This window comes from Streptomyces sp. BK340, from assembly GCF_007827595.1.
GTDB lineage: Bacteria > Actinomycetota > Actinomycetes > Streptomycetales > Streptomycetaceae > Streptomyces.
The window spans coordinates 115,344-173,014 of record NZ_VISR01000019.1 but is presented as its reverse complement, the minus strand read 5'-3'; the positions used below and the strand labels follow the sequence as shown (position 1 = coordinate 173,014).

General features: G+C 73.7%; 32 protein-coding genes (2 of these 32 cut by a window edge). 23 read left to right on the top strand and 9 right to left on the bottom strand.

Annotated elements, in window-relative coordinates:
- The 9 genes from rho to FB157_RS29375 form a co-directional block, all read left to right on the top strand.
- Window positions 1–165, top strand: partial view of a transcription termination factor Rho gene (rho, locus tag FB157_RS29415; protein ID WP_145883692.1) — the end only. The gene continues 1,875 nt to the left of window position 1, outside the view; 165 of the gene's 2,040 nt are visible here — the last part of the coding sequence; the start codon falls outside the window, past its left edge; the stop codon is at window positions 163–165.
- Between the two features lie 403 nt (window positions 166–568).
- Window positions 569–1,696, top strand: coding sequence for an LCP family protein (locus FB157_RS29410; protein ID WP_145883691.1), 1,128 nt, complete (start codon window positions 569–571; stop codon window positions 1,694–1,696).
- 146 nt (window positions 1,697–1,842) lie between these two features.
- On the top strand, window positions 1,843–2,067 hold the full coding sequence (rpmE, locus tag FB157_RS29405) for a 50S ribosomal protein L31 (protein WP_145883690.1): 225 nt from the start codon (window positions 1,843–1,845) through the stop codon (window positions 2,065–2,067).
- Between the two features lie 106 nt (window positions 2,068–2,173).
- Window positions 2,174–3,250, top strand: coding sequence for a peptide chain release factor 1 (prfA, locus tag FB157_RS29400; protein ID WP_145883689.1), 1,077 nt, complete (start codon window positions 2,174–2,176; stop codon window positions 3,248–3,250).
- A 28-nt stretch (window positions 3,251–3,278) separates the two neighbouring features.
- Window positions 3,279–4,124 carry a peptide chain release factor N(5)-glutamine methyltransferase gene (gene prmC / locus FB157_RS29395; RefSeq protein ID WP_145883688.1) on the top strand — a complete coding sequence of 282 codons (846 nt, stop codon included), beginning with the start codon at window positions 3,279–3,281 and terminating at the stop codon, window positions 4,122–4,124.
- 52 nt (window positions 4,125–4,176) lie between these two features.
- Window positions 4,177–4,824, top strand: a complete 648-nt coding sequence (locus FB157_RS29390) for an L-threonylcarbamoyladenylate synthase (protein ID WP_145883687.1) — start codon at window positions 4,177–4,179, stop codon at window positions 4,822–4,824.
- Complete coding sequence (locus FB157_RS29385) at window positions 4,821–5,498, top strand: protein-tyrosine-phosphatase (protein ID WP_145883686.1); 678 nt, start codon at window positions 4,821–4,823, stop codon at window positions 5,496–5,498. Before FB157_RS29390 ends, FB157_RS29385 begins: the two co-directional genes overlap by 4 nt.
- 69 nt (window positions 5,499–5,567) lie before the next feature.
- Window positions 5,568–6,806: a serine hydroxymethyltransferase gene (gene glyA, locus FB157_RS29380; RefSeq protein ID WP_145883685.1), complete on the top strand. Its 1,239-nt coding sequence runs from the start codon at window positions 5,568–5,570 to the stop codon at window positions 6,804–6,806.
- A gap of 151 nt (window positions 6,807–6,957) precedes the next feature.
- Entirely contained in the window at window positions 6,958–8,250 is a 1,293-nt protein-coding gene (locus FB157_RS29375; RefSeq protein WP_145883684.1) for an MraY family glycosyltransferase, read from the top strand.
- 98 nt (window positions 8,251–8,348) lie between these two features.
- Here the strand turns inward: FB157_RS29375 and FB157_RS29370 are convergent, their stop codons facing one another.
- Complete coding sequence (locus FB157_RS29370; protein ID WP_145883683.1) at window positions 8,349–9,347, bottom strand: LuxR C-terminal-related transcriptional regulator; 999 nt, start codon at window positions 9,345–9,347, stop codon at window positions 8,349–8,351.
- Window positions 9,348–9,525: 178 nt separating this feature from the next.
- Here FB157_RS29370 and FB157_RS29365 point away from each other — a divergent pair, with 178 nt between their 5' ends.
- The 3 genes from FB157_RS29365 to FB157_RS29360 all read left to right on the top strand — a co-directional run bounded on the left by FB157_RS29365 (window position 9,526) and on the right by FB157_RS29360 (window position 12,280).
- Window positions 9,526–9,837 (top strand): hypothetical protein, encoded by a 312-nt coding sequence (locus FB157_RS29365; protein ID WP_145883682.1) that lies wholly within the window; start codon window positions 9,526–9,528, stop codon window positions 9,835–9,837.
- Window positions 9,838–9,986: 149 nt separating this feature from the next.
- Window positions 9,987–10,160, top strand: coding sequence for a hypothetical protein (locus FB157_RS47495; protein WP_186581734.1), 174 nt, complete (start codon window positions 9,987–9,989; stop codon window positions 10,158–10,160).
- Window positions 10,161–10,210: 50 nt separating this feature from the next.
- Window positions 10,211–12,280 (top strand): BTAD domain-containing putative transcriptional regulator, encoded by a 2,070-nt coding sequence (locus FB157_RS29360; RefSeq protein WP_186581733.1) that lies wholly within the window; start codon window positions 10,211–10,213, stop codon window positions 12,278–12,280.
- Between the two features lie 30 nt (window positions 12,281–12,310).
- Here the strand turns inward: FB157_RS29360 and FB157_RS29355 are convergent, their stop codons facing one another.
- Window positions 12,311–13,360, bottom strand: a complete 1,050-nt coding sequence (locus FB157_RS29355) for an LLM class F420-dependent oxidoreductase (protein WP_145883680.1) — start codon at window positions 13,358–13,360, stop codon at window positions 12,311–12,313.
- 35 nt (window positions 13,361–13,395) lie between these two features.
- Window positions 13,396–15,024: a class I adenylate-forming enzyme family protein gene (locus FB157_RS29350; RefSeq protein WP_145883679.1), complete on the bottom strand. Its 1,629-nt coding sequence runs from the start codon at window positions 15,022–15,024 to the stop codon at window positions 13,396–13,398.
- Between the two features lie 180 nt (window positions 15,025–15,204).
- On the opposite strand from FB157_RS29350, the gene FB157_RS29345 reads away from it, so the two are divergent.
- Complete coding sequence (locus FB157_RS29345) at window positions 15,205–16,365, top strand: CaiB/BaiF CoA-transferase family protein (RefSeq protein WP_145883678.1); 1,161 nt, start codon at window positions 15,205–15,207, stop codon at window positions 16,363–16,365.
- A 52-nt stretch (window positions 16,366–16,417) separates the two neighbouring features.
- Here the strand turns inward: FB157_RS29345 and FB157_RS29340 are convergent, their stop codons facing one another.
- The 5 genes from FB157_RS29340 to FB157_RS29320 all read right to left on the bottom strand — a co-directional run bounded on the left by FB157_RS29340 (window position 16,418) and on the right by FB157_RS29320 (window position 22,266).
- Window positions 16,418–17,449, bottom strand: a complete 1,032-nt coding sequence (locus FB157_RS29340; protein ID WP_145883677.1) for an ornithine cyclodeaminase — start codon at window positions 17,447–17,449, stop codon at window positions 16,418–16,420.
- Entirely contained in the window at window positions 17,446–18,483 is a 1,038-nt protein-coding gene (locus tag FB157_RS29335; protein WP_145883676.1) for a cysteine synthase family protein, read from the bottom strand. Before FB157_RS29335 ends, FB157_RS29340 begins: the two co-directional genes overlap by 4 nt.
- On the bottom strand, window positions 18,480–19,391 hold the full coding sequence (locus tag FB157_RS29330; protein ID WP_186581732.1) for an oxygenase MpaB family protein: 912 nt from the start codon (window positions 19,389–19,391) through the stop codon (window positions 18,480–18,482). Before FB157_RS29330 ends, FB157_RS29335 begins: the two co-directional genes overlap by 4 nt.
- 44 nt (window positions 19,392–19,435) lie before the next feature.
- On the bottom strand, window positions 19,436–20,458 hold the full coding sequence (locus FB157_RS29325; protein ID WP_145883675.1) for a terpene synthase family protein: 1,023 nt from the start codon (window positions 20,456–20,458) through the stop codon (window positions 19,436–19,438).
- A gap of 380 nt (window positions 20,459–20,838) precedes the next feature.
- Entirely contained in the window at window positions 20,839–22,266 is a 1,428-nt protein-coding gene (locus FB157_RS29320) for an aldehyde dehydrogenase family protein (protein ID WP_222440964.1), read from the bottom strand.
- Window positions 22,267–22,499: 233 nt separating this feature from the next.
- Between FB157_RS29320 and FB157_RS29315 the strand changes: the two genes are divergently transcribed.
- The 8 genes from FB157_RS29315 to FB157_RS29280 are packed head-to-tail and all read left to right on the top strand — an operon-like array spanning window position 22,500 to window position 30,337.
- Complete coding sequence (locus FB157_RS29315) at window positions 22,500–23,276, top strand: thioesterase II family protein (RefSeq protein WP_261386593.1); 777 nt, start codon at window positions 22,500–22,502, stop codon at window positions 23,274–23,276.
- The gene (locus tag FB157_RS29310; RefSeq protein WP_145883672.1) at window positions 23,273–23,563 is read left to right on the top strand and encodes a phosphopantetheine-binding protein; all 291 of its coding nucleotides are present in this window, start codon (window positions 23,273–23,275) and stop codon (window positions 23,561–23,563) included. Before FB157_RS29315 ends, FB157_RS29310 begins: the two co-directional genes overlap by 4 nt.
- Window positions 23,560–24,969, top strand: a complete 1,410-nt coding sequence (locus tag FB157_RS29305) for a TrpB-like pyridoxal phosphate-dependent enzyme (RefSeq protein ID WP_145883671.1) — start codon at window positions 23,560–23,562, stop codon at window positions 24,967–24,969. Before FB157_RS29310 ends, FB157_RS29305 begins: the two co-directional genes overlap by 4 nt.
- A complete protein-coding gene (locus FB157_RS29300; protein WP_145883670.1) occupies window positions 24,966–26,153 on the top strand; it encodes an acyl-CoA dehydrogenase family protein in 1,188 nt (395 codons plus the stop codon). The genes FB157_RS29305 and FB157_RS29300 overlap by 4 nt, the downstream gene beginning before the upstream one ends.
- Window positions 26,150–27,754, top strand: a complete 1,605-nt coding sequence (locus FB157_RS29295; protein WP_145883669.1) for an amino acid adenylation domain-containing protein — start codon at window positions 26,150–26,152, stop codon at window positions 27,752–27,754. The genes FB157_RS29300 and FB157_RS29295 overlap by 4 nt, the downstream gene beginning before the upstream one ends.
- Window positions 27,736–28,566, top strand: coding sequence for an alpha/beta hydrolase family protein (locus tag FB157_RS29290; RefSeq protein WP_261386592.1), 831 nt, complete (start codon window positions 27,736–27,738; stop codon window positions 28,564–28,566). The genes FB157_RS29295 and FB157_RS29290 overlap by 19 nt, the downstream gene beginning before the upstream one ends.
- Entirely contained in the window at window positions 28,563–29,402 is an 840-nt protein-coding gene (locus FB157_RS29285) for an enoyl-CoA hydratase/isomerase family protein (RefSeq protein ID WP_145883668.1), read from the top strand. The genes FB157_RS29290 and FB157_RS29285 overlap by 4 nt, the downstream gene beginning before the upstream one ends.
- On the top strand, window positions 29,399–30,337 hold the full coding sequence (locus FB157_RS29280) for a TauD/TfdA family dioxygenase (protein ID WP_145883667.1): 939 nt from the start codon (window positions 29,399–29,401) through the stop codon (window positions 30,335–30,337). Before FB157_RS29285 ends, FB157_RS29280 begins: the two co-directional genes overlap by 4 nt.
- Before the next feature lie 76 nt (window positions 30,338–30,413).
- Here FB157_RS29280 and FB157_RS29275 read toward each other — a convergent pair whose 3' ends face one another.
- Complete coding sequence (locus tag FB157_RS29275) at window positions 30,414–31,490, bottom strand: polyprenyl synthetase family protein (RefSeq protein WP_186581731.1); 1,077 nt, start codon at window positions 31,488–31,490, stop codon at window positions 30,414–30,416.
- 276 nt (window positions 31,491–31,766) lie between these two features.
- Between FB157_RS29275 and FB157_RS29270 the strand changes: the two genes are divergently transcribed.
- Window positions 31,767–45,890: a non-ribosomal peptide synthetase gene (locus FB157_RS29270; RefSeq protein WP_145883665.1), complete on the top strand. Its 14,124-nt coding sequence runs from the start codon at window positions 31,767–31,769 to the stop codon at window positions 45,888–45,890.
- 1 nt (window position 45,891) lies between these two features.
- Window positions 45,892–57,671 carry the 5' portion of a non-ribosomal peptide synthetase gene (locus tag FB157_RS29265; RefSeq protein ID WP_145883664.1) on the top strand. Its footprint extends 6,289 nt past the window's final position, so only the first 11,780 of its 18,069 coding nucleotides appear in the window; the start codon lies at window positions 45,892–45,894; its stop codon lies off the right edge, out of view.

The following is a 57,671-nucleotide window of genomic DNA, read 5'->3' as shown; positions in this document are numbered from 1 at the left end:
AACGAGGAGCTGGCCGTCGTCTGGAAGCTGCGCCGCGTGCTGCACGCACTGGACCAGCAGCAGGCCATCGAGCTGCTCCTCGACAAGATGAAGCAGACCAAGTCGAACGTCGAGTTCCTGATGCAGATTCAGAAGACGACGCCGACGCCCGGTAACGGCGACTAGTCGACGCGCCCCTCAGGGAGTCAGGGCCGCCCCCCGTCCAGAAGTGACGGGGGGCGGCCTTCTGCCGTCGGCGACACGCGGGCCGGACCGTGTGGTGAAGGGTTCGTACCGCGTCTTCAGCACGGTCTCGGCGTCCGTCGGCCGAGATCTCTGCCACAAGAGCCTCGGTCGGCAGCGGATTCCGGGCTTGCCGCCTTTTCGGCTGAAAACGCTGGTGAGCGGGGTTCGTCCCGTTCGATCGGCTACACCGAGTGCCCGTCGCCGTACGCGATGGGCACTTTTGCGTCGTGCAACCCTTTCCCGAGTTTCTCCGTCTGACCTGACGGGGTGACGATGGTGCGGTGACGACCGCACCCGACCCTGAAAGCAGGGGGTAACCGACCGGACGAGACCTAGGAGTGACGTGTCCGCCGAGAGCACACCGGAGCCCGGCATACCGGGGCTGGACGAGACCGGAGGCCGTGGCAACGGCAGCCGCCGCAAGCCCCGCAGCACCCGCCGCAAGGCCCTGCTCATCACGGCCTGGACGGCCGCAGGTGTGGTCGTGCTGGGCGGCACCGGAGCCGGGTACGTCTACTTCAAGCTCAACGGCAACATCAAGAGCGTCGACATCGACCAGGCCCTCGGCGCCGACCGGCCCATGAAGATCGACAACGGTTCCGAGAACATCCTGGTCCTCGGCTCGGACTCCCGCTCCGGCTCCAACAAGAAGCTCGGCGGCGGCACCGACGACGGCAGCGCCCGCTCCGACACGGCGATGATCGTCCACGTCTACAAGGGCCACAAGAAGGCCAGTGTGGTCTCCGTCCCGCGTGACACCCTCATCGACCGCCCCGAGTGCACCGACACCAACGGCACCACGCATCCGGCCGCGTCCGGCGTGATGTTCAACGAGGCGTACTCCACCGGCGGCGCGGCCTGCACCGTCAAGACCGTCGAGTCGCTCACCGGCATCCGCATGGACCACTATCTGGAGGTCGACTTCGCCGGCTTCCAGAAGCTCATCGACGACCTCGGCGGGGTCCCGGTCACCACGACCGCGAACATCGACGACCGGCAGAGCCACCTGAAGCTCAAGGCCGGCACCCACACCCTCGACGGGGAGCAGGCGCTCGGCCTGGTCCGCACCCGGCACGGCGTCGGCGACGGCTCCGACCTGGGCCGCATCCAGCTCCAGCAGGCGTTCGTCAAGGCGCTGATGGACCAGGTCAAGCACGTCGGCGTGTTCAGCAGCCCGAAGAAGCTGTACGACCTCGCCGACACCGCCACCAGGGCCGTCACCACCGACTCCGACCTCGGCTCGGTCAACGCCCTCGCGGACTTCGCGAACGGCCTGAAGGGCATCAGCTCGTCCCACACGAAGATGGTCACGATGCCTGTCCAGTACGACCCGGCCAACCTCAACCGGGTCCTGGTGGCGAAGTCGAAGGCCCAGCTGGTCTGGGACGCCCTGCGCAACGACCGGCCCGTCCCGGCGTCGGCGACCAGGGGAACGGCCACGGGCGAAGCCAGGGGCGTGGTGACTCCCTGAGCCCGCACACCCCCGGGGAATAGAAGACGACGGCCCCCGGTTTTGGGGGATGGCGCCAGTCCTGGCAGACTGGTACGTCGGCTCCGGTTCACGCTTTCGCAGCCCGCGGCAGCGACCCGGCGCCCTCCCGAAATCTAGGAGACACCTTGAAGCGCGACATCCACCCCGACTACGTCGAGACGCAGGTCAGCTGCACCTGTGGCGCGTCGTTCACCACCCGTAGCACGATCCAGTCCGGCACCATCCGTGCTGAGGTCTGCTCCGAGTGCCACCCGTTCTACACGGGCAAGCAGAAGATCCTCGACACCGGTGGCCGTGTGGCCCGCTTCGAGGCCCGCTTCGGCAAGGCTGCCGCCGGCTCCAAGAAGTAGCGAGCCCCCATTCGCCGGTCCACGGTCGCGCCCCAGCCGGGGTGTGCCCGGGACCGGCGTTTTTGGTCGCCCGCCACCCCTCCCCCCGCAGTACAGGAGCCGAAAGATGTTCGAGGCCGTCGAGGAACTCGTCGCCGAGCACGCCGATCTGGAGAAGAAGCTCGCCGATCCGTCGGTCCACTCCGACCAGGCGAACGCGCGCAAGCTGAACAAGCGCTACGCCGAGCTGACCCCGATCGTCGCCACGTACCGCTCCTGGAAGCAGACCGGCGACGACATGGAGACCGCGCGCGAGCTTGCCGCCGACGATCCTGACTTCGCCGCAGAGGTCAAGGAGCTGGACAAGCAGCGCGACGAGCTGACCGAGAAGCTGCGCTTCCTGCTCATCCCGCGCGATCCGAGTGACGACAAGGACGTCATTCTGGAGATCAAGGCCGGCGCCGGCGGCGACGAGTCCGCGCTGTTCGCCGGGGACCTGCTGCGCATGTACCTGCGCTACGCCGAGCGCGTCGGCTGGAAGACCGAGGTCATCGACGCCACCGAGTCCGAGCTGGGCGGCTACAAGGACGTCCAGGTCGCCGTGAAGACCAAGGGCGGCCAGGGTGCCACCGAGCCCGGCCAGGGCGTGTGGGCCCGGCTGAAGTACGAGGGCGGTGTGCACCGCGTGCAGCGGGTGCCGGCCACCGAGTCCCAGGGCCGTATCCACACCTCCGCCGCCGGTGTGCTCGTCACGCCCGAGGCCGAGGAGGTCGACGTCGAGATCAACCCGAACGACCTCCGGATCGACGTGTACCGGTCCTCCGGCCCCGGCGGCCAGTCCGTCAACACGACCGACTCCGCGGTGCGCATCACGCACATCCCGACCGGAGTCGTCGCCTCCTGCCAGAACGAGAAGAGCCAGCTGCAGAACAAGGAGCAGGCTCTGCGTATCCTGCGCTCCAGGCTGCTCGCCGCGGCGCAGGAGGAGGCCGAGCGGGAGGCCGCCGACGCCCGCCGCAGCCAGGTACGCACCGTCGACCGCTCCGAGAAGATCCGCACCTACAACTTCCCGGAGAACCGCATCTCCGACCACCGCGTCGGATTCAAGGCGTACAACCTGGACCAGGTCCTGGACGGCGACCTCGACGCGATGATCCAGGCCTGCGTCGACGCCGACTCGGCGGCGAAGCTGGCAGCCGCATAAGGCACGTACGAGTTACCGGAGGACTTGCGTGAACCTGCTGCTCGCGGAGGTGGCCCAGGCCGCCCAGCGGCTGGCCGACGCCGGCGTGCCCTCGCCGCGCAACGACGCGGAGGAGCTCGCCGCGTTCGTGCACGGCGTGAAGCGGGGCGCGTTGCACTCCGTGAAGGACTCCGACTTCGACGCCCGCTACTGGGAGGTCATCGCCCGGCGTGAGCAGCGCGAGCCGCTGCAGCACATCACCGGGCGGGCCTACTTCCGGTACCTGGAGCTCCAGGTCGGCCCGGGTGTCTTCGTGCCCCGGCCGGAGACCGAGTCCGTGGTCGGCTGGGCCATAGACGCCGTGCGGGCCATGGACGTCGTCGAGCCCTGCATCGTCGACCTGTGCACCGGCTCGGGCGCCATCGCGCTCGCCCTCGCCCAGGAGGTGCCGCGCTCGCGCGTGCACGCCGTGGAGCTGTCCGACGACGCCCTGGTGTGGACGCGCAAGAACGTGGCCGGCTCCAGGGTCGACCTGCGCCAGGGCGACGCCCTGGACGCCTTCCGCGACCTCGACGGACAGGTCGACCTGGTCATCTCCAACCCGCCGTACATCCCGCTCACCGAGTGGGAGTACGTCGCCCCGGAGGCCCGCGACTACGACCCGGAGCTGGCGCTGTTCTCCGGCGAGGACGGCCTCGACCTCATCCGGGGCCTGGAACGCACCGCGCACCGGCTGCTGCGCCCCGGTGGCGTCGTCGTCATCGAGCACGCCGACACACAGGGCGGCCAGGTGCCGTGGATCTTCACCGAGGAGCGGGGCTGGGCCGACGCGGCCGATCACCCCGACCTCAACAACCGCCCCCGGTTCGCGACCGCCCGCAGGGCGCTGCCGTGACCGTCCCGACGACTTCCAGCCCGCAGCACGTGTACGAGGAGGCCCGCTAGACATGGCACGGCGATACGACACCAACGACGCGACCGACCGCGTGACGGGTCTGCGTGAAGCCGCGTCCGCGGTCCGCCGGGGCGAGCTGGTGGTGCTCCCGACCGACACGGTGTACGGCATCGGCGCCGACGCGTTCTCCTCCGAGGCCGTCGCCGACCTGCTCGCCGCCAAGGGCCGGGGCCGCAACATGCCCACCCCTGTCCTCATCGGCTCCCCGAACACCCTGCACGGCCTGGTCACGGACTTCTCCGAGCTGGCCTGGGAACTGGTCGACGCGTTCTGGCCGGGCGCCCTCACGCTGGTCGCCCGGCACCAGCCGTCCCTGCAGTGGGACCTCGGCGACACCCGCGGCACGGTCGCCGTCCGCATGCCGCTGCACCCGGTCGCCATCGAGCTGCTCACCGAGGTCGGCCCGATGGCCGTGTCCTCGGCGAACCTCACCGGCCACCCGGCGCCGGAGGACTGCGACGCCGCCCAGAACATGCTCGGCGACTCCGTCTCCGTCTACCTCGACGGCGGCCCCACCCCGGGCAACGTGCCCTCGTCCATCGTGGACGTCAGCGGCCCGGTTCCGGTGCTGCTGCGCGAGGGCGCGATCTCCCCGGACGAGCTGCGGAAGGTCGTACCCGACCTCGAGGTGGCGAATTGACGGCCCCTGAGGCGGGGCGTGGCATAGGCAACGGGGAACGTGCGGCGGAACAGACGACGACGTTCGGGTTTCCGCGCGACACCTTCCGCATCCTCCACGTCAGCACCGGCAACGTGTGCCGCTCACCCATCACGGAGCGGCTGACCCGCCATTTCGTGGCGGAGCGGCTCGGCGTACTCGGCGGCGGGCTGATCGTGGAGAGCGCGGGCACCTGGGGCCACGAGGGCGCGCCCATGGAGGCCAACGCGGAGGCCGTGCTGGCCGAGTTCGGTGCGGACGCCTCCGGCTTCGTCGGCAGGGAGCTGCTCGACGAGCACGTGATCACGTCCGACCTGGTGCTGACGGCCACGCGGGACCACCGGGCGCAGGTGATCTCGATGGGGCACTCGGCCGGGCTGCGGACGTTCACGCTGAAGGAGTTCACCCGCCTGGTCCGGGCGATAGATCCGGCCACGCTGCCGCCGCTGGAGGACGGCGTGGTCGCGCGGGCGCGGGCGCTGGTCCGTGCGGCCGCGGCTCTACGCGGGTGGCTGCTGGCCCCCACCGCCGAGGCGGACGAGGTGTACGACCCGTACGGGGCGCCGCTGCCGTTCTTCCGGTCGATCGGGGACGAGATACATGAGGCGCTCGATCCGGTGGTGACCGCGCTGACGGGTGTGACCGCGCGGATGTGACACCGCGCACCCCACCGGCCCCGGGCCTACATTGGACCTACGTCACCGTCGACCGCCCGGGAGCCCGCCATGTCGGTCACCCATACCCTCGAGACCGATGTCCTGCGGCGGCAGGACCCGGAGCTGGCCGAGATCCTGCAGGGGGAGCTGGAGCGGCAGTCGACGACGCTGCAGCTGATCGCCGCCGAGAACTTCACCTCGCGGGCCGTGCTCGCCGCCCTCGGCTCGCCGCTCACCAACAAGTACGCCGAGGGCTACCCGGGCGCCCGGCACCACGGCGGCTGCGAACTCGTCGACGTCGCCGAACGCCTCGCGGTCGAGCGGGCCAAGGCGCTCTTCGGCGCCCGGCACGCCAACGTCCAGGCCCACTCGGGCTCCTCGGCCGTCCTGGCCGCCTACGCCGCCCTGCTGCGCCCCGGAGACACCGTCCTCGCCCTCGGGCTGGCCTACGGCGGCCATCTCACCCACGGCTCGCCCGCGAACTTCTCCGGCCGCTGGTTCGACTTCGTCGGCTACGGCGTCGACGCCGAGACCGGGCTCGTCGACCACGACCAGGTGCGCCACCTGGCCCGCAACCACCGGCCCAAGGCCATCGTGTGCGGCTCGATCGCCTACCCCCGCCACCTCGACTACGCCTTCTTCCGTGAGGTGGCCGACGAGGTCGGGGCGTATCTGATCGTGGACGCCGCGCATCCGATCGGCCTGGTCGCCGGGGGAGCGGCGCCCAACCCGGTGCCGTACGCCGACGCGGTGTGCGCCACCACCCACAAGGTGCTGCGCGGTCCGCGCGGCGGAATGATCCTGTGCGGCGCCGAGCTGGCCGAGCGCGTCGACCGGGCGGTGTTCCCGTTCACCCAGGGCGGCGCGCAGATGCACACCATCGCCGCCAAGGCCGTCGCGTTCGGCGAGGCGGCGACACCGGCGTTCGGCGTGTACGCCCATCAGGTGGTCGCCAACGCGAGGGTTCTCGCGGCCGGGCTGGCCGCCGAGGGCCTCGCGGTGGTCACCGGCGGCACGGACACCCACCTGATCACCACCGACCCGGCCCCGCTCGGCGTGGACGGGCGCACCGCGCGCGGCCGGCTGGCCGCCGCCGGGTTCGTCCTGGACTGCTGTGTACTGCCGCACGGCGACGGGCGCGGGCTGCGCCTGGGGACGGCCGCGGTGACCACACAGGGCATGGGGGAGCCGGAGATGGCCAGGATCGCCATGCTGCTGGCCTCGGTCCTGCGGGGCGGGACGGAACCGGCCGGGGCCCGGGAGGAGGTGCGCGAGCTGACCGGCAGATTTCCGCCGTATCCCGGCTGAGCGGGGGCAGGCGCACACCCGTACACCCCGGTGTGCACCGACGTGCACAGCCATTCGTGCAACCATCGTCGCTACCCGGAAGTCCTCATCCATATGCGTCGCTCGCTAGGGTGGTGGGCTGTGATGGCCAGCGAGACCTGTGGGGAAGCCCGTGCGTGAATACCTGCTGACGCTCTGCATCACGGCCGCGGTGACGTATCTGCTGACAGGGCCGGTACGGAAGTTCGCGATCGTGGCGGGAGCCATGCCGGAGATCCGGGCACGTGACGTGCACCGGGAGCCCACTCCGCGCCTCGGCGGTATCGCCATGTTCTTCGGCCTGTGCGCCGGTCTGCTGGTCGCGGACCACCTCACGAACCTCAACCAGGTCTTCGCCAGATCCAACGAGCCACGGGCGCTGCTGTCCGGGGCCGCGCTGATCTGGCTGATCGGTGTCCTGGACGACAAGTTCGAGATCGACGCGCTGATCAAGCTGGGCGGCCAGATGATCGCCGCGGGCGTCATGGTCATGCAGGGTCTGACGATCCTGTGGCTGCCCATCCCGGGCGTCGGCAACGTGGCGCTGACCCAGTGGCAGGGCACGCTGCTCACGGTCGCCCTGGTCGTCATCACGATCAACGCGGTGAACTTCGTCGACGGCCTGGACGGTCTGGCCGCGGGCATGGTGTGCATCGCGGCGGCGGCGTTCTTCCTGTACTCGTACCGGATCTGGTACTCGTACGGCATCGAGGCCGCCGCTCCGGCGACCCTGTTCGCGGCGATCCTGATGGGCATGTGCCTGGGCTTCCTGCCGCACAACATGCACCCGGCGCGGATCTTCATGGGCGACTCGGGTTCGATGCTGATCGGGCTGGTGCTGGCCGCGGGTGCGATCTCCATCACGGGGCAGGTCGACCCGGACGCGCTGGCCCTCTTCACGGGCTCGGAGAAGGCGGCGGTGCACCAGACGGTGCCGGTCTACATCCCGCTGCTGCTCCCGTTGACGATCATCGCCGTGCCGGCGGCGGACCTGGTGCTGGCCATCGTGCGCCGCACCTGGCGCGGCCAGTCCCCGTTCGCTGCCGACCGCGGCCATCTGCACCACCGGCTGCTGGAGATCGGCCACTCGCACAGCCGGGCCGTGCTGATCATGTACTTCTGGTCGGCGCTGATCGCCTTCGGCGCGCTGGCCTACTCGGTGAACTCGGCGTCGATGTGGATCGTGCTGGGCGTGGTCTTCCTCAGTGCGGTCGGCCTGGTGCTGCTTCTGCTGCCCCGCTTCACCCCGCGTGCCCCCAGGTGGGCGGAGCGCTTCGTGCCGCCGCGCTACCGCAGGCGGCGGGCGGTGCCCGCGCTCGACGCCGCGGTGCCGGCGGGCGGCGCGGTGCGCGAGTGCCACGGGTCCACCGCGCTCCGGGACCAGGCCCTGGTGCCGGACCGGGGTGCCGAGGCCGACGCCCGGTAGTCCGGGCGGGGTCCGCGGCACGATGCCGGGCCCCGCGCCGCCTCTTCGGCGGTGCGGGGCCCGGCATCGTTGTCATCGGGGGTGTCTGCCGCTGTTCCTCAGTCCGGCTCCGCGGTGAGCCAGCCGATCTGGACCGCCTTGGCGCCGGCCTGGAAGCGGCTGCGGGCGTCCAGCCTCGTCATCAGCGTGTTGGCGATCCGGCGTGCGGTGCGCGGCGAGATGCCGAGCCGCTTGGCGATCGTCTCGTCGGTGTGGCCCTCGTAGAGGAACCTCAGGGCCTGGCTCTCCTGCGGTGTGAGCCCGCGCTCGTCGGGCTCGGGCAGCGCGCTCAGCGGGGTCGCGGTGGCCCAGACGCTCTCGAAGAGGGCGCACAGCGCGGCCAGGGTGCCCTCGCCGGTGATGACCACGGCTCCGTCGCCGGAGCTCTGCGCGTTGGCGGATATGACGGCGCAGGTGCGGTCGGTGATGATCAGCCGCACCGGCAGGGAGGGGGCCGTGCGCACCGCGCCGCCCCGCTCCGCGAGCCATTCGGCGTACGCCTGGGTGTGCGGGCTGTTGCGCACGCTGTCGAGGTAGACGGTGCGCATCCGCACCCCGCGGTCGAGCAGCTCCTCGTCGAGGGGCTTGGCGGCACGCAGGCTCGCCTCCGAGTGGGCGCCGTTCGGCGCGAAGCACAGGACCTCGTCGCGGACCTTGCGGGTCATCGAGGCCAGCTGTTCCCGCACGGCCTCGACGCCGGACAGGAAGTTGCCGCCCGCGGCGGCCGCCTGGAGGCGTATGTCCGCGTACTGGGCCATGAGTTCCGCCGCCGCCGCTCTGGACGCCTCGACTCTGGACTGGTGAACTGCCAATTCCGCTTGCTGTCTCGCCAGGAGGATCTCCAGCCCGAGATCCGGGGACACCGCGCGCGGAATTCCGGATTCCGTATTCTGCGGGCGGATCAGTGCCAGTTCGCTCAGCAGGTCGAGGCTGTCACGGATTTCCTGCTCGGGCAGACCGGTCGTCCGGGCGAGGGTCGCGGTTCCCGCCTCGGGATTGGCGAGCATGGACCTGTACACCGCTTCAGCCTTGGTGTCGAGGCCCAGCAGCTCCAGCATCGGCGAATCTCCTTGGGGCGATCGTTACGGCCATTTGATCATGGCATGGGAGAGCCGCGTTGCGGTAGCCAATAATGGCTGGCCGCTTTGTTCCATGGCCGAAAGCGGCAAGGGTGCGGGGTTGTTCGGGTGGCCGGACAGCCGAAAAGGTCGTGACATGCACCTCATTCACGTTCAAATGTGTGCCTCTCCTCCCCTCGGGGTTCCCGACGGACTCGCCGACTGGCTGCTGGCCGCGAGCGAGCCCGCCGACGCCCTGGAGCACGTCAGTGTCCACGCCCTCTCCGGTGGCGCCCTCACCCTGGGGTTCTTCCATGTCACGGCCAGGCTGCGCGATGCCGAGCGCGGCGCGCTCCGCCTGTCGCGCCGGGCGGTGGACCAGGGGCCGTTGCGGGGCTACGTGCTGCAGTCCTGTGGTGGCGTGCTCGTCCCGCGCTACCACGACGCGTTCGTCGGGGAGGCCGGTGACGGCGGTCCAGGGGTGGCATGAACCCGTCATTAGTGCTGGACGGAACCGGACGGGGACGCTTCCGTCCAGCGGCAAACCCTTCAGATGTCCCTGCCGGCACGCAAGAGTGAAGTCACGTCAGCAAAGACCTGACCCGGCAAACAGCCGGGACTTCATGACGGGGGAATTTCATGAACCGCAACGTTCACCGTGCCTTGGCCGTTTTCGCCACGCTCTTCGCCCTCCTCGGTATCGGGGCCGCCACCGCTTCCGCGGATGAGCAGACCCCGGCCACCGCCGTGGTTTCCGGTGTCACGGGAGTCCACCTCCCGGTCGACCCGGACGACTCCATGGTGTGGGACTGAATTCAGGAATCATGCATTCCGTTCATGCCGAGAGGGGGCTTCGAAATCGCATGTCGCCGATCGCACACCGAGATATCGGCACCATCGTCAGGAATGCGCGCGTCAGGCGGGGAGTCAGCCAGCGCGCGGTAGCGGAGAGATCGGGGCTCAGCCTGCGGACGCTCCGCGAGATAGAACAGGGCCGTGTACGCGCTCCCCGGGCCAGCTCCCTGCAGCGGCTCGCCGAAGTCCTCGACGAGCCGGTGCTGTTCCCCGAGCCCGTGCCGACTCCGTCGGACCCCGCCGCCCACGCCGCCGACGAACCGCTCGCCCTGCAGATCCTCGGGAGGCTCTCGGTGCGCCGGGGGCCGGCCGAGGTGACGGCGGGCACCCCGAAGCAGCAGAGCCTGCTGGGCCTGCTCGCGCTGCGGGTGAACCAGCCCGTCGACCGCGACGAGATCACCCACGTCCTGTGGGGCGACGACATACCCGACTCCTTCGGGCAGCTGATCCACACCTACGTCTACCGCATCCGCCAGCTGCTGGAGACGCACACGGGCGACGAGGCGCCGCCCGCCCTGCTCATGCGCCGGTCCAACGGCTACGAACTGCTCGTCCCCGAGGAGGACCAGCTCGACCTGCTCCGGTTCCGCCGGTGTGCCCGGCTGGCCGGTCAGGCGCGTGAGGCGGAGCAACCGGAGCGTGAGGTCGCCCTGCTCGAGGAGGCCCTGACCCTGTGGCGCGGACCCGTGCTGGAAGGCATGGGGCCCGGGCTCATGGACCATCCGGTCGCCGCGGAGGCCCGCAACCAGCGGGTCACCTCCGCGCTGCGGCTGGCCGACCTGGTCCTGCCGCAGGGGCGGTACGAGGAGGTCATCGACCACCTCGGACCCATCGCCCGGGACCACCGCCTGCACGAGGGCGTGCACGCCCGGCTCGTGACCGCACTGGCCGGTTCGGGCCAGCGGGCCGCCGCGCTGGAGATGTTCGCCGCCGTCGACCGGCGGCTGCGCAACTACAGCGGCATCGGCGCGGGCGACGAACTGCGCCAGGCCCAGTCGGCCATCCTGCGCACGGACGAGGAGGCGGCGCCACGCCCCGCCGCCCGCCGCACCACGGGTGAGCCGGTGCGCCCCTTCCACATGCCGCCCGGCATCCGCGACTACGTGGACCGGCCGGAACAGCAGCGGATCCTGCACCACCTCACCGGGCGCGGACCGCAGGTGGCCTTCGGCGCCGCGCCCATCGCGGCGCTGTACGGACCCGTCGGCGTGGGCAAGTCCATCCTGGCCGCCCGGGTGGCGGCCTCCTCCCGGCCCACGTTCCGCGACGGCGTGCTGCACGGGGAACTGCGCACGGGCACGCCCGAGGAGGTGCGGCTTCTGCTGGGCCGCTTCCTCACCGCGCTCGGCCTGCCGGCCGAGTCCCTGCCCGAGTCGCTGCCGGCCCGCAGCGCGCTCTACCGGAGCCTGCTGGGCAAGCGGCAACTGCTCGTCGTCCTGGACGACGCACCGGGGGAGCAGGCCGTCCGGCCGTTCGTGCCGGGCGGGGTCAGCAGCGCGCTGCTGGTGTGCAGCCGGGAGCCGCTGTCGGGTCTCGAGGGCGCGCGGCACTTCCGGATCACCCCGTTCGACGCCGACCAGGCGGCCGCCCTGCTGGCGTCGGTCATCGGGGAGGGCCGGGTGAGCGCCGAGCGCGCCGCGGCCGACCGCGTCACCCGGCTGTGCGGCGGGCTGCCGCTGGCCGTACGGGTCGCCGGCATGCGGCTGGCGGCGCGTCCGCACTGGCCGCTGTCCCGGCTGGCGGAGCGCCTGGAGGACCCGGGCAAGCGGCTCGACGAGCTGGTCACGGGCGACCTGGACGTGGCCGCCCGGATCGCCCGCGCGCTGCCGGAGGCCGGGACCCGGCTGGGCGACGCCGTGTCCGAACTGGTCGGCAGCGCCGGGTCGTTCACCATCGCCGCCACGGTGGGGCTGCTCGGCTGCTCCCCGCGGGAGGCGGAGGACGTCCTGGAGGCCCTGGTGGACCGCCAGGTCCTGGAGGGCCCGGCCCGCTCCGGCGGGGAGTACGCCTTCCTGCCCCTGACCCGGCTGGCCGCCCTGGCCAGGGACAGGGGACGCCGGGGGGACGCCGCGGCCTGATCCGGCCCGATCCGAACGGAACCCCCCGGCTCAGCCGCACAGCTCCTTCACCCGGGCCACCAGGTCCGCCTCGGTCTCCCCGTCGCCGGGGACCGGGGCGACCTCCAGGTGGGTCACACCGGCCTCGCGGTAGGCGGCGATGCGGTCCTTCACGTACGACTCGGGGCCGCACAGCGTGGTGGCCTCCAGCAGGGCGTCCGGCACCGCGGCCGCGGCCGCCCGGCGCTCGCCGCGCAGGAACAGGGACTGGACGGTTTCGGCCTCACGGCGGAAGCCGTAGCGGCAGACCAGGTCGTAGTAGAAGTTGCGGCCGGGTGCTCCCATGCCGCCGATGAACAGCGCGAGCCGGTCGCGTGCCCGCTCGCGGTGCCGGGCGGCGTCGCCGCCGATGGCCAGCAGGCCGCCGGCGGAGATCATCAGCGGGGCCCGGCCGGGTTCGCGGGCCGCGGCCCCGGCCCTGAGATCCTCGCCCCAGACACGGTCGCACCACTCGGGCACGAAGAACATGGGCAGCCATCCGTCGGCCGTCCCGGCGGTCATCCGCACGTTGCGCGGGCCGAGGGCGGCCACCCACACCGGGACCTCCGGCCGCGTCGGCGCGGTCAGCAGCCGCATCGGGGTGCCCAGGCCGGTCGCGCCGGGGGCGTCGGCGGGCAGCGGGAGCCGGACCGCGGAGCCGTCGTAGGAGACCGGCTCCGCGCGTCGCCAGAACGCGCGCATCACCTCGATGGTCTCCCGCGTGCGGTCCACCGGGGACCGGTAGGGCACGCCGTGCATTCCCTCCACGACCTGCGGTCCGGAGGCGCCCAGACCGAGATGGGCGCGGCCCTCGGAGAGGGCGTCGACCCCGGCGGCCGTCATCGCGAGCAGGGCGGGCGTACGGGTGTAGACCGACAGGATTCCGGAGCCGATCTCCACCCGGCTGGTGCGGGCGGCGATCGCGCCCATGAAGCTGGGTGCGTCGAACCCGTACGCCTCGGGCACCCAGATCAGGTCGAGGCCGGCCCGTTCGAGTGCGGTGACGTCACGGGCGGCCCGGACGATGTCGCCGTCGTAGCGCAGCTGCATCGAGATCTTCATGCTGTCCTCGCGTCCTCGTGTGTGTCCGTCCCGGCTCAGCCGCGGACGGCGGCGACCGGACGGGCCGTCAGGGGGCGGATCAGGCCGGCCAGGACCAGTTCGCGGACCCGGAAGCGCTGCACCTTCCCGGAGGAGGTGAGCGGCAGGTCCGTTGCCAGGTACAGGGCCGCGGGCACCATGTGCGGGGGCAGCCGGCGCGCGCACTCGGCGAGCACCTGCCCGGCGTCGGGCTCCGGCCCGTCCGCGGCGGGCTGCAGGACGGCGGCCACGACCTCGCCGTACTTGTCGTCCGGGACACCGACGACGACGGCGTCGCGGACCCCGGGCACCGTGCACAGCAGTTCCTCGATGGCGGCGGGCGATATGTTCTCGCCGCCCCGGATGATCAGGTCGTCGAGGCGTCCGGCGACGCGCAGGGTGCCGTCCGCGGCCATCGAGCCGAGGTCCCCGGTGTGCAGCCAGCCGTCCGCGTCGACCTTGCGGGCGGTGGCCTCCTCGTCGCCGTGGTAGCCGAGCATCTGCTGGTACCCGCGGGCACAGATCTCACCCTGGACACCGAGCGGCCGCACCGCCCCGGTGCCGGGCTCCACGATCCGCACCTCGGCGTGCGGCAGCGGCCGGCCCACCGTGGTGGTCTTCAGCTCGGCGGAGTCCCCGGGCCGGGTCAGGGTCAGGACGGAGGCCGTCTCGGTCTGCCCGTACAGGTTGAAGACCGTCGTGGAGAACAACTCCTCGGTGTCGCGGATCAGCTGGGCGCGCACCGGGGCGGCACCGGTGAGCACCGCCGAGAGGACCGGCAGCGGTCCCCGGGCGGCGGCGGCCACCTCGCACAGGGAGGTGAGCACCGTCGGCACGCTGGTGAGCAGGGCGCCCGGGTGCTCCCGCAGCGTCTCGAGCAGGGCCAGCGGGTGGAAGCGCTCCAGCAGGACGAACGTGCCGCCGCTCCACAGCGGCCCCAGGGTGGAGATGACACAGCCCGCGGTGTGGAACATCGGCAGCGGGGAGACCACGGTGACACCGCGCGGGACGCCGAGCCCCTCGAAGGTGAGGCGGGCGACGTTGACCACCGCGCGGTGGGAGAGCAGGACCGCCTTGGGCGTCCCGGTGGTCCCCGAGGTGAACTGCAGCTGGGCCGGGACCGCGCGGACCTCCTCGTCCGAGGGCAGCGGACCGCTCGCCCGGAGCGTGTCCCACGCGCCGAGGGGGACGATGTGCCGCAGGCCGGGCAGCCGCGGTTCGACCTCGTGGACGATCGCGGCCATGTCGTGGTCGCGGCTGCGCTCGGCGTGCAGCAGCAGCTCGGCGCCGGAGGCGCGCAGCGCGTGCTCCAGACCCTCCGCGCGCAGCGCCGGGTTCAGCGTCACCAGGGTCACGCCGGCCAGCGCGGCCGCGTAGGCGAACACGGGCCACCGGGCCACGTTCGGCGCCCATACGGCCACCTTGGCGCCCACCTCCACGCGGCGCAGCAGGCCCGCCGCGACGGACTCCGCCTCCGCGAGCAGTTCGCGGTAGGTCCACTGCTGCCGGGGCCCGTCGCCGTCGGGCACGCCCACCAGGGCGACGGTGTCCCCGTGGGCCGCCGCGGCCTCGCGCAGCAGCGCGCCGACGGACCGGTCGAAGAGGGGGACGGAGCGGTCCGCGGGCCAGAACGACTCAGCGGGCATGAACGGGCTCCTTCGGACGGGGGCGGCCGCATTCGGCCAGGACGGCGAACATTCTCGGAAAATAAACGGCCGTCACGGGGAAAGGGGCAGAAGGAAATCCAGGCTGTTTCCAGTTCCGTGTTTCTTCCGGTGCTTTACGGTGCAGCGACCGAACTGCGCGGAAAAGCTTGGGAGTTCTTCATGACGCGAAATCTGACGGGCGCCTGGCCCGGATTGTCCGGGCTGCGGGTACTGGATCTGTCCCGGTTGCTGCCCGGGGGATTCGCGACGCTGATGATGGCCGATCTGGGCGCCGACGTCGTCAAGGTCGAGGACCCGCAACTCGGCGACTACGGGCGGCTCGTGGACCCGGACGCCTTCGCCGCGCTGAACCGCAACAAGCGGTCGGTCGTGCTCGACCTGCGGACCGAGGACGGGCGCGCGGACCTGCTGCGGCTGGTACGGGACAGCGACGTCGTCGTGGAGTCGTACCGGCCCGGCGTGCTGGACGGGATGGGGCTCGGCTACGACCGGCTGCGGGAGGCCAATCCGCGGATCGTGCTCTGCTCGGTCACCGGCTTCGGGCAGACCGGGCCGTACGCGCGGCGGCCGGGTCACGACCTCAACTTCCTCGCCCTGTCCGGGTTCTTCGCCGTACCCCATCGCACCGCCGGCCGCACCGACCGGGTGGGCGTGCGGGTGGCGGACATGGCCGGCGCGATGTACGCCGCGTACGCCACCGTCGTCGCCGCCTTCGCGGCCCGCACCACGGGCGAGGGCCAGCACCTCGACGTCTCCCTGCACGAGGCGGCCGCGGCGTGGAGCGGGCCGTTCGCGCTGCCGCTGCTGGAGCGGGCCGAGCCCGTGGACAGCCCGCTGGTCACCGGGGACAACGACGTGTTCACGGTGGCCGACGGCCGCCGGATCACCCTCGCCACCTTCGAGGACAAGTTCTGGCTGGTCTTCCGGCACGCCCTGGCACCGGAGTTCCCCGAGCTGGACGACGACTCCTGGGACCGGCGCTCCGCCCGTACCAAGGCCAAGCACCAGGTGGCCGAGCTGCTGGCCGGGGTGTTCGCGCAGCGTGACTTCGCCTGGTGGACCTCGGTCCTGTCCGGCCTCGACATCCCCTGGGCGCCGGTCTACGAGTCCGCCGGGGAACTGATGGCGGATCCGCACACGGCCGAGCGGGAGCTGGTGGGCACGCTGCCGGGCTCCGCCACCGACCGGCCGCGCCGCCAGGTGCGGTTCCCGGTGCGGTTCGGCGCGGGCCTCGACTCGCTGCGCGGCGCGGCCCCCGCGCACGGTGAGCACACGGCCGAGGTGCTGGGTCTGCGGCCGGAGGCGGCCGAGCGGGAGTGAGCGGACCGGAGGGGCCGGTGCCGTCCGCATGACGGCACCGGCCCCTCCGGGGTCAGTGCGGCAGCGCCACACCGAGGCCCAGTTCGTCCGCCCGGTCGCGGACCGCCGCGGCCACGGCGATGTCGTGCACGCCCATGCCGAACGGGTTGACCACCACCCGGTCCGCGGCACCGACCGTCCCCGTGAACGCGCCGGACACCAGTGCCGGCAGGGTGGCGTCGACGCTCCGCCCGCCGTCCGGTGCCGGTTCGCCCGGGCCGGTGATCCGGCCGGCCCGGGCGAGCTTCCCGAGCAGCCGGTGCTCGTCCTCGGCGACCAGCTGCCAGTCGTCGACGAACAGCGCGTCGCAGCCCATCAGCAGACTCTCGGCCGCGTCGTCGAGCGAGACGTTGACGAAGACCGAACCCTCCGTCAGCCAGTCCAGCTCGACGTACGGCTCGGTCGTCGTCGTCACCGCCACGACCAGCCGCGCCCGGCCGGCCGCCTCCCGCGCCTCGGTCACGACGGACACGGCCAGCTGCGGTGCCGAGGTGCCGAGCCGGGCGGCCAGCCGGCGGGCGTTGCCCGGGTCCTGGTCGTACAGGACGACCTCGGACAGCTTCGGGCAGGTCCGCACGAGCAGGTCCAGATGCACCTCGGCCTGCCGTCCGCAGCCGAGGAAGGCCGCCTCGGTGACCTGGGCCGGATCCCGCAGGGCACGCAGCGCGGCCAGCGACACGCCCGCGGTGCGCAGGGCGCTGATCAGTCCGCCCTCCATCACCCAGGCGGGCCGGGCGGTCTCCGGGTCGTTCAGGACGATCAGCCCGGCGGCGCGGGGCAGGCCGAGGCGGTGGTTGCCCAGCGAGGCATTGATGATCTTGCAGCCGTAGGCGTCGCCGGACCAGCCGGGCAGGATCAGGCTGCGCGCGGCGGCACCGGAAGGCGTCGTCCAGCGCAGCGCGGCCTCGGGGGTGAGCCCGGCCGCCTCGCGGCGCACGGCCCGCAGGGTGTCCTCGACGATGTCGACGACCGGCAGGGCGGCGCACACGTCGGCCACGTCCGCGCTGCCGAGATAGGTGAGCGGTGGCATGGGGGAGTCGGTCATGGGATCGCTGTCTCCTGTGCGTGGGTGGTGCCGGCCAGGGCCTCCAGAGCCACGGCGACGTCCGGTGACGCGGTGGCCCGGGCCTTCGCCGCGGTCTCCTCGAGGGGGTACTTCTCGCCGCTGTCGGGGCATATGCAGGCGACCTCGCGCAGCGCGGGGTCCGCGGCGGCCCGGGCCACCGCGGCCAGCACGGCGGCCCCCGAGCTTCCGCCCAGCGACAGCCTGGTGGCCCGCCGCAGCAGCACACAGGCCGCTGCGGCGTCCTCGTCGCGCACCCGGACGATGTCGTCGACATGGTGCGGACGCACGAAGTCGGAGGGCCGGCCCGAGCCGAACCCGGCGAGCTTGTGGGGCCGCTCGGCCGGCGGCCCGCCCAGCGCGGCGGAGCCGACGGCGTCCACGGCGATGACCCGGGCGGCGGGCAGCCGGTCCCGGAAGGAACGGGCGATCCCGGCCAGCGTGCCGCCCGTCGAGACCGCCACGGCGACCGCGTCGTACGCGCCGCCCGGTGCCTCCCGTACCAGCTCCGCCCCGGTCCGGCTCTCGTGCACACCGGGGTTGGCGGGGCTGCGGTACTGGTCCGTCCACACGGCGCCGGGGTCCCGGCGCAGCAGGTCCTCGACCGCCCGCAGCCGGGCGTCCAGCGTGCGGCCGCCCGGCACCTCCCGCACCACGACGACGTCGGCGCCCAGTTCCCGCATACGGCCCACGCTGGCCTGCGGGGTGCTCGGCTCGACGACCAGGGTGCAGGCGTAGCCCCGCGCGGCGCACAGGCCGGCGAGCGCGATGCCGAGGTTGCCGGAGGTGGACTCCACCACCCTGCTGCCCGGGCCCAGCCGCCCGCTCGCCTCCAGGGCGTCCAGCAGAGCCTGTGCCGTGCGGGCCTTGATCGAGCCGAAGGGGTTGTGCCACTCCAGCTTCAGCCACAGCCGCACGGACCCGTCCGGCAGCGGGACACGGACCGGAACCAGGGGGGTGCCGCCGATCCGCCCGGGCGGGTGGACCGTGGTCGTCGGCGCGTTGAACGACGTCATGAGTGATCGTTTCCTGCGGTCATGACCTGCTCCGGCCGCGCCCCCGCGGTGGGCCGGGTGACGTGGTCGGGGCCGATGTCGCCGATGCGGTAGCCGCGCGGATAGCCCGGGTAGGTCCGGGCGGTCGGCCGGGTCATCAGCCGGGCCATCAGGGTCGGCGCCACCCGCTCGGCCGCCGCGTGGCCCCGCAGCCCCAGCGCGTTCAGGCCGCGCACCCATCCGGCCGGCTCCGGCATGCCGAGGGCGTCCCGGGCCGCGCGGTCCAGGCGGCAGGGCAGGGTCGCGGCCACCACGTCGCTCACCGGACGCGGGTACCAGGAGGCGTAGAGCCGGAGGATCTGGCCACCCACCCGCTCGTTGCTGGGCGCGGGGCTGAAGTGCGCCTTCTCGTAGTCCCGGTTGAACCGCTCGAAGGCGTCCACGTCGGTGGGCAGGTCACGGATGTTCATCCGGCGCCCCACCTCCGTGTAGAAGTAGAACGCCGCCAGCCGCTCCGTCTCGCTGACCCGGCGCCACGCCCAGCGGTCGATCCAGCGGATCGGCTCGAAGACGAACGTGGACAGCACATAGAGCATGTCGTCGTTGTCGATGGTGAAGCGGCGGTGCGCCTGGTTGATCTGCCGCAGGGCCTGCCGGCCGCGCTCGGAGTCGTATCCGCCGCGCACCATTTCACCGAGCAGAATTCTGGTGTCGTCGTACCGTTTCTGGGCGCGCAGCGCGAATTCCCCGCTGCCGTCCAGAGTTTCGGAGATGCTGGGCACACAGCAGGTGCGCCAGATCGCGACTTCCAGTCCGCGACCGTAGTCCCAGGGGAACTCACGGTCGGAGGATATGCGGTGGATCAGCTCGTGATCCGCTTTGGGATCGAGAGTCTGCAGGTGTTTCAGGGTCGCGTACCGGTCTCGCATTCGAGTACCTCGATCGCTGGTGATCCGCATGGGTCGGGGGCCCGCTACAGCGGGGTCGAGCCGGTGGCCGAGACGACCTCCGGCCGCGTCGGGTCGAACCGGCCAGTCTCGTAGCGCCACTGGAGCTGGCCGCTGAGCCAGCTGCGCAGGCCCTCGATGTGACGGCGCAGCGACTCGCGCTCGGCGGGGGACAGCTCGGCCGCCAGGGCGGGGCCGGGGAAGGTCCGGCTCAGCTCGGTGAACCGGTCGAAGCGCTCCTGGACCATCGCGCCGACCGCGTCGACCGAGGTCTGCAGGTCGCAGCCGTGCTCGTGCCGGTGGACCAGCACGAGGTTGTGCGGGTCGCCGAGCAGCGCCTCCTTCTCGCAGGAGAAGAGGTCGTTGGTCCACAGGTCGGCGTCGGAGAGCGCCTGGTTCATCTCGGTGAACTCGGGCAGGCGGTAGATCTCCTCGGGGACCTCGGCGTGCGTGGTCACCTCGATCAGGTCCAGGTACGGCATCAGGGCGCGGCCCCGGTACTCGATGTACTCGGCGAGGCCCGGCACCCGGCCGGTGAGGCGGTTGCGGGACTCCCACACGCAGGTGTCGAAGAACGCCCCGACGTGGCCGGCGAAGCGGGTGCGCCAGGTGTCGGAGGTGTACGGCGCGGTACGGCGCCACAGGTCCGCATAGGCCGGGTGGAACACCCGGCTGAGGGAGGCCTCCACCGGGCTCTGCGGGAGCGCGGGGACGGTGCCGTCGGCGGGGAGCCAGCGGAGGACCTCGTCGCACACGCGGCGCAACCGGTCGGGGTCCTGGCCCAGCCGGGTCTCGTCGAACTGGTCGTCCAGGACCAGCATGCAGCTGATCCAGTCGGTGACCAGGGCGAGTTCCGTCTCGCCGGAGTGGGGATAGGCGCGGGACATCAGGGTGCCGAGCAGGGAGCGGGCGTGGTGGTCGCGGGCGGCCCGGTCGGGGACGAGGCCGAAGCGGGCGACGAAGGCGCGGGTGCTCTGTTCGACGCTGTCGGTGAACGGGCTGATCCTGGTGGGGAAGTCGGAGTGGAGGGGCGGCATGCGGAGGGTCATCTGGCACCCGTCGTGGTCGTGGTCGGTGTGTGCCGCCTCGGCTTCGCCTTCGGCGGGATCGGGTTCCCACCCGCACCACCCGTGCGGATTTCGACGTCGGGTGCGGGTGGCCCCTGTGCGGGGTGCTCGCCGTCGGCGGCGTGCGGGGAGTGCGGGCGGTGCGTCGCCTCGGCTTCGCCCTCGGCGGAGATCCGGGCTCGCGGTCGGCGGTCGGCGGTCGGCGGTCGGCGGGGCGTGGGGCGTGGGGGAGGTGAGGGCGTCAGCTCGGCCTTGCCTTCGCGGCTGTGGGGGTGCCGGGTCGGCTTCGCCCATGCGGCTTGTGGGGCATGGGGGCGTCAGTCCGGCTTCGCCTTCGCGGCTGTGGAGAGTGCGGCGTCGGTTCAGGCCGGTAGTTGGAGGGACTTGGTTTCCTGGAACTCGTGGATGCCGTGTGGGCCCAGTTCGCGGCCCGTGCCGGACATGCCGTGACCACCGAAGGGGGCCGACGGGTTGAACTTCGCGTCGTTGATGTCGACCTGGCCGGCACGGAGCCGACGGGCCACGGCTGTGGCGCGGTCCCGGTCGGCGGACCAGACGGTCGCCGCCAGGCCGTAGGGGGTGGCGTTCGCCAGGCGGATCGCGTCCGGCTCGTCCTCGTAGGGGAGTACGACCAGGACGGGGCCGAAGATCTCCTCCTGGGCGAGCGGGGCGTCGGGCGGTACGTCGGTCCAGGCGCCGGCCGGCACGTAGTGGCCGCGGGCGGGGACGTCGTCCTGTGCGGCGCCGGCGACGCGGCGGGCGCCGGTGGCCTGGGCGGCCCGCAGGTACTCCCGGACGCGGTCGCGTTGGTCCCGTGAGACCAGCGGGCCGAGCCGGCAGGCGGGGTCGTTCGGGTCGCCCGGCCGGTAGGCGGCGAGGGCCGAACGGACCACGTCCACCGTCTCGTCCAGGCGGGACCGGGGCACGAGCAGCCTGCTGCGGGCGGAACAGGTCTGACCGGCGTTGTGCAGGGCCGAGTGCACCCCGTCGGTGACGGCCGTGGTGAGGTCGGCGTCCGGCAGTACCACCGTCGCCGACTTCCCGCCCAGCTCCAGGCAGACCCGCTTGACGCCGGCGCCCGCGACCGAGCCGACCTCCCGGCCGGCGCGCAGCGAGCCGGTGAAGGAGACCACGTCGACGCCGTCGGCGGCGGCGAGCGCCCGGCCGGCCTCCGTGCCACGGCCCGGCACCAGGTTGAACACGCCCGGCGGCAGGCCGAGGCCGTCGATCAGGGTGGTGAGGAAGTACGCGGAGAGCGGGGCGAGTTCACTGGGCTTGAGCACCACCGTGCAGCCCGCCGCCAGCGCGGCGCCCACCTTCGCGATCACCTGGTGCAGCGGATAGTTCCACGGCGTGATCGCGCCCACCACCCCGGCCGGCTCGCGCACGACCAGCGAGTGCCCGATCCGCTCCTCGTCCGGCCGAGCCGTCAGGGCCTCGGCGAACCCCTCCAGCACCTTCAGGGGCAGACCCGCCTGCACGCGCCGGGAGAAGGTGATGGGCGAGCCCATCTCCAGGGTGATCAACCGCGCCATCTCGTCGTGGTGCCGGGCGAGGGAGTCGCGCAGCGACAGGAGTGTCCCGGCCCGGGCGGCCGGGGCCGTCGAGGCCCAGCCGGCACCCGCCGCACCGGCCGCCGCCACGGCGCGCGCCACGTCCGCCGCGCCGCACGCCGGCACCCGGGCGATCTCCGCCTCGGTGGCCGGATTCTCGACCGGAAGCGTCTCCCGGCCCTCGGGAGCGGTCCAACGGCCGTCCAGATAAACCGAGCCAAGTGGCAGCGAATCCATGACTGGTGAATCCATCACTGGCGAATCCATGGCTGTCGAAAAAGACCCTTCATGCGTCGGGCGGTGCAACAGGCAGGTCAAACCCTCGCCCAACAGACGCACAGAGGACTGGAGACAACCTGAATGGGCGACTGCCTCCGCACCGGCCTGAGCAGCCAACCGAAGAATTTTGTGGCTAGGGTGGCGAACCGTATTTGGCCGGTCGTGTTCGTCTTCCGATGGAGAGGCCATCAGTGTCCCTGACACACATTCGCCCAGCGCATGGCGACAGCGCGTGGATCAAGAGATACCGACCGCTGGAGTCACCCTCTCTGCGGCTGTTCTGCCTGCCGTACGCGGGCGGCAACGCCGGGGCGTTCCACCGGTGGGCCCAGGCCCCGCTCGACGGGGTCGAGGTGGTCGCCGTGCAGTACCCGGGGCGTCAGGACCGCTTCGCGGAGGAGTGCCTGCCGGACATGGAGGCGCTCGCCGACGGCGTCGCCTCGGCCCTCGTGCCGCTGCTCGACCGGCCCTTCGCCCTCTTCGGGCACAGCATGGGGGCGTCGGTCGCCTACGAGGTGGCGCTGCGCCTGGAACACCGCTATCGGGCCAGGCCACGGCGGGTGTTCGTGTCCGCCGCAGCCTCCCCGCTGCGCCCCCGGAGCCACACGGACGTACATCTCAGAAGCGACGACGCGATGGTGGAGTGGTTCGGTGAACTCGGCGCGATGGACGAGGCGGTGCTGGCGGACCCTGAACTGCGTCCGCTCGTGCTTCCTGCGATGCGTGCGGATCTGCGGCTCATCGAGACCTACCGGCCACCGTCGGGCCGGCTGACGACCGCCCCGGTCACCGCGTACGTCGGTGACGCCGACCCCGGAGTCGACCCGGACGACGCGCGCGCCTGGCAGGACCTGACCTCCGCGGAGTTCTCGTTCCGTGCCTTTTCCGGGGGGCATTTCTATCTGTCGGACCACGAAGAAGCACTTCTGGCCGACATCACCGAACGGCTGGGAGGAGACTGCAAATGATCGGTCACGACGACGAAGTGGCCCGCCGCGTCCGGGAAATCATGGTCGACGTACTGGATCTCCGGCTGACGCCGGCGGAAATACGCGACGACATATCGCTCTATTCTCCGGTGATCCGCCTGGACTCGCTCAACCTGCTGCAACTCCTGATGGCGGTCGAGGAAGAATTCGGCGGTCATATCGAGGACGAGGACATCATGGAGGCCGACCTGGAGAACGTCGGCGACCTCGTCGCGCTGATCGGCAAGCACATGCCGGCGACCGCGGTCCGGGACGGCGTGGCATGAAGGTGACCCGCAACCAGGTCCTGCTCGGCGAGGACGACGTCCCCACCCACTGGTACAACATCCTGGCCGACCTGGACGTGCCGACGGCCGACGTCCGCCGGGCCCGCCCGCGCACCGGACCCGCCGACGGCACCCCGCCGCAGCCGGGCGCCGCGTCCGGGCTCGCCCCCAACATCCCGCTGTCGATGTACCGGGCAAGCGTGGGCCGCGAGCGCTTCGTGGAGATTCCCGCCGAGGTCCGCGCCGAGTACCAGCGCTGGCGGCCCACCCCGCTGGTCCGGGCCCGCGCCCTGGAGCGCGTCCTCGACACCCCGGCCCGCATCTACTACAAGTACGAGGGCGCCAACGGGGTGGGCAGTCACAAGCTCAACTCCGCGCTGGCCCAGGCGTACTACTACAAGAAGTCGGGCGTCGAGCACCTCACCACCGGCACCGGCGCCGGGCAGTGGGGCAGCGCCCTGGCCGTGGCCTGCCAGGCCATGGACCTCGAGTGCACGGTGTTCATGGTCCGGGTCAGCCACGACCAGAAGCCCTACCGGCGCGCGCTGATGGAGCTGCACGGAGCCAGGGTCGTGCCGAGCCCCGGCGGGCTGACCGAGACCGGGCGCAGGCTGCAGGCCGAGCGGCCCGACAGCGCGGGCAGCGTCTCCGTCGCCAACGCCGAGGCGCTGGAGTACGCCAGGTCCGTGCCGGGCGGCCGGTTCTGCGTGGGCAGCGGCGAGAACCACGTCCTGCTGCACCAGACGGTCATCGGCGAGGAGGCGCTCAAACAGCTCGCCGCCGTCGGCGAGTTCCCGGACGTCGTCGTCGCCTCCATGGGCGCCGGCAGCAACTTCGCCGGTCTCGCCTTCCCCTTCCACCGGGAGCGGCTGCGCACCGGCGCCGCCACCCGGCTCGTCGCGGTCGAGCCCGAGGCCTGCCCCAAGCTCACCCGGGGCCGGTACGCCTGGGACTACAACGACATCTCCGGCACCACCCCGATGACCAAGATGTACACCCTCGGCCACGCCTTCGAGGCCCCGGGCGTGCACGCCGGCGGGCTGCGCTACCACGGGGCCGCGCCGCTGGTCAGCGCGCTGTACGACCAGGGCCTGATGGAGGCCGTGGCCTACGGCCAGAACACCGTCTTCGAGGCGGGCGTGCTGTTCGCCCGCGCCGAGGGCCTGGTGCCCGCACCCGAGTCGGCGCACGCCGTGCGGGCCGCCGTCGACGAGGCCGTACGGGCCCGCGAGGAGCGCACCGAGAAGGTCATCCTGCTCAACATCAGCGGGCACGGCATGCTCGACCTGTCCGCCTACCAGCAGTACCTGTCGGGGCAGTTGGACGACCACGTGGTCTCCGACGAGACCATCGCCGCCTCGCTGGCCGCCCTGCCGGACGCCGAGCCCGCGGGTGCGGTGTCATGAGACTCGCCCCCACCGACGAGCAGACGGCGCTGGCGGAGCGGCTGCGCGAACTCGGCGCCACCGCCCTGGGCGGCGACCTGGAGGAGCGGGAGCGCAGCCGGACCCTCCAGCCCGGCGACTGGCAGCGCTGCGCGGACGCCGGGGTGTTCGCGCTGCCCGTCCCGAAGGAGTACGGCGGCCTCGGCCTCGACCCGCTGACCTGCGCGCTGGCCCTGGAGGGCCTGGGGCGGGGCTGCCGGGACAACGGGCTGCTGATCGCCGCCGGCGCCCACCTGTGGGCGGTGGAGCTTCCGCTGCTGCTCTTCGGCACCGAGGAACAGAAGCGCCGCCACCTGCCGGCCCTGGTCGACGGCAGCAGCATCGGCGCCCACGCGATCACCGAGGCGGGCTCCGGCTCCGACGCGCTGTCGCTGTCCGCCGTGGCCCGGCGCGAGGGCGACCACTACGTGCTGAACGGCGGCAAGCGGTTCATCACCAACGCGCCGGTGGCCGGCCTGTTCATCGTCTACGCGACCGTCAACCCCGAGCTGGGATTCACCGGCGTCACCGCGTTCCTCGTCGACCGGGACACGCCCGGCCTCACCGTCGAGAGCGGCTTCGAGAAGACGGGGCTGCGCACCGCGCCCTGGGGCGAGATCGTCCTGCGCGAGTGCCGCGTCCCCGTCGCGAACCGGCTCGGCGCGGAGAAGCAGGGGTCGAGGATCCTCGCCACCGCCATGGCCTGGGAACGGTCCCTCATCCTGGCCCCGCTGCTCGGCACCATGCAGCGCCAGATCGACGAGTGCACCCGGTACGCCCGCAGCCGCGAGCAGTTCGGCAGCATCATCGGCCGCTTCCCCTCCGTGTCCCACAGCGTGGTCGGCATGCAGATACGGCTGGAGGCCGCCCGGCTGCTCACCTACCGCGCCGCCTGGGACCTGGGCCGGGGCGACACCGGCTCGGTGTTCCCGGAGGCCGCCCAGCTGGAGACCAGCGAGTCCGCCGTCCAGACCTTCCTGGACGCCGTCCAGCTCTACGGCGGCCTCGGCTACACCACGGCCACCGACGCCGAGCGCAATCTCCGGGACGCCCTCGGCACCCGGATCTCCTCCGGCACCTCCGACATGCAGCGCAAGGTGATGGCCGACAAGCTGGGCCTCACCGTCCGGGCGCGGCACACCGCGGACGGAAGGCACACACCGTGACGACCCTTGCCGACCTGCTCACGCGCGCCGCCGCCGAGCGGCCCGGCGCCCCCGCGCTGCGCGACCGCGAGCGGACGCTGACCTACGCCGAACTGGACCGGGCCGCCGGTGCGCTGGCCGCCGCGCTGCGGCAGGCCGGCGTCGGCCCCGGCGACCGGGTCGGGCTGTGGCTGGCCAAGTCCGCCGAGACCGTCGTAGCCGTCCACGCGGCGCTTCGGCTGGGCGCCGCCTACGTACCGGTGGACCCCGCGGCCCCGCCCGCCCGCGCCGCCTACATCCTGCGCGACTGCTCCGTCGCGGCCCTGGTCACCGACAGCGGCCGGCTCGCCCTGCTGGACGAGCAGCACACCGGCGACGACGACCCGATCCGGCTCGTCGTGGTGACGGACGCGCCGGACCCGGCGCCGGACGGACGTCCCGGAGGCGCCCGGCGGCTGGGCTGGCAGACCGCGCTGGAACAGGCCCCGGCCGACGGCCTCGCGCCCGCCCCGGCCGCGCCGGACGACCTCGCCTACGTGCTGTACACGTCCGGTTCCACGGGCACCCCGAAGGGGGTCATGCTCTCGCACCGCAACGCGCTGGCGTTCGTCGACTGGGCCGTGGCCGAGACCGGGCTGACCGCCGCCGACCGGGTGTCCTCCCACGCCCCGGTCCACTTCGACCTCTCCGTCTTCGACCTGTTCGCCACCGTACGGGCCGGCGCCTGCCTCGTCCTGGTGCCGGAGAACCGGCGCGGGCTCGGCGTCGCCCTGAACCGGCTGGTCGCCGAGGAACGGATCACTGTCTGGTACTCGGTGCCGGGCGCCCTGATCCGCATGCTCGACGCGAAGAACCGCGAGCTGCTGGAGTCGAGCGGGCTGCGCACGGTCCTGTTCGCCGGGGAGCCGTTCCCGCTCAAGCACGTACGGCGGCTGCGCGAGGCCCTGCCCGAGGCGGCGCTCTACAACCTGTTCGGGCCGACCGAGACCAACGTGTGCACCTTCCACCGGGTCACCGGCGACGACCTCGCCCCCGGCCGGACGGCCCCGCCGCCCATCGGCCGGCCCTGCCCCTACGCCCTGGCCACCCTGCACGACGCGGACGGCCGCCCGGTCGACGACGTCCCCGGCGCCGAGGGTGAACTGGTCATCGCCGGCGACTCGGTGATGCTCGGCTACTGGGGCGCCCCCGAGGGGCCGGCCGGGGTGCACCGCACCGGCGACCTGGTCCGCCACGAGGCCGGCACCGGGTACGTCTACCTGGGCCGCCGGGACCACATGGTGAAGATCCGCGGCTACCGCGTCGAACCCGAGGAGATCGAGGCCCGGCTGCTCGAACTGCCCGAGGTGCACGAGGCCGCCTGCGTCGCCGTACCGGACCCCGGCGGCGACCCCGACGCCACCGCGCTGGAGGTCCACGTGATCCCCGCCGACGGGGCCCGCCCCGACCCGGACGCGCTGCGCCGGCACTGCCTGGAGCACCTGCCGCGCTACATGGTCCCGCAGGAGTTCCGGTTCCTGACGGCGTTCCCGCGCACCTCGACGGGCAAGGTCGACCGCCGGGCGCTGGCCGCGCTGCCGCGCCCGCGCCCCGAGGAGGAACCGTGCCTGGTGAACCACTGACCCTGGAGGTGCCCAGCCGGATCCTCGGCCGCACCAAGCGCGCCACGGTCCTGCTGCCGGACGGCTACGAGCCGCACGGCCCCGGCCACCCGGTGCTCTACCTGCTGCACGGCTACGGCGGCGGCCGCGGCACCTGGCTGGAGCGCACCCGGCTCGCCGAGTACCTCCGGGGCAGCCGGCTCGTGGTGGTCATGCCGGAGAGCGGGCGCCGCTGGTTCGTCAACGACCACGCGGGCCTGCGCTACGAGGACCACTTCACCGAGGAACTGCTGCCCGCCGTCGACGCCCGGTTCAACACGCTCGCCCGCCGCTCGGCCCGGGCCGTGGGCGGGTTCTCCATGGGCGGGGCGACCGCACTCTTCCTGGCGCTGCGCCATCGCGCCCTGTTCTCGGCCGTCACCTCGCACGCGGGCGCCTTCGAGGCCCCCCGGCGGATCGGCGACCCCTACCACGAGCACCGCGGCGAACCGGACTTCCTGATGCCGACGGTCGAGAGCCACGAGCGCGTGTGGGGCCCGCCCGGCAGCGAGACCCGGCGCAGCTACGACCCGTACCGGCTGATGGCGCGGGAGGACCCACTGCCGCCGCCGGCCCTGTACCTGGACGTCGGCACCGGCGACCACGACCGCATGGTCCGGATGAACCGGTCCGTGCGCGACGCCCTGCGGGAGCGGGGCTGGCCGCCGGAGTACCGGGAACTGCCGGGCGGCCACGACTGGCAGTTCGTGAACGACGCCCTGCCCGGCGCGCTGGCCTTCCTGCACGGCCGGCTCACCGCGGCGGCCGCGACACCCCAGGAGGTACGGGCATGACCGCCGACGAGAAGGCGCCCGTGGTCCTGGTGACCCGGCCGCGCGAAGGCGTGGTGGCGGCCACTCTGAACCGTCCCCACCGCGCCAACGCGCTGACCGAGGAGGTCTTCGAGGAGCTCGGCGCGCTCTGCGCCGTGCTCGCCGCCGACCCCTCGGTGCGGGTGCTCGTCCTCAAGGGGGCGGGGGAGACCTTCTGCTCCGGGTACGACGTCGCCGAGGTCGGCCGGGTGGCCGCGCTGCCGCCGCTGGAGCTGACCGCCCTGCTGGAGCGCCAGGCGGAGGTGATCGCCGCGCTGCGCGAACTGCCGCAGACCGTCGTCGCCGCCGTCGACGGGGTGGCGGCCGGCGCGGGTCTCTCGCTCGCCCTGGCCGCCGACGTCCGCGTGCTCACCGCCCGTGCCCGGCTGCGGGCCGCGTTCGTGCGGATGGGCCTGTCCGGCGGCGACATGGGCGCGTCCTGGCTGCTGCCGCGGATCGCCGGGTTCGGCTTCGCCTCCGAGATGCTGCTCACCGGCCGGTTCGTGACCGCCGAGGAGGCTCTCCAGCGGGGCCTGGCGGGCCGGGTCTGCGCCATCCAGGACCTGCTGCCCGTGGTCATGGAGAGCGCAGGCCAGATCGCCGGCAACAGCCCCGTGTCGCTGCGGCTGACCAAGCAGGTCCTGCAGTCCAACATCGACGCCCCGTCGCTGCGGGCCGCGCTGGAGCGCGAGATCCCCGTGCAGGTGATGGCGGCCAAGTCACCCGACGTCCACGAGGCGGTGGCCGCCTTCCGCGAGCGCAGGTCCCCGCACTTCGGCACCGGCGACCGGGCCGGCACCAAGGAGGAACAACCATGACGCAGACCAGCACGACCTGGGCACCGAAACTGGTCGGGCCCGCCGAGGCGGGCGTCGCCGCGAGCCCCGACGGGCTCGCCGAGTACCTGCGCGGCACCGACCTCGACGACCTCCTCGGCCGCGAGAAGGCGGTCGTCCTGCGCGGCTTCTCCGTCACCGAGGACAGCTACGACGGCCTGGCCGGCCTGCTGCTGCCGGAGCGGCTGGCCTACGTGCACGGCAACTCCCCGCGCACCAAGGTCGGCCGCAACCTCTACACCTCGACCGAGTACCCGGCCGAGTACGAGATCTCCATGCACAACGAGATGTCGTACGCCAGCTCCTGGCCGTCGCGGATCCTCTTCCACTGCGCGATCGCCGCCGAGACCGGCGGCGCCACACCGGTGGTCGACGGGCAGCTGTGGCTCGACTCGCTGGACGCCGAGGTGCGCGAGGCCTTCGCCGGCGGGGTGCGGTACACGCAGAACCTGCACGACGGCGTCGGCTTCGGCAAGAGCTGGCAGGCCACCTTCGAGACGGACGACCGGACGGCGGTCGAGGAGTTCCTCGCCGGCACGGGCGCCGACCACGAGTGGCGTGCGGACGGCTCGCTGCGGGTGAGCCTGCTGCGCCCGGCCACCCTCACCCACCCGGTCACCGGGACCGAGGTGTGGTTCAACCAGGCCGACCAGTTCCACCCGGCGGGACTCGGCGAGGACGCGGCGGCGCTGGCCGAGGTGATCCCGGAGGACGAACTGCCCCAGCACGCCGTGTTCGCGGACGGTTCGCCGATCCCCGACGCGTACGTCCGGCACATCCAGGAGACCGGGATGCGGCTGGCCGTCGACGTGGACTGGCAGGTGGGCGACCTGCTGTTCGTGGACAACGTGGCCGTGGCGCACGGCAGGCGGGCGTACACGGGGCAGCGGCGCATCCTGGTGGCCATGTCCGGCTGAGCGCACGGAAAAAAGGGGGGAGGCCCGGCGGCCTCCCCCCTTTCGTCGTCCCGGCCGGTGGCCGTGGCCGTCCGGCTCAGTGGTCGCGGTACACCGCCTGCACGGCCATCCGCCGCAGTCCCTCGGCCCAGTCGGCCCGTACCGTCCCGCGCAGCGCGTCCTCCGCCGCCGCCAGCCGGTCGGCGATCACCGACTCCACCCGGTCCCGGACCCCGGTACGCAGCAGCAGGTCGTGCAGCTCGTCGGGGTCGGTCGCGGACAGGTCGTCACCCACCAGCTCCCGCACCTCCGGCACCGTCTGCAGCGCCAGAGACATCAGCAGCGTCATCTTGTGCTGCTTGAAGTCCAGCCGGGCCGGCTTCCCCGTGGCCGCCGAGGTGCCGAAGGCGTCCAGCAGGTCGTCGCGCAGCTGGAAGGCCTCGCCCACCGCGAGCCCGTACGCCTCGAACGGCGCCATCAGCTCGTCCGCACCGGCCAGCCGCGCACCCATGGCCAGCGGCCGGAAGACCGTGTACCGGCCGGACTTGAACAGCGCGATCCAGCTGGACAGTGCCGCGTCCGGGGCGAACTGGGCGGCGGCCCGCACATCCAGGAACTGACCGACCATCAACTCCGTGCACAGCTCGCCCCAGACCGGCCGCACCCGCTCCGGGCAGCCCGCGAGCAGCCGCTCCGCGTACACCAGGGCGAGGTCGCCCGCCAGGACGGCGACGCTCTCGCCGTAGCGGCTGGCCGTCCCGCGCCAGCCCCGCTCGGTGTGCAGCTCGGCATGGGCGACCTGCGCCGTCGAGGCGCCGCGGCGCAGCTCGGACTCGTCCATCACGTCGTCGTGCAGCAGCGCGAAGCTGTGCAGCAGCTCCAGCGCCGCGGCGACGTCCACGATCTCCGCACTGTCCGGGTCGCCACCGGCGGCCAGATAGCCGGCCACGCAGAACGCGGGGCGCAGCCGCTTGCCGCCGCTGCCGACCATGCGCGCCACGCAGTCGACGAGTTCGACGGAATCCGGGTTGCGTGACTTCCACACCCGGCGTTCCTCGTCCAGGAAATTCCGCAGGCGCAGCTCGACGCGGTTCAGCAACTCGTCCCGAGTCGCGATTGTTTCCATGAGTCCGGTGTCCGTGAATTCCTGGCTCACCGGCGGGGCGGTCGACATGTCAGCTCTCCTCGTGCCGCGGCAGCGATCGAACCGGGAACCAAGTGAATGACGCTGCCTCTTGATCTCCAATGGCCCGGCCCATTCTTCCGGCGCGGACGCCGCCGTGAACGGCAGAGGCAGCTCCTCGTCCAGCCACCGTCCAGGTCGGACGAGGCGGCCGCACCTAGTCTCCGACATGGCAAGCGGGCCGATCCAGGTGAATCGAGCACGGCGGCGAAGGTGCGCCCGTCGTCGGTGTCCGCCGCATATACCCGGGTGAATTGACGAGGAGTCATGGAGCGATTTCAGTCTTTTGTCGACGGTGCGCGGAAGTTTCCTCTGACCGGCGCGCAGGCCGGGGTGTGGTTCGCGCAGCAGATGGACCCGGACAGCCCGATATTCCGGGCGGCTGAATACCTGGAAATTCACGGACCGGTCGACCCGCAGCTCTTCGAGCGGGCACTTCGGCGCCTGGTCGACGAGGCCGACGCGCTGCACGTGCGGTTCCTGGAGACCGACGAGGGTCCCCGGCAGACGGTCGGCCCGGCTCCCGAGTGGACCCTGCACGTCGTCGACGTCTCCGCCGCCGCGGACCCCCGGCAGGCGGCCGAGGAGTGGATGAGCCGCGACCTGCGCCGCCGCGTCGACCTCACCCGCTCACCGCTGTTCACCCAGGCCCTGTTCCGGGCCGCCGAGGACAGGTGGTTCTGGTACCACGCCTACCACCACATCCTCCTCGACGGTGTGGGCGCCTCCCTCCTGGTCCGGCGTGCCGCACACCTGTACACGGCCCTGGCCGAGGCCGCCGATCCCGGGCCGTCGCCGTTCGCCTCCGTGCGCGCCCTGCTCGACGACGACGCCGCCTACCGCGCGTCCGCCGCGTTCGACGAGGACCGCGCCCACTGGACCGACCGCTTCGCCGACCGGCCCGAACCGGTGGCGCTCTCGGCGCGTCCCCTCAAGCCGTCCGCCGAGTTCGTCCGCCGTACCGTCCTGCTGCCCGAGGACGTCCAGGGCGAACTGACCGCGGCGGCCGAGCGGATCGGCGTGGCCCGTTCCCGCATCGTCATCGCCGCGACCATGGCGTACCTGCACCGCCTGACCGGCCTGACCGACGTCGTCGCGGGTCTGCCGGTCACCGCGCGCACCCACGACGAGGTCCGCAAGGCGCCCGGCATGGTCGCCAACGTGCTGCCGCTGCGGGTGGCCGTCGACTCCGCCACCACCGTCGGCGAACTGCTCGACCGCACCCGGACCGCCCTGCGCGAACTGGTGCCGCGCCAGCGCTACCGCGGCGAGGACCTGCGCCGTGACCTCGGCCTCGGTCACGAGTACCGGCGCTTCTTCGGGCCGCTGCTCAACGTCGTCCCGTTCTCCTACGACATCCGCTTCGCCGGCCACCGCGCGGACGCCCGCAACATGTCGCTGCGCCTCATCGAGGACCTCGCGATCTCGGTGTACGACCGCTCCGACGGCAGTGCGATCCGCGTCGACTTCGACGTCCACCCCGAGCTGTACGACACCGCGGAACTCGCCGCGCACCAGGAGCGGTACGTCCGCTTCCTGGGCCGCCTGGCCCGCGCCCTGGAGCACCCCGCCACCCCCGTCGGCCGCCTCGGCTTCCTCGACGACGCCGAACGCGCCCTCGTCGTACCCGCCGTCGAGCCGGTCCCCGCCGATCCCACGGCCACCTTCCCCGCCCTGTTCGAGCGGACCGCGGCCCGCTTCCCCGACGCCCCGGCCGTCCGCTTCGGCGACACGGTGCTCGACTACGCCGAACTCAACCGGCGGGCCAACCGGCTGGCCCGGCACCTGACCGCCCGCGGCATCGGCCCCGAGGACCGGGTCGCGCTGCTGCTGCCCCGCTCCGCCGATCTCGTCGTGGCCGTGCTCGGCGTGCTCAAGACGGGCGCCGCGTTCGTGCCGCTCGATCCCGCCTACCCCCGGGCCCGGATCGAGCACGTCCTCGGCGACGCCCGGCCCTCCTGCCTGCTGGCCCACTCCACCACCGCACCGCTCGCCGGCGAGGCCGCCGGGGCCGCGCCCCTGCTCGTGCTGGACGACCCCACGGTGACGGCCGCCCTGGCCGGGCGGCCGGGCGGCGATCTCACGGACGCCGAGCGCACCGCCCCGCTCACCGTGGACCACCCCGCCTACGTCATCTACACCTCCGGTTCCACCGGCCGGCCCAAGGGCGTCGTGGTCACCCACCGCGGCGTCCCGCACCTCGCCGACACCTTCGTCGGGCACATGCGGGTACGGCCCGGCAGCCGTGTGCTGCAGTTCGCCTCGCTGGGCTTCGACGCCATGGTCCCGGAGCTGTGCATGGGCCTGCTGGCCGGCGCGTCCTTCGTGCTGGCGCCCGCCGAGCACCTGATGCCGGGCGAGGCGCTGGCCGCGTTCACCCGCGCGGCCGGTGTCACCCACGCGATCCTGCCGCCGTCCTCGCTCGCCGTCATGGACCCCGCCGGTGACCTGCCCGCCGACCTGGTCATCCTGGTCGCGGGCGAGGCATGCTCCGGCGACCTGGCCGAGCGCTGGTCGGCCGGGCGGCTCTTCCTCAACGGCTACGGCCCCACGGAGACCACCGTCTGCGCCACCATCAGCGAACCCCTCGCCGGAACCGGCGAACCCCCGATCGGCCGCGCCGTCACCGGCAGCCGGACCTACGTCCTGGACGCAGCCCTGCAGCCGGTGCCGCCCGGCGTGACCGGCGAACTGTACGTGGCGGGAGCCTCCCTGGCCCGGGGCTACCTCGGCCGGCCGGCGCTCACCGGCGAGCGCTTCGTCGCCGACCCCCACGGCCTGCCCGGGGAGCGGATGTACCGCACCGGCGACCTGGCGCGGCAGCGCCCCGACGGCACCCTGGAGTACGCCGGCCGGGCCGACGAGCAGGTCAAGATCCGCGGCTACCGGGTCGAGCCCGGCGAGGCCGAGGCCGCCCTGCGCGAGCTGGACGCGGTCGCCCAGGCCGCCGTGGCGGTACGCACCGACCGGACCGGCGTGCCCGCCCTGGCCGGTTACGTCGTGCCCGCCGACGGCCGCACCCTCGACCTCGCCGCCCTGCGCGCCGCCCTGGCCGACCGTCTCCCCGGCTACCTGGTGCCCGCCACCCTCACGGCCCTCGACGCCATCCCCGTCACCCCCAACGGAAAGACCGACCGCAAGGCCCTGCCCGACCCGGGCGCGGGGACCGGCGGCGCGCCCGCCACGCCGTACGCCCCGCCGCGCACCCCGCGCGAGGAGCGCCTGTGCGCCCTGTTCGCGGAGGCACTCGGCACCCCGCAGGTCGGACTCGACGACGACTTCTTCGCCCTGGGCGGCCACTCCCTGCTCGCCGCCCGCCTCACCCCGCGCATCCGCGCCGAACTCGGTGTCGAGTGCGGAGTCGAGGCTGTCTTCAAGGCGCCCACCGTGCGCCGCCTGGCCGAGCGGCTCGCCGACGCCGCGCCCGCCCGTCCCGCGCTGGCGCCGGTGGAGCACGACGGCGACCCCGAACTCTCCGCCGCACAGCGCCGGTTGTGGTTCCTGCACCGTCTGGAGGGCCCCAGCAGCGCGTACCACATCCCGCTCGTCCTGACCCTCGACGGCGGCCTGGACACCGAAGCGCTCACGGCCGCCCTCACCGACCTCACCGACCGGCACGAGGTGCTGCGGACGGTCTACCCCGACCGTGACGGCACCCCCCGCCAGCACATCACGCCGCCCGGCGACGGACCCGCCCTGCGGCGCCGGGCCGCGGCCAAGGCCGAACTGCCCGCCCTGCTCGCCGAGGAGACCGCCCGCCCCTTCGACCTCGGCACCGAGACCCCGCTGCGGGTCACCCTGTTCACCCTCGCCCCGGGACAGCACGTCCTGCTGCTCCTGCTGCACCACATCGCCGCCGACGGCGAGTCCGTCGCCCCCCTGCTGAACGACCTGCTCACCGCCTACGCGGCCCGCACCCGGGGCCGTGCGCCCGAGCTCGCCCCGCTCCCGGTGAGCTACGCCGACCACGCCGTCTGGCAGCGGCGCCTGCTCGGCGACGAGGACGCGCCCTCCGAGGCGGCCGTGCGCCAGCTCGCCTACTGGCAGGACCGGCTGGCGGGCCTGCCCGACCACCTCGACCTGCCCTTCGACCGGCTGCCCGCGGCCACCGCGAGCGCGCCCGGGGCCCGCACCCTGACCACGCGTCTGGACGCGGACACCCACGCCCGCCTCGCCGCGCTGGCCCGGTCCGCCGGCGCCACCCCCTTCATGGTGCTCCAGGCCGGGCTGTCCGCCCTGCTCGCCCGCCTCGGCGCCGGGGACGACATCGTGCTCGGCGCCCCTGTCGCCGGCCGCGACGACGAGGCGCTGCAGCCGCTCGTCGGCTTCTTCAACAACACACTGGTGCTGCGCACCGACACCGCAGGCAACCCCTCCTTCACGGAGCTGCTCGCCCGGGTGCGGGAGGGCGACCTCGCGGCCTTCGCCCACCAGGACCTGCCGTTCGAGCGGCTGGTGGAGGCCCTGAACCCGGTGCGGTCCGCCTCCCGGCACCCGCTGTTCCAGGTGATGCTGTCCATGGACGGCGCGCGCCGCCCGCTGCCCGAACTGCCCGGCCTGCGGCTGGGACTCATGGACGTGCCGAACACCACGGCCAAGTTCGACCTGTCCTTCAACGTCCGCGAGGAGCACGCCGCTTCCGGCACCCCCGACGGCGTCCTCGTCGCCCTGGAGTACCGCACCGACGCCTTCGAGGCGAGCACCGCCCAGGACCTCCTGGACCGCTTCGCCCGGCTGCTCACCGCCGTCGCGGACGACCCGGAGCTGCGCGTCGGCGACGTACCGCTGCTCACCGACGGGGAACTGCGCCGGGAGCTGGTGGAGTTCAACGCCACGGCGGCCGACGAGTCCCTGACGGACGTGGTGCGCCGGGTGCGGGAGACGGCCGCGCGCCGGCCGGACGCGGTCGCGGTGTCGGACGACGACGGCGAGCTGACGTACGCCGGACTCGTCGACCTGCTGGACCGGATCGCCGCCCGGGTCGGCGCTCTGCCCGCCGGGCCGGAGCCGGTGGTGGCCGTGCTCGCGGAGCGCGGCCGCTGGGCCGTGGCCTCGCTGCTGGGCATCCTCGCCGCGGGCGCCGTGTACCTGCCGCTGGACACCCGCTCACCGGTGGCCCGTTCCGCCGAGCTGGTGGCCGACGCCGGGGTACGGCTGGTGCTCGCCGGACCCGGGCTGACCGACCTTGCGGCCGGGCTCGGCACGGAGGCGGTGGCCCTGGACGGCGACCTGACCGCCCAGGCGGCCGTCGCCGTCCCGGCCGTCCCGGACCGGCTGGCGTACGTACTGTTCACGTCCGGTTCCACCGGTCGGCCCAAGGGCGCGATGGTGCACCACCGGGGCATGAACAACCACCTGCTGGCCAAGATCGAGGACCTCGACCTCGACGCCCGCGACGCGGTCGTGCAGAACGCGCCGCTCACCTTCGACGTCTCCGTCTGGCAGATGCTCGCGCCACTGGTGGTCGGTGGCCGGGTGGTGGCCGTCGGCCAGGAACTGGCCGTCGACGCCGTCGGCCTGTTCCGGACGGCCGGGCAGGACGCGGTGACCGTGCTGGAGGTCGTGCCGTCGCTGCTGCGGGCCGCGCTGGACGCCTGGGACGAGGGCGCCGAGCTGCCCGAACTGCCCGCGCTGAACTGGCTCGTCGTCACCGGCGAGGACCTGCCGGCCGAGCTGTGCCGGCGCTGGTTCGCGCGCTTCGCGGCGGTGCCGGTGGTCAACGCCTACGGCCCCACCGAGTGCTCGGACGACGTCACGCACGCCGTGATCACCGCCGCCTCGGCCGGATCCGAGCGGGTGAGCGCGCCGATCGGGCGGGCCGTGCGCAACACGTCCCTGTACGTGCTGGACGACCGGCTGCGGCCGGTGCCCGCCGGTGTCCCCGGTGACCTGTACGTCGCCGGCACCGGGGTCGGCCGGGGCTACCTGGACGACCCGGCGCGCACCGCCGGTGTGTTCGTGGCCGACCCCTTCGCGGCGGACGGGACCCGGCTGTACCGCACCGGCGACCGCGTACGCCGGCTGCCCGACGGACAGCTGGAGTTCCTGGGCCGCCGGGACGCGCAGGTGAAGATCCGCGGCCAGCGGGTCGAGCTGGGCGAGATCGAGGCCCGGCTGCGCGAGGTGCCTGGCGTCACCGACGCGGCGGCCACGGTCGTCGACGGCCGGCTGGTGGCCCACCTGGTCGGCGGCGCCGACTCCGAGGCGGTCCGCGAGGCGGTCTCCCGGGTGCTGCCGGAGCACATGGTCCCCACCGCCTGGACGGCGCTCGGGTCGATGCCGCTGACCGCGAACGGCAAGGTGGACCGCAAGGCGCTGCCCGTGCCCGACCTGACCCGCACGGCCGGCCGGGCGCCCGCCACGGCGCAGGAGGAGATCCTGTGCGGGATCTTCGCCGAACTCCTCGGCGTGGAACGGGTCGGCGCCGACGACGACTTCTTCCAGCTCGGCGGCCACTCCCTGCTGGCCACCCGCCTGGTGGCGCGGGTCCGTTCGGCGCTGGACGCGGACGTCTCCGTCGCCACCGTCTTCCGCAACCCCAGCCCCGCGGGCCTCGCGGCCGCGCTCGGCCTGCGCCCGCCGGCGCGCGCGGTCCTCGCCCCGCGGCCCCGCCCCGAGGTGCTGCCGCTCTCACCCGCACAGCGCGGCCTGTGGTTCATCAACCGGCTCGACCCCGCCGACGCCTCCTACAACATCCCGCTGGTCGTCCGGCTCACCGGCGCCCTCGACCGGCCTGCCCTGGAAGCGGCCCTGGCCGCCCTGGTGGCCCGGCACGAGACCCTGCGCACCGTCTTCCCGGAGTCCGAGGGCACCCCGCGTCAGGTCGTGCTGCCGGCCGACCCGGCGCGCCCCCGCCTGGACGTCGTCGACGCCGCCGGCCGGGACGAGACGTCCCTGATCGCGGCCGTCACCGGCCGGGGCTTCGACCTGGCCACCGAACCGCCGCTGCGTGCCGCCCTGCTGGAGCGCGGTCCCGAGGAGCACGTCCTGGTGCTCGTCGTGCACCACATCGCCAGTGACGGCTGGTCGACCGCGCCGCTGCTGAGCGACCTGTCCGCCGCCTACCGCGCCGCGCTCGACGGCCGGACCCCCGACTGGGCCCCGCTGCCCGTCCAGTACGCCGACCACGCGCTGCGCCTGCACGAGCGGCTGGGCGCCGAGGACGACCCCGACAGCGTGCTGTCCCGTCAACTCGCCCACTGGAAGGGCGCCCTGGCGGATCTGCCGGAGGAACTCACGCTGCCCACCGACCGGCCCCGGCCGCGCGAGAGCGGCCGCACCGGCGGCCTCGTCCCCTTCGAGATCGGCGCCGGCACCCACCGGGCCGTCCTGCGCGCGGCCCGCGAGCACGGCGTCACGCCGTTCATGGTGCTGCACGCCGCGCTCGCCGCCCTGCTCACCCGTGTCGGAGCGGGGGAGGACATCGTCATCGGCGGCTCGGTCTTCGGCCGGGACGACGACACGCTCCGTGACCTCGTCGGCTTCTTCGTCAACTCCCTGGTGCTGCGCACCGACACCTCCGGCGACCCGACGTTCGGCGAACTGCTCACCCGGGTCCGGAGCGCCGACATCGACGCGTTCGACCACCAGGACCTGCCGTTCGAGCGGCTGGTGGAGGCCCTCAACCCGGTGCGCTCGGCCGGCCGGCACCCGCTGTTCCAGACCAAGCTGGTCCTGCAGAACCTCGGGCGTCCGGCGGCCGACCTGCCCGGCCTGACCGCCGAGTTCGTCCAGCAGGACCCCGATCTGGCCAAGTTCGACCTGCTGTTCAGCGTCGCCGAACGGTTCGGCGAGCAGGGCGAGCCGGCCGGGATCACCGCCGCGGCGGGCTACTGCGCCGACCTGTTCGACCAGGCCACCGTCGCGTCCCTGACCACCCGTTTCGTACGGCTCCTGGAGGCGGCCCTGGCCGACCCCGCCCGGCGCCTGACCGAGCTGGAGATCGTCTCCGCCGCCGAGCGGGACGAGGCCCTGCGGCGGCGCAACGACACCGCGGCGGAGGTCTCCAGGCGCACCCTCGCGCAGCTCTTCGCCGCGCAGGCGGCCCGCTCGCCCGAGGCGCCCGCCGTGGTCTGCGGCCCGCGGGAACTCAGCTACGCCCGGCTCGACCAGGACTCCGACCGGCTGGCCCGGCTGCTGCTGGCCCACGGAGCGGGCGCCGGGTCCGTGGTGGCGTTCGCGGTACCGCGCTCGGCCGAGGCGGTCGTCGCGATGCTCGCGGCCGGGAAGGCCGGCGCCGCCTACCTGCCGCTCGACCCCGAACAGCCCGGCGACCGCGTCCGGACCCTCCTCGACGACGCCCGTCCGGCGCTGCTGCTGACCACCCGGGCCGCCGTGGACACGGCCCCACACCTCGCCGAACGGCCCGGCACCACCGTCGTCCTGGACGATCCGGACACCGAGGCGGCCCTCGCCCGGCTGGCCGCCGGCCCGCTCTCCGACGCCGAGCGCGGCGCCCCGCTCACCCCGGACGACGCCGCGTACGTCGTCTACACCTCGGGTTCCACCGGCACCCCCAAGGGCGTCGTGGTGGAGCAGCGCGCGATCGCCGAGTACGCCACGTACTGCGCCGCCCGCTACCCGGGGCTGGCCGGCCGCACCCTGCTGCACTCGCCGCTCTCCTTCGACCTGGGCCTGACCGGCCTGTACGGCACCCTCCTGGCCGGCGGCTGCCTGTACGTCGCCGACCTGGACGAACGGCTGCGGGTGCCCGACGGTCTCACCTTCGCCAAGGTGACGCCCAGTCACCTGCAGATGCTGCTGGAGCTGCCCGAGGCCTGCTCGCCCACCGCCCAGCTCGTCATCGGCGGCGAGGCGCTGCACGCCGAGCAGCTCGCCGCCTGGCGCGAGCGCCACCCCGGCGTCGAGGTCGTGAACCACTACGGACCCACCGAGACCACGGTCGGCTGCCTGGACCACCCCGTCCCCGCGGGCAGCGCGCTCCCGGCCGGACCGGTCCCGCTCGGCCGGCCCATGACCAACACCCGGGTCTACGTCCTCGACGCCCGGCTCAACCCGGTGCCGGACGGTGTCACCGGTGACCTGTACGTGGCGGGCACCGGCGTGGCCCGCGGCTACCTCCACCGCCCCGCACTGACCGGCGAGCGGTTCGTGGCCGACCCGTTCGGCCCCGCCGGGTCCCGGATGTACCGCACCGGTGACCGGGTCCGCTGGAGCCGCGACGGACTGCTGACCTACGTCGGCCGCGCCGACCACCAGGTCAAGGTGCGCGGCTACCGCATCGAACCGGGCGAGGTGGAGGCGTGCCTGCTCACCGCGCCCGGGGTGACCCAGGCCGTCTGCCTGGTCCGCGAGGACCAGCCGGGCGACCGGCGGCTCGTCGCCTACGTCGCCGCCGAGGCCGGCCCCGGCGCCGCCGAGGGGCTGCGCTCCCACGCGGCCGCGGCGCTGCCCGCGTACCTGGTGCCGTCCGCCGTGGTGGTCCTGGACCGGCTGCCCCTGACGGCCAACGGCAAGGTCGACCGCGCCGCGCTGCCCGACCCCGCCGCCCCGTCCGGCCCCGTCGCACGGGCGCCGCGCACCCCGGAGGAGGAGATCCTCTGCGGTCTGTTCGCCGACATCCTGGGCACCGGACCGGTCGGCATCGACGACGACTTCTTCGCCCTGGGCGGCCACTCGCTGCTCGCGATGCGCCTGCTCAGCCGTATCGCCACCACCCTGGGCGCCCGGATCGGCATCAAGGCGCTGTTCGACGACCCCACCGTCGCCGGCATCGCCGCCCGCCTGGGCTCGGCCACGGACACCCGGCCGCCGCTGGTGCCCGCCGAGCGCACCGAGCGCGTCGCCCTGTCCTACGCCCAGCGCCGCCTGTGGTTCCTCAACCGCCTGGAGGGCTCCGACGACGCCACCTACAACGTCCCGCTGGTGCTGCGCATCGGCGGCGGACTGGACCGGGCCGCGCTGCGGGAGGCGCTGCGCGACGTCGTCACCCGGCACGAGAGCCTGCGCACGGTCTTCCCCGAGCGGGACGGTGTGCCCTGGCAGCGGGTCCTCGGACCGGTCGAGGGCGCGCCCGTGCTGGAGGAGACCGAGACCGGGCCCGACGGCCCGGCCGAGGCGATCCGCGAGACCGTCACCCGAGGCTTCGACCTGGTCTGCGAACCCCCGCTGCGGGCCCGGCTGCTGACCGGCGCCGACGAGTCCGACGAAGCCGTTCTCGTGCTGGCCGTGCACCACATCGCCACCGACGGCTGGTCGATCGCCCCGCTCCTGCACGACCTCGGCCGTGCCTACACCGCCCGGGTACGCGGCGCCGCGCCCGACTGGCGCCCGCTGCCGGTGCAGTACGCCGACTACTCGGTGTGGCAGCAGGAGGTCATGGGAGACCCGCAGGACCCGGACAGTCCGCTGGCCCGGCAGCTGGCGTACTGGACCGAGGCCCTGGCCGGGCTGCCGGAGGAGCTGGACCTGCCCACCGACCGGCCCCGCCCGGAGGCCGCCGGCTACCACGGCGCGAACGTGCCCCTCGCCCTGGACGCCGCGGCGCACACCGCGCTCGCGGAGCTGGCAGGCAAGAGCGGCGTCAGCGTCTTCATGGTGCTCCAGGCCGCCCTGGCCACGCTGCTGACCCGGCTCGGCGCCGGCACCGACATCCCGCTCGGCACCCCGATCGCGGGCCGCACCGACGACGCCCTCGACGACCTGGTCGGCTTCTTCGTCAACACCCTGGTGCTGCGCACCGACACCTCCGGCGACCCGACCTTCCGGGAGCTGCTGGCCCGGGTCCGGGAGACCGACCTGGCCGCCTACACCCATCAGGACCTCCCGTTCGAGCGCCTGGTGGAGGAGGTCAACCCGGTGCGCTCGCTGGCCCGGCACCCGCTGTTCCAGGTGATGCTGGTGCTGCACAACGCCATCAGCGACCGGCCGCACGCCGAACTGGGCGGCCTGCCGGTCCGGGTGGAGGCCACCGAGGCCCCCGTGGCCAAGTTCGACCTCTCCTTCAGCCTGTGGGAGCGGCACACCGACGAGGGCCGGCCCGACGGCATCGCCGGGCAGATCGAGTACGCCACCGACCTCTTCGACGCCGCCACCGCCGAGGCGCTCGCGGCGCGGCTGACCCGGCTGCTCACCGCCGCCGTCGCCGAGCCCGACCGCGGCATCGGCGACCTGCCGGTGCTGGCCGAGGACGAGCTGCACACGCTGCTCACCGACCGCAACGACACCTCCGTGGCCCGCCCCGAGGCCGCCCTGCCCGAGCTGTTCGCCGAGCGGGCCGCCCGGGCGCCCGATGCCCCGGCCGTGCAGAGCGCGGACCTGACCCTCACCTACGCCCAGCTCGACGCCCGCGCCGAGGCCCTCGCCGACGCGCTGGCCGAGCGGGGTGTGGGCACCGAGGACCGGGTGGCGCTGCTGCTCGGCGGGCGCGTCGACCACGTCGTGGCCGCGCTGGCGGTGGCGAAGGCGGGTGCGGTGTACGTACCGCTGGACGGGCGCAGCCCCGAGGCCCGCCTGCGGCACATCCTGGCGGACACCGCCGCCGTGGCCGTCGTCACCGACCGTGCCACCGCACCGCTCGTCCCGAAGGGCGCGGCCCCGCTGGTCCTGGTCGACGACCCGGCGCTCCGGTCCCGGCCGGAGGGCACCCGTCCGCGGCCCGCCGTCCGCCCCGACGCGCTCGCCTACATCATGTACACGTCCGGCTCGACCGGAGCGCCCAAGGGCGTCGCGGTCACCCACCGCGGGGTCGCCGGACTGGCCCGCGACCGGTACTGGGCCCACGGCCCCGAGGACCGCGTCCTGTTCCACTCGCCGACCACCTTCGACGCCTCGACGTACGAACTGTGGGGCCCGCTCCTGAGCGGCGGCCGGATCGTCGTCTGCGACGCGGAGGCCACCGACATCGCGGCCCTCGCCCGCACCATGACCGACCACCGGGTCACCGTCGGCCTGTTCAGCGAAGGCCTGTTCCGGCTGCTGGCCGAGCACCACGCGGACAGCTTCCGGCACCTGCGCGACATCTGCGTCGGCGGCGACACCCCGGCCGCGACGAGCGTCCGCCAGGTCCTCGCCCACGCCCCGGCCGCCCGCATCACCAACAGCTACGGCCCCACCGAGTCCACGCTGTGCGTGGTCCACCACACCCTCACACCGCGGGACCTGGAGCGCGGCGCGGTTCCCATCGGCCGCCCGCTGGACAACACCCGCGTCTACGTCCTCGACGACCGCCTGCGTCCCGTACCGGACGGCGTCGTCGGCGAACTCCACGTCGCCGGAGAGGGCCTGGCCCGGGGCTACGCGGGCCGCGCGGCCCTGACCGCCGAGCGGTTCGTCGCCGACCCCTACGGCCCGGCCGGCTCCCGGATGTACCGCACCGGCGACCGGGTCCGCTGGAACGCCGACGGCGCACTGGAGTTCGTCGGCCGCGGCGACGACCAGGTCAAGGTGCGCGGCTTCCGTATCGAACCCCGCGAGGTGGAGAACGCGGTCGCCTCCTTCCCCGGCACCGCCCACACCTTCGTGACCGTCCGCGAGGACCGGCCCGGCGACCGGCGTCTTGTCGCCTACGTCGTACCGGCCGGCCTGGACGTCACGGCGATGCGCCGGCATGCGGCCGGGCTGCTGCCCGACTACATGGTCCCCGACGCCTTCGTCACGCTGGACGACCTGCCGCTCAACGCCAACGGCAAGCTCGACCGCGCGGCCCTGCCCGCACCGGAGCGCTCCGCCACCGCCGGCCGGGCACCGGGCGACGCCCGCGAGCGGCTGCTGTGCACGCTCTTCGCCGACCTGCTCGGCGTCGCCGACGTCACCGCCGACGACAACTTCTTCGCCCTCGGCGGCGACAGCATCGTCTCGATCCAGCTGGTCAGCCGCGCCCGCCAGGCGGGCCTGGCCCTCACCCCCCGGGACGTCTTCCAGCACCAGACGGTCGCCGCCCTCGCCCGGGCGGCCGCCGAAGCCGGCGACCGGGCGGTCGAAGACGACGGCACGGGACAGGTGCCGGCCACCCCGATCATGGAGTGGCTGCGCGAACTCGGCGGCCCGATCGAGGGCTTCAACCAGTCCGTGCTGCTCCGGGTCCCGGCGGGCCTGACCGAGCACACCCTGACCGAGGCGGTCCAGGCGCTGCTGGAACGGCACGACGCCCTGCGCGGACGCCTCGACCGCGCCGAGCCCGGCCCCTGGCGGCTGGAGATCCCCGCCGCCGAGACCGCCGACGCCACCCGCCACGTCCGCCGCGTCGACGTCGCGGACGTACCGGAGACGGACCTCGAGCCGCTGCTGACCCGCGAGGCCGAGGAGACCCGCCGTTCGCTCGACCCCGACAAGGGCGACATGCTGCGCGCCGTCTGGTTCGACGCCGGCGCAGACCGTCCCGGACGCCTGCTGCTGATGGCCCATCACCTGGTCGTCGACGGAGTGTCCTGGCGCATCCTGGCCCCCGACCTGATGGACGCGTGGCTCGACGGTGACCGCGAGCTCGCGCCGGTGGGCACCTCGCTGCGCACCTGGGCGCACCGGCTCGCCGAACGGGCCGTATCCCCGGCGGCCGAGGACCAACTCGCCCTGTGGGAAGGCCTCACGGCCGCCCCCGACCCGAGGCTGACCGCCCGGCCGCTGGACCCGGCCGAGCACACCAAGGGCACCGCCCGCCACCACACCGCCGAGCTGCCGCCCGAGCGGACCGAAACCCTGCTCACGACCGGAGCCGAGGAGTCCCTGCTCACCGGGTTCGCGCTGGCCGTCGCCGAGTGGCGGCGGCGGCGCGGCACCGGCGGCGGAAGCCCCGTCCTGATCCACCGCGAGGGCCACGGCCGTGACGGCGACGACACCGCCGACCTGTCGCGCACGGTCGGCTGGTTCACCGCCATGCACCCGCTGCGCCTCGACCCCGGCATCCGCTGGCACGAGACGGCGGATCCCGACGCCCTCGCCGGGGCGCTCGCCCGGGTCGCGGAGCAGTTGCGGGCCCTGCCCGACAAGGGCACCGGCCACGGCCTGCTGCGCCACCTCAACCCGAGGACCGCACCGCTGCTCGCCGCCGGGCACAGCCCGCAGATCGCCTTCAACTACCTGGGCCGGGTCCGCACCGGCGGCGACGGCCCCACCGCCTGGGGCGCGGCACCCGAGCGGGTGACCGTGGCGCCCACCGACCCCGGCATGCCGTTCGCGCACGCCCTGGAACTGAACGCGATCGTCCACGACGGCCCCGACGGCCCGCGGCTGAAGGCCACCTGGTCCTGGCCCGGCGCGCTGTTCGACGAGCCGGAGATCGCGGCCCTGACCAACCTGTGGTGGGAGGCGCTGGACGCGCTGACCGGGGCGACACCCGGCCCGGACGCCGACCCCGCCACCCCTGCCGATCTCTCCCTGGTGGACCTCCTCCAGGACGAGATCGACGAGCTCGAGTCCGACTGGAGGCAGTGAAGTGACGACACAGAACACCGGCAAGGGGCGCGGCCCGTCCGGCATCGAGGACGTGCTGCCGCTGTCGCCGCTCCAGGAAGGATTCCTCTTCCACTCCCTGTACGACGACGGCGCGGGCCAGGACGCCTACACCGTCCAGCTGTTCGTCGACCTGGCGGGCCCGCTGGACCCCGCCCGGCTGCGCGAGGCCGTCACCGCCGTGCTGCGCCGGCACCCCAACCTGCGGGCCGGTTTCCGCGCGGTGCGCTCCGGCAAGCCCGTGCAGTTCGTGCCGCGCCAGGTCGATCTGCCCTGGCGGGAGGAGGACCTCGGCGGTCTGCCGGCGCAGGAGGCGGACAGCGCGCTGACCCGGCTCTGCGACACGGAGCGCGCCGAGCGGTTCGACCTCGCCGCACCGCCCCTGCTGCGCTGCCTGCTCGTCCGCCGCGCCGACGACCTGCACCGCCTCGTCCTGACCAACCACCACATCCTGATGGACGGCTGGTCCGTGCCCGTCCTGCTGCGCGAGGTCTTCACCGCCTACGACCGCGGCGCCGAGGCCCTCGCCCCCGCCACGCCCTACCGGCGCTACCTGGAGTGGCTCGGCCGCCGTGACCGGCAGACCGACGAACGGGCCTGGCGCGCCGCCCTGGACGGCCTGAACGGGCCCACCCGGCTGTGCCCCGGCGCCCTGTCCGCCGCCGAACCCCGGCTGCCGGAACGCGTCGAGACCTCCCTGCCCGCGGAGTTCCGCACCGGCCTGGCCCGCCTCACCGCCGAGCACGCCGTCACGCTCAACACCGTCGTCCAGACCGCCTGGGGCGCCCTCCTCGGCCGGCTGACGGGCCGGGACGACGTCGTCTTCGGTACGACGGTCTCCGGCCGCCCGGCCGAGATCCCGGGCGTCGAGACCATGATCGGCCTGTTCATCAACACCGTCCCGGTGCGCGTCCGCCTCGACGCCGCCGAGACCTGGGCCGAGGCCCTGACCCGGGTGCAGGACGAACAGTCCGCCCTGAGCGCCCACCAGCACCTGGGCCTGTCCGCCATCCAGTCGCTGACCGGCACCGGAGACCTCTTCGACACCGCCGTCCTGGTGGAGAACTACCCGGTCGACGCGGCCGCTTCGGCCCCCCTCGACTCCGGGCTCCGCCTGGTCGGCGCCAAGGGCCGCGACGCCACCCACTACCCGCTCACCCTCGTCGTCTCCCAGCGCGGCGACGACCTCCACGTCCGCCTCGACCACCGCCCCGACCTCGTCGACCGCCCTGCGGCCGAGGTCCTGCTGGACCGTTTCACACGGATGCTGCGGGCCGCCGTCCTGAGCACGGACAGCCGCGTCGCGGCCGCCGACGTGCTCTCGGCCGAGGAGCGTGGGCTGTTGCTGGGGGAGTGGAACGCGACGGCCGGTGAGGTGCCGGCGGTGTTGCTTCCTGAGCAGTTCGCCCGCCGGGTGGCTGTGTCTGCGGATGTGGTGGCTGTGCGTTGTGGTGGGGATTCCGTCACGTATGCGGGGTTGGGTGCCCGGGTCGATGCGTTGGCTGCGGAGTTGTTGCGGCGTGGGGTGGGCCGGGGTTCGGTGGTGGCTCTGGTGCTGCCGCGTTCGGTGGATGCGGTGGCGGCGATGCTCGCTGTGGGGCGGGTGGGTGCTGCCTTCCTTCCGGTGGATGCGGGTTTCCCGGCGGAGCGTGTGGCGTTCGTCCTGGGGGATGCGGCGCCGGTCGTGGTGCTGGCGTCGCGGGAGACGGTGTCCGTGGTCCCCGGCGCGGTGCTCGTGGAAGAGGTGCCCCCGGCCGAGCGGCCGGTGACGGCAGCGGAGGTGACGGCCGGCGATGCGGCGTATGTGCTCTACACATCGGGTTCGACAGGACGCCCGAAGGGCGTGGTGGTCCCGCACGGCGCACTGCGCAACTTCCTGGGGGCGATGGCGTCGCACGTCGCGCTGTCACCGGGGGACCGCTGGCTGGCGGTGACGACCTTCGGGTTCGACATCGCGCTGCTGGAGGTGTTCCTGCCGCTGGTCTCCGGCGCGACGGTGGTGCTGGCCTCGGGCGACGACGTGCGGGATCCGCAGGCCCTGGCCGCACTCGCCCAGGCCGAGGGCGTGTCGGTGATGCAGGCGACGCCGAGCCTGTGGCGGGCGCTGCTGGAGCAGGCGCCGCGGGCGGTCGACGGCCTGCGGGTCCTGGTCGGTGGTGAGGCCCTGGACGCCTCCCTGGCCGAGCAGTTGGCCACGGGCGCGACCTCCGTGCGCAATCTGTACGGCCCGACGGAGACGACCATCTGGTCGACGTCGGCGCCGGTCACCGGGGCGGAGGTGTCGATCGGCGGGCCGTTGGCCAACCAGCGGGTGTACGTCCTGGACGGTGCTCTGCGGCTCGTTCCGCCGGGTGTGCCGGGGGAGTTGTACATCGCCGGTGACGGTGTGGCCCGTGGCTACCTGGGCCGTGCGGGGCTGACGGCGGGCCGGTTCGTGGCCGATCCGTTCGGCCCGGCGGGCTCGCGCATGTACCGCACGGGTGACGTGGTCCGCTGGAACGCCGACGGCCGGCTGGTGTTCGTGGGCCGGGCCGACGACCAGGTCAAGATCCGCGGCCACCGCATCGAACTCGGCGAGGTGGAGCAGGCGCTGGCCGGTGCCGACGGGGTGACGCGCGCGGTGGCGATGGTCCGGGAGGACACGCCCGGCGACAAGCGGCTGGTCGGATACGTGGTGCCGGCCGAGGCGGACGTCACGGCGGTGCGCCGCCATGCGGCCGGGCTGCTGCCGGAGTACATGGTGCCCTCGGCGATCGTGGCCCTGGACGCCGTACCGCTGACCCCGAACGGCAAGACCGACCGCAGGGCCCTGCCCGTGCCCGAGCTGGGCGCCGGGCCGACGCGGGAACCGCGCGACGCGCAGGAGGACATCCTGTGCGGGCTGTTCGCCGAGACCCTCGGCCTGGAACGGGTCGGTATCGACGACGGGTTCTTCGAGCTGGGCGGTCACTCGCTGCTGGCGACCCGCCTGGTCTCCCGGATCCGCACGGTCCTCGGCGTGGAGGTGCCGGTCCGTGCGCTGTTCGAGGCGCCCACGGTGGCCGGACTGGCCCGGTACGTCGGCACGGCAGCGGCCGCCCGCCCCGCGCTGGTGCGCCGGGAACGGCCCGAGACCCTGCCGCTCTCCTTCGCCCAGCACCGCCTCTGGTTCGTCAACCGGATGGACCCGGAGGCCTCCCACTACAACATGGCCATGGCGCTGCGGCTGCGCGGCGAACTCGACGTGGACGCGCTGCGGGCGGCCCTGGCCGACGTGCTGGAGCGCCACGAGTCCCTGCGCACCGTCTTCCCCGAGCGCGACGGACAGCCGTACCAGCACGTCCTCGGCCCCGCCGAGGCGGCCGCCCAGGTGCTGCGCACCGGCACCACCAGCGCGGGCGACCTGGCCCGGGACGTCGCGGCGGCCACCCGGGAGGGCTTTGTGCTCTCGGCCCGGATCCCGCTGCGGGCCACCCTGCTCACCGTGGGTCCGGACGACCACGCGCTGGTGCTGGTGCTGCACCACATCGCCGGTGACGCCTGGTCGATGCGCCCCCTGGTCGGCGACCTCACCGAGGCCTACACCGCCCGCCGCTCCGGCGCCGCCCCGCGCTGGACCCCGCTGCCCGTCCAGTACGGCGACTACGCCCTGTGGCAGCGCGAGCTGTTCGGCGCCGAGGACGACCCCGAGAGCCTGTCCGCACAGCAGCTGTCGTACTGGAAGCGGCAGTTGGCGGGGCTTCCGGAGGAGCTGCCGCTGCCGGCGGACCGGCCCCGCCCGGCCCTCGCCACCCACCGCGGCGACCAGGTGCCCTTCGAACTCGACGCCCAGCTCCACCGCAGGCTGCTGGTCCTGGCCCGGCAGAGCGGCGTCAGCCTCTTCATGGTGTTCCAGGCCGCGCTCGCCGCGCTGCTCACCCGGCTCGGCGCCGGCACCGACATCCCGCTCGGCACCCCGGTCGCGGGCCGCACCGACGACGCCTCCGACGACCTCGTCGGCGTCTTCATCAACGAACTGGTGCTGCGCACCGACACCTCCGGCGCCCCCGCCTTCCGGGAGCTGCTGGCCCGGGTCCGGGAGACGGACCTGGCCGCCTACGCCCACCAGGAGCTGCCGTTCGAGCGGATCGTGGAGGAGCTGAACCCCGAGCGGTCCCTCGCCCGCCACCCGCTGTTCCAGGTGTCCCTGTCGCTGCAGAACGCCGCGCCGCCCGTGCCCGCCTTCCCGGACCTGACCGCCGAGGTCGTACGGCGCGACGACGACACGGCCCGCTTCGACCTGGCCCTGCGGCTCGGCGAGACACAGGCCGCGGACGGCACCCCCGGCGGGGTGCGCGCCCAGGCCCTGTTCGCGACCGACCTGTACGACCGGGCGACCGTCGAGCGTCTCGTCGCCCGGTTCGTCCGGCTGCTGGGCGCTGCCGTCGCCGAGCCCGACCGCTCGATCGGCGACCTGGAGATCCTCGCCGCCGAGGAACACGCCGACCTCCTGCACGGCCGCAACGACACCGCGCACGCCCTCCCCGGGAGCACGCTGCCGCCCCTGTTCGCCCGGCAGGCCGCCCGCACCCCGGAGGCCCCGGCGGTCGCGGACAGCACCGAGGTGCTCACCTACGCCCAGCTGGACGCCCGCAGCAACCGGCTGGCCCGGCTGCTCACCAGCCGCGGCATCGGCCCGGAGGACCTGGTCGCGCTCGCGCTGCCCCGCTCCGTCACCGCGGTCGTCGCCATGCTCGCCGTCGGCAAGGCGGGCGCGGCCTACCTCCCGCTCGACACCGAACAGCCCGGCGGCCGGCTCGACTTCATCCGCGAGGACGCGGCCGCCGCCGTTCTGCTGACCACCGAGGACACCCTGGCCGGCGTGCCGGACCTGGCCGACGGACCCGAACGGCTCCTCGTCCTGGACGCCGAGGAGACCCGCGCGGCACTGCGCCGCATGTCCTCCGAGGCGCCGGACCCGGTCGGCCCGCCCTCGCCCGACCAGGCGGCCTACGTCATCTACACCTCCGGCTCCACCGGCGCCCCCAAGGGTGTCGTCGTCCCGCAGCGAGCCCTCACCGACTACGCGGCCCGCGCCGCCCGGGCCTACCCCGGCCTGGCCGGACGCACCCTGCTGCACTCGTCGCTCTCCTTCGACCTGGGCCTGACCACCCTGTACGGCACGCTGCTGGCCGGTGGCTGCCTGCACATCGGTGACCTGGACGAACGGCTCGACGTGCCCGGCGGACTGACCTTCCTGAAGGTCACGCCGAGCCATCTGCCGCTGCTGGAGCTGATGCCGGACGTCCTCGCCCCGCACGCCGAGCTGATGACCGGCGGCGAGGCCCTGCGCGGCGAGCAGCTCACCGGCCGCCGGGCCGGCCGCCCCGGTCTGGCACTGATCAACCACTACGGCCCGACCGAGACCACCGTCGGCTGCCTCGACCACCGCCTCCCGCAGGGCGGTCCCGTCCCGCACGGCCCGGTGCCCCTGGGCCGTCCGATGTGGAACACGCGCGCCTACGTCCTGGACGCGCGGCTGCGCCCGGTCCCCGACGGCACCGTCGGCGAGCTGTACGTCGCCGGGCACGGCCTGGCCCGCGGCTACGCCAACCGGCCCGCCCTGACCGCCGAGCGGTTCGTCGCCGACCCGCACGGCCCGGCCGGCACCCGGATGTACCGCACCGGCGACCGGGTCCGCTGGAACGCCGACGGCGCCCTGGAGTTCGTCGGCCGCGCCGACGACCAGGTCAAGATCCGCGGCCACCGCGTCGAACTCGGCGAGGTCGAGGCGGCCCTGCTGCGGGTGCCCGGCGTGGCGTCCGCCGCCGCGGCCCTGCGCGAGGACCGGCCCGGAGACCTGCGTCTGGCCGCCTACGTCGTCCCGCGCGACCCCGCGGGAGCCGAGGTCGACGCCGAGTCGGTGCGCACACACCTCGCCGCGAGCCTCGCCCCCTACCTGCTTCCCAATGACGTCGTCGTCCTCGACGCGCTGCCGCTGACCGCCAACGGCAAGACCGACCGGGCCGCGCTGCCCGTCCCGGACGCCTCGCACGTCCCGGCCGGCCGCGCGCCGCGCACCCCCGAGGAGGAGGTGCTGTGCGCGCTGTTCGCCGAGATCCTGGGCATCGGCCGGGCCGGAGCGGACGACAACTTCTTCCACCTGGGCGGGCATTCGCTGCTGGCCACCCGCCTCGTCAACCGGGTGCGGTCCGTCCTCGGCGTCGAACTCCCGCTGCGCGCCCTCTTCGAGCGGCCCACCCCGGCCGGCCTCGCTAGCCTGCTGCGCGACGCCGAGCACGCCCGTCCCGCGCTCGCCCCGATGCCGCGCCCCGAGCGCGTCCCGGTGTCGTACGCCCAGCGCAGGCTGTGGTTCCTCAACCGGATGGACCCGGACAGCCCGCTCTACAACGTGCCCGCCGTGCTGCGGCTGCGGGGGCGCCTGGACCGCGCCGCGCTGCGCGACGCGGTGTGTGACGTGGCCGGGCGGCACGAGACGCTGCGCACGGTGTTCCCCGCCGTGGACGGCGAGCCCGTGCAGTGCGTGCTCGACGGCACGGACCATCTCGGCCTGCCCGTCCGGACAGCGGCCGAGGGGGGCGTACCGGAGCTGCTCGCCGAACTGACCGGCCGGGGCTTCGACCTGACCACGGAACCGCCGCTGCGGGCGACGCTCGTCGAACTGGGCGCGGAGGAGCACCTCCTGGTGCTGGTGATGCATCACATCGCCAGTGACGCGTGGTCGTGGCGGCCCTTCGCCACCGATCTGGGCACGGCGTACACGGCCCGCACCACCGGCTCCGCTCCCGACTGGAAGCCGCTGCCGGTCAACTACGCGGACTACGCGCTGTGGCAGCGGGACGTCCTCGGCGACGAAGGAGCCGAAGAAGGCGAAGGTGCCGAAGTCGGGGCAGAGCCGGGGGAGATCGCCCGCCAGCTGGCCTTCTGGCGCGACACCCTGGACGGCCTCCCCGAGGGGACCCCCCTTCCGTTCGACCGGCACCGCCCGGCGGGCGGGCCGCACCCGGCCGCCGACGTCCGCTTCACCCTGGACGCGGAGCTGCACGGACGGCTGGCCGCCCTCGCCAGGGAGCACGGCGTCAGCCTCTTCATGGTGCTCCAGGCCGGTGTCGCCGCGCTGCTCACCCGGCTCGGCGCCGGCACCGACGTCCCGCTCGGCACCCCGGTGGCCGGCCGCACCGACGAAGCCCTGGACGACCTCGTCGGGTTCTTCGTCAACACGCTGGTGCTGCGCACCGACACGAGCGGCAACCCGGCCTTCGCGGAACTGCTGGCCCGGGTCCGGCAGACCGATCTCGCGGCCTACGCCCACCAGGACCTGCCGTTCGAACGGCTGGTCGAGGAGCTGAACCCGGAGCGTTCCCTCGCCCGGCACCCGCTCTTCCAGGTCATGCTCACCCTGGAGCATGCGTCCGGCACCGCGCTGGACCTGCCGGACCTGACCGCGACGGTGGAGCGCGGCACCGCCAAGTGGGCCCGCTACGACCTGTCGTTCGGCCTCGGCGAACGTCACACCGAGGACGGGATCCCGGCCGGGGTCGACGGCGTCCTCGAGTACTCCACCGCCCTCTTCGACCCGGCCACCGCCCACTCCCTCACGGACCGTCTGGTACGGCTGCTGCACCAGGCGGCGGCCGATCCCACGGCCCGCGTCGACGCCCTCGACGTGCTCTCGGCCGAGGAGCGTGGGCTGTTGCTGGGGGAGTGGAACGGGACGGCCGGGGAGGTGCCGGCGGTGTTGCTTCCTGAGCAGTTCGCCCGCCGGGTGGCTGTGTCTGCGGATGTGGTGGCTGTGCGTTGTGGTGGGGATTCCGTCACGTATGCGGGGTTGGGTGCCCGGGTCGATGCGTTGGCTGCGGAGTTGTTGCGGCGTGGGGTGGGCCGGGGTTCGGTGGTGGCTCTGGTGCTGCCGCGTTCGGTGGATGCGGTGGCGGCGATGCTCGCTGTGGGGCGGGTGGGTGCTGCCTTCCTTCCGGTGGATGCGGGTTTCCCGGCGGAGCGTGTGGCGTTCGTGCTGGCCGACGCGGAGCCGGTCGTGGTGCTGGCGTCGCGGGAGACGGTGTCCGTGGTGCCCGGCGCGGTGCTCGTGGAAGAGGTGCCCCCGGCCGACGAGGCCGTCCACCCGGTGCCGGTGGCGTCCGAGGACGCGGCCTATGTGCTCTACACCTCCGGTTCCACGGGACGGCCGAAGGGTGTCGTGGTCCCGCACGGGGCCCTGCGCAACTTCCTGGCGGGCATGCGCCCGGTCGTCGGCCCGGCGCCGGGGGACCGCTGGCTGGCGGTGACGACCTTCGGGTTCGACATCGCGCTGCTGGAGGTGTTCGGGCCGCTGGTGACCGGGGCGACGCTGGTGCTCGCCTCCCGCGAGACCGTGCGGGATCCGCAGGCCCTGGCCGCACTCGCCCAGGCCGAGGGCGTGTCGGTGATGCAGGCGACGCCGAGCCTGTGGCGGGCGCTGCTGGACGAGGCGCCGGGAGCCCTTGAGGGGCTGCGCGTGCTGGTCGGCGGCGAGGCCCTGGACCCGGTCCTGGCCCGGGAGCTGTCCGCGTCGGCCGCGTCGGTGGTGAACATGTACGGCCCGACGGAGACGACCATCTGGTCGACGTCGGCGCCGGTCACCGGGGCGGAGGTGTCGATCGGCGGGCCGTTGGCCAACCAGCGGGTGTACGTCCTGGACGGTGCTCTGCGGCTCGTTCCGCCGGGTGTGCCGGGGGAGTTGTACATCGCCGGTGACGGTGTGGCGCGTGGTTACCTGGGCCGTGCGGGGCTGACGGCGGGCCGGTTCGTGGCCGATCCGTTCGGCCCGGCGGGCTCGCGCATGTACCGCACGGGTGACGTGGTCCGCTGGAACGCCGACGGCCGGCTGGTGTTCGTGGGCCGGGCCGACGACCAGGTCAAGATCCGCGGCCACCGCATCGAACTCGGCGAGATCGAGGCCCGGCTGCGGGCCCAGCCCGGAGTCGGCGCGGCCGTCGCCGCCGTCTCGCCCGGACCCGACGGCGTGCCCAGGCTGATCGGATACGTGGTCGGCACCAAGGACACCGCAGCCGTACGCGCGGCGCTGACCGCATCGCTGCCGGAGTACATGGTGCCCTCGGCGATCGTGGCCCTGGACGGCGTACCGCTGACCCCGAACGGCAAGACCGACCGCAGGGCCCTGCCCGTGCCCGAGCTGGGCGCCGGGCCGACGCGGGAACCGCGCGACGCGCAGGAGGACATCCTGTGCGGGCTGTTCGCCGAGACCCTCGGCCTGGAACGGGTCGGTATCGACGACGGGTTCTTCGAGCTGGGCGGTCACTCGCTGCTGGCGACCCGCCTGGTCTCCCGGATCCGCACGGTCCTCGGCGTGGAGGTGCCGGTCCGCGCGCTGTTCGAGGCGCCCACGGTGGCCGGACTGGCCCGGTACGTCGGCACGGCAGCGGCCGCCCGCCCCGCGCTGGTGCGCCGGGAACGGCCCGAGACCCTGCCGCTCTCCTTCGCCCAGCAACGCCTGTGGATGCTCGACGCCATCGAGGAGGCCGGCGCGCTCTACAACCTGCCGCTCGCCACCCGGCTGCGCGGCGAACTCGACGTGGACGCGCTGCGGGCGGCCCTCGCCGACGTGGTCGCGCGCCACGAGGTGCTGCGCACCCTCTACCCCGAGCGGGACGGCCTGCCGTACCAGCGCGTCCTGGATCCCGCGGACGCGGTCCCGGAGCTGCGGGTGCGGGCGGTGACCGGGTCCACGCCGGACGGCGCGGTGGCCGCCGCCGTACGCCACGAATTCCGGCTCGACGCGGAACTCCCGCTGCGGGCGACCCTGTTGGCGCTGGGCCCGGACGATCACGTGCTGGTGCTGGTGCTGCACCACATCGCCGGCGACGCCTGGTCGATGCGCCCCCTGGTCCGCGACCTCGCCGAGGCCTACACCGCCCGCCGCTCCGGCGCCGCCCCGCGCTGGACCCCGCTTCCCGTCCAGTACGCCGACCACGCCCTGTGGCAGCGCGAGCTGCTCGGCGACGTGCGCGACCCGGACAGCGAGGCGGCCCGGCAGGCCGCGCACTGGAAGCAGGCCCTCGCCGGTCTGCCCGACGTACTGGAGCTGCCCGCAGCGCGGCCCCGCCCGGCCGAGGCGAGCCACCACGGTGACCTCGTCCCCTTCGAGGTGGACGGCCGACTGCACCGGGAGCTGCTCGCCCTCGCCAGGTCCGGCCGGGTCACGCTCTTCATGGTGCTCCAGGCCGCGCTGGCCGCGCTGCTCACCCGGCTCGGCGGCGGCACCGACATCCCGGTCGGCACCCCGGTGGCCGGCCGCACCGACGCGGCCGCCGACGACCTGGTCGGCTTCTTCGTCAACACGCTGGTGCTGCGCACCGACACCGGAGGCGACCCGACCTTCGGCGAACTGCTGGACCGGGTGCGGGAGACGGACCTCGCGGCCTACGCCCACCAGGACCTGCCGTTCGAACAGCTGGTCCGGCAGCTGGGCGTGGAGCGCTCGCTGGCCCGGCACCCGCTGTTCCAGGTGATGCTCGTGCTGGACGCCTTCCAGCGCGACGGCGCGGCCCTGGACGGCCTCACCGCCGAGAGCGTCGCCCGCCCGGACACCGCCGAGGGCGGCACCGCCAAGTTCGACCTGTCCCTGCGCGTCACCGAACGCCGGGGATCCGACGGCGAGCCCGCCGGCCTCACCGGAACGCTCGCCTACGCGACCGACCTCTTCGACCGTCCGACGGCCGAGGCGATGACGGCGCACTTCACCCGACTGCTCGAGGAGGTGGCCACCGACCCGCACCGGGCCCTCGGCGACCTCGACATTTCCACGCTGGAGAAGGACTTGGAGACCGCACCACACGACGGCAGGGACCCGCACCCCGGCTCCCTGATACCCCGGATGATCGAGGAGCAGGCGGCCCGCACCCCCGGTGCGCCCGCCGTGACCGGCGCGGCCGGCACCCTGACCTACGCCGAGCTGAACGAACGCGCCAACCGGCTGGCCCGGCTGCTCGTCCGGCACGGCGCCGGACCCGAGCGGGTCGTCGCGCTCATGGTGCCGCGCTCGCCCGACATGGTCGTCGCGGTCCTGGCCGCGCTGAAGTCCGGTGCCGCCTATCTGCCGCTGGACAGCGAGTACCCGGCCGACCGGATCACGTACATGCTGCAGGACGCGGCCCCGGCGCTGGCGCTGACCACGAGCGCGGTCCAGGACCGGCTCCCGGCCGCGCCCGGTACCACCCGGATCGTCCTCGACGCGCCCGGCACCCGTGCCGAGCTGGCCGGCCTCGCGGCCGACGACCTCACGGACGCCGACCGCACCGCCCCGCTCACCCCGCACACGCCCGCCTACGTCATCTACACCTCCGGCTCCACGGGCCGGCCCAAGGGCGTCGTCGTCGAGCACCGCGGCATCCCCAATCTGGTGCGGGCGCGCGTCGAGCCGTACGCCATGGGACCGGGCAGCCGGGTGCTGCAGTTCGCCTCGCTGAGCTTCGACGCCGCGCTGTCCGAGATCTGCACCCCGCTCAGCTGCGGCGCCTGCCTGGTGCTGGGCCCGGCCGACATGCTCGACCAGGTCGCCCGGCTGCCGGAGCTGATCGGCGAGCGGGGCGTCACCCACGCCACGCTGCCGCCCGCCGTGCTCGCCAGGCTGCCCGAGGACGCCCTGCCGTCCGTACGCACCCTGGTGATCGCCGGGGAGGCCCCGCCGGACGGCCTGGTCGCCCGGTGGGCGGTCGGCCGCCAGATGTTCAACTGCTACGGCCCCACCGAGACCACCGTCTCCTGCACCATGGCCGGCCCGCTCCC

Bases quoted from the DNA above. Each gene is read 5' to 3' on its own strand.
- FB157_RS29370 (WP_145883683.1), bottom strand. From the start codon at position 9,347: ATGCTGGAGCTGCTGGGCCTCGACACCAAGGCTGAAGCGGTGTACAGG.
- FB157_RS29270 (WP_145883665.1), top strand. From the start codon at position 31,767: ATGGAGCGATTTCAGTCTTTTGTCGACGGTGCGCGGAAGTTTCCTCTG.
- FB157_RS29335 (WP_145883676.1), bottom strand. From the start codon at position 18,483: ATGACGTCGTTCAACGCGCCGACGACCACGGTCCACCCGCCCGGGCGG.
- FB157_RS29350 (WP_145883679.1), bottom strand. From the start codon at position 15,024: ATGCCCGCTGAGTCGTTCTGGCCCGCGGACCGCTCCGTCCCCCTCTTC.
- FB157_RS29330 (WP_186581732.1), bottom strand. From the start codon at position 19,391: ATGCGAGACCGGTACGCGACCCTGAAACACCTGCAGACTCTCGATCCC.
- FB157_RS29325 (WP_145883675.1), bottom strand. From the start codon at position 20,458: ATGACCCTCCGCATGCCGCCCCTCCACTCCGACTTCCCCACCAGGATC.
- FB157_RS29280 (WP_145883667.1), top strand. From the start codon at position 29,399: ATGACGCAGACCAGCACGACCTGGGCACCGAAACTGGTCGGGCCCGCC.
- FB157_RS47495 (WP_186581734.1), top strand. From the start codon at position 9,987: ATGAACCGCAACGTTCACCGTGCCTTGGCCGTTTTCGCCACGCTCTTC.
- glyA (WP_145883685.1), top strand. From the start codon at position 5,568: ATGTCGGTCACCCATACCCTCGAGACCGATGTCCTGCGGCGGCAGGAC.
- FB157_RS29310 (WP_145883672.1), top strand. From the start codon at position 23,273: ATGATCGGTCACGACGACGAAGTGGCCCGCCGCGTCCGGGAAATCATG.
- FB157_RS29360 (WP_186581733.1), top strand. From the start codon at position 10,211: ATGTCGCCGATCGCACACCGAGATATCGGCACCATCGTCAGGAATGCG.
- FB157_RS29390 (WP_145883687.1), top strand. From the start codon at position 4,177: ATGGCACGGCGATACGACACCAACGACGCGACCGACCGCGTGACGGGT.
- FB157_RS29365 (WP_145883682.1), top strand. From the start codon at position 9,526: ATGTGTGCCTCTCCTCCCCTCGGGGTTCCCGACGGACTCGCCGACTGG.
- FB157_RS29355 (WP_145883680.1), bottom strand. From the start codon at position 13,360: ATGAAGATCTCGATGCAGCTGCGCTACGACGGCGACATCGTCCGGGCC.
- FB157_RS29300 (WP_145883670.1), top strand. From the start codon at position 24,966: ATGAGACTCGCCCCCACCGACGAGCAGACGGCGCTGGCGGAGCGGCTG.
- FB157_RS29340 (WP_145883677.1), bottom strand. From the start codon at position 17,449: ATGACCGACTCCCCCATGCCACCGCTCACCTATCTCGGCAGCGCGGAC.
- FB157_RS29320 (WP_222440964.1), bottom strand. From the start codon at position 22,266: ATGGATTCGCTGCCACTTGGCTCGGTTTATCTGGACGGCCGTTGGACC.
- FB157_RS29345 (WP_145883678.1), top strand. From the start codon at position 15,205: ATGACGCGAAATCTGACGGGCGCCTGGCCCGGATTGTCCGGGCTGCGG.
- FB157_RS29285 (WP_145883668.1), top strand. From the start codon at position 28,563: ATGACCGCCGACGAGAAGGCGCCCGTGGTCCTGGTGACCCGGCCGCGC.
- prfA (WP_145883689.1), top strand. From the start codon at position 2,174: ATGTTCGAGGCCGTCGAGGAACTCGTCGCCGAGCACGCCGATCTGGAG.
- FB157_RS29305 (WP_145883671.1), top strand. From the start codon at position 23,560: ATGAAGGTGACCCGCAACCAGGTCCTGCTCGGCGAGGACGACGTCCCC.
- FB157_RS29275 (WP_186581731.1), bottom strand. From the start codon at position 31,490: ATGTCGACCGCCCCGCCGGTGAGCCAGGAATTCACGGACACCGGACTC.